45 protein-coding genes and 2 tRNA genes (1 of these 47 running past the window's edge) are annotated in these 57,671 nt (G+C 67.2%); 24 read left to right on the top strand and 23 right to left on the bottom strand.

What is annotated here, in order from left to right; translation table 11 throughout:
• Positions 1 to 663, bottom strand: the 5' portion of a protein-coding gene (locus tag Pla123a_RS19845; protein ID WP_146590254.1) for an ABC transporter ATP-binding protein. Its footprint begins 141 nt before the window's first position; only the first 663 of its 804 coding nucleotides appear in the window; the start codon lies at positions 661 to 663; its stop codon lies beyond the left edge, outside the window.
• A 67-nt stretch (positions 664 to 730) separates the two neighbouring features.
• Between Pla123a_RS19845 and Pla123a_RS19840 the strand changes: the two genes are divergently transcribed.
• From Pla123a_RS19840 to Pla123a_RS19815, 5 genes are all read left to right on the top strand, one after another.
• Positions 731 to 2,191 carry a hypothetical protein gene (locus tag Pla123a_RS19840; RefSeq protein WP_197528134.1) on the top strand — a complete coding sequence of 487 codons (1,461 nt, stop codon included), beginning with the start codon at positions 731 to 733 and terminating at the stop codon, positions 2,189 to 2,191.
• 70 nt (positions 2,192 to 2,261) lie between these two features.
• Positions 2,262 to 3,251, top strand: a complete 990-nt coding sequence (locus Pla123a_RS19835; protein WP_146590249.1) for a hypothetical protein — start codon at positions 2,262 to 2,264, stop codon at positions 3,249 to 3,251.
• Between the two features lie 490 nt (positions 3,252 to 3,741).
• Positions 3,742 to 5,757 carry a carboxy terminal-processing peptidase gene (locus tag Pla123a_RS19825; protein ID WP_146590247.1) on the top strand — a complete coding sequence of 672 codons (2,016 nt, stop codon included), beginning with the start codon at positions 3,742 to 3,744 and terminating at the stop codon, positions 5,755 to 5,757.
• A gap of 255 nt (positions 5,758 to 6,012) precedes the next feature.
• Complete coding sequence (locus Pla123a_RS19820; protein WP_146590245.1) at positions 6,013 to 6,600, top strand: phospholipid scramblase-related protein; 588 nt, start codon at positions 6,013 to 6,015, stop codon at positions 6,598 to 6,600.
• 174 nt (positions 6,601 to 6,774) lie between these two features.
• Complete coding sequence (locus tag Pla123a_RS19815; protein ID WP_146590243.1) at positions 6,775 to 7,383, top strand: leucine-rich repeat domain-containing protein; 609 nt, start codon at positions 6,775 to 6,777, stop codon at positions 7,381 to 7,383.
• A gap of 719 nt (positions 7,384 to 8,102) precedes the next feature.
• Here Pla123a_RS19815 and Pla123a_RS19805 read toward each other — a convergent pair.
• The 8 genes from Pla123a_RS19805 to lexA all read right to left on the bottom strand — a co-directional run bounded on the left by Pla123a_RS19805 (position 8,103) and on the right by lexA (position 18,961).
• On the bottom strand, positions 8,103 to 9,038 hold the full coding sequence (locus tag Pla123a_RS19805; protein WP_146590239.1) for a hypothetical protein: 936 nt from the start codon (positions 9,036 to 9,038) through the stop codon (positions 8,103 to 8,105).
• A gap of 97 nt (positions 9,039 to 9,135) precedes the next feature.
• Positions 9,136 to 9,849, bottom strand: coding sequence for a PEP-CTERM sorting domain-containing protein (locus Pla123a_RS19800; protein ID WP_146590237.1), 714 nt, complete (start codon positions 9,847 to 9,849; stop codon positions 9,136 to 9,138).
• A gap of 627 nt (positions 9,850 to 10,476) precedes the next feature.
• Entirely contained in the window at positions 10,477 to 11,796 is a 1,320-nt protein-coding gene (locus Pla123a_RS19795) for an ABC transporter permease (protein ID WP_146590235.1), read from the bottom strand.
• Positions 11,793 to 12,488 carry an ABC transporter ATP-binding protein gene (locus tag Pla123a_RS19790; protein WP_146590233.1) on the bottom strand — a complete coding sequence of 232 codons (696 nt, stop codon included), beginning with the start codon at positions 12,486 to 12,488 and terminating at the stop codon, positions 11,793 to 11,795. The genes Pla123a_RS19795 and Pla123a_RS19790 overlap by 4 nt, the downstream gene beginning before the upstream one ends.
• Positions 12,489 to 12,527: 39 nt before the next feature.
• Positions 12,528 to 14,069 (bottom strand): efflux RND transporter periplasmic adaptor subunit, encoded by a 1,542-nt coding sequence (locus Pla123a_RS19785; RefSeq protein WP_146590231.1) that lies wholly within the window; start codon positions 14,067 to 14,069, stop codon positions 12,528 to 12,530.
• A 183-nt stretch (positions 14,070 to 14,252) separates the two neighbouring features.
• Complete coding sequence (locus Pla123a_RS19780) at positions 14,253 to 17,018, bottom strand: TolC family protein (RefSeq protein WP_146590228.1); 2,766 nt, start codon at positions 17,016 to 17,018, stop codon at positions 14,253 to 14,255.
• Positions 17,019 to 17,145: 127 nt separating this feature from the next.
• Entirely contained in the window at positions 17,146 to 18,216 is a 1,071-nt protein-coding gene (locus Pla123a_RS19775) for a calcium/sodium antiporter (protein WP_231956566.1), read from the bottom strand.
• Between the two features lie 142 nt (positions 18,217 to 18,358).
• A complete protein-coding gene (lexA, locus tag Pla123a_RS19770) occupies positions 18,359 to 18,961 on the bottom strand; it encodes a transcriptional repressor LexA (RefSeq protein ID WP_146590224.1) in 603 nt (200 codons plus the stop codon).
• A gap of 216 nt (positions 18,962 to 19,177) precedes the next feature.
• On the opposite strand from lexA, the gene Pla123a_RS19765 reads away from it, so the two are divergent.
• A complete protein-coding gene (locus Pla123a_RS19765; protein ID WP_146590222.1) occupies positions 19,178 to 20,434 on the top strand; it encodes a trypsin-like peptidase domain-containing protein in 1,257 nt (418 codons plus the stop codon).
• Positions 20,435 to 20,447: 13 nt separating this feature from the next.
• A complete protein-coding gene (locus tag Pla123a_RS19760) occupies positions 20,448 to 21,557 on the top strand; it encodes a S1C family serine protease (protein WP_146590220.1) in 1,110 nt (369 codons plus the stop codon).
• Here the strand turns inward: Pla123a_RS19760 and Pla123a_RS19755 are convergent.
• From Pla123a_RS19755 to Pla123a_RS19745, 3 genes are read right to left on the bottom strand one after another with little or no spacing between them, the layout of a single operon-like run.
• Entirely contained in the window at positions 21,516 to 23,099 is a 1,584-nt protein-coding gene (locus Pla123a_RS19755; RefSeq protein WP_146590218.1) for a M14 family zinc carboxypeptidase, read from the bottom strand. The genes Pla123a_RS19760 and Pla123a_RS19755 overlap by 42 nt on opposite strands.
• Before the next feature lie 17 nt (positions 23,100 to 23,116).
• Positions 23,117 to 23,491 (bottom strand): hypothetical protein, encoded by a 375-nt coding sequence (locus tag Pla123a_RS19750; protein ID WP_146590216.1) that lies wholly within the window; start codon positions 23,489 to 23,491, stop codon positions 23,117 to 23,119.
• Positions 23,492 to 23,522: 31 nt separating this feature from the next.
• On the bottom strand, positions 23,523 to 24,608 hold the full coding sequence (locus Pla123a_RS19745; protein ID WP_197528133.1) for a DUF1559 domain-containing protein: 1,086 nt from the start codon (positions 24,606 to 24,608) through the stop codon (positions 23,523 to 23,525).
• Between the two features lie 272 nt (positions 24,609 to 24,880).
• Between Pla123a_RS19745 and Pla123a_RS25065 the strand changes: the two genes are divergently transcribed.
• Positions 24,881 to 27,214: an exo-beta-N-acetylmuramidase NamZ domain-containing protein gene (locus Pla123a_RS25065; protein WP_146590212.1), complete on the top strand. Its 2,334-nt coding sequence runs from the start codon at positions 24,881 to 24,883 to the stop codon at positions 27,212 to 27,214.
• Between the two features lie 37 nt (positions 27,215 to 27,251).
• Here Pla123a_RS25065 and Pla123a_RS19735 read toward each other — a convergent pair whose 3' ends face one another.
• The 6 genes from Pla123a_RS19735 to Pla123a_RS19710 form a co-directional block, all read right to left on the bottom strand.
• Positions 27,252 to 28,070, bottom strand: coding sequence for an MBL fold metallo-hydrolase (locus tag Pla123a_RS19735; protein ID WP_146590210.1), 819 nt, complete (start codon positions 28,068 to 28,070; stop codon positions 27,252 to 27,254).
• A 94-nt stretch (positions 28,071 to 28,164) separates the two neighbouring features.
• Entirely contained in the window at positions 28,165 to 29,118 is a 954-nt protein-coding gene (locus tag Pla123a_RS19730) for a CNNM domain-containing protein (RefSeq protein ID WP_146590207.1), read from the bottom strand.
• 24 nt (positions 29,119 to 29,142) lie between these two features.
• Entirely contained in the window at positions 29,143 to 30,414 is a 1,272-nt protein-coding gene (locus tag Pla123a_RS19725; RefSeq protein WP_146590205.1) for a CNNM domain-containing protein, read from the bottom strand.
• A 41-nt stretch (positions 30,415 to 30,455) separates the two neighbouring features.
• Positions 30,456 to 32,243 (bottom strand): ABC transporter permease subunit, encoded by a 1,788-nt coding sequence (locus Pla123a_RS19720; RefSeq protein WP_146590203.1) that lies wholly within the window; start codon positions 32,241 to 32,243, stop codon positions 30,456 to 30,458.
• A gap of 224 nt (positions 32,244 to 32,467) precedes the next feature.
• Positions 32,468 to 32,731: a hypothetical protein gene (locus Pla123a_RS19715; RefSeq protein ID WP_197528132.1), complete on the bottom strand. Its 264-nt coding sequence runs from the start codon at positions 32,729 to 32,731 to the stop codon at positions 32,468 to 32,470.
• Positions 32,732 to 32,870: 139 nt separating this feature from the next.
• Positions 32,871 to 33,758: a tetratricopeptide repeat protein gene (locus Pla123a_RS19710; protein WP_197528131.1), complete on the bottom strand. Its 888-nt coding sequence runs from the start codon at positions 33,756 to 33,758 to the stop codon at positions 32,871 to 32,873.
• Between the two features lie 185 nt (positions 33,759 to 33,943).
• Here Pla123a_RS19710 and Pla123a_RS19705 point away from each other — a divergent pair, with 185 nt between their 5' ends.
• Together Pla123a_RS19705 and Pla123a_RS19700 are read left to right on the top strand one after the other, a co-directional pair.
• Positions 33,944 to 34,369 carry a hypothetical protein gene (locus tag Pla123a_RS19705; protein WP_146590199.1) on the top strand — a complete coding sequence of 142 codons (426 nt, stop codon included), beginning with the start codon at positions 33,944 to 33,946 and terminating at the stop codon, positions 34,367 to 34,369.
• A 431-nt stretch (positions 34,370 to 34,800) separates the two neighbouring features.
• Entirely contained in the window at positions 34,801 to 35,571 is a 771-nt protein-coding gene (locus tag Pla123a_RS19700; RefSeq protein ID WP_146590197.1) for a VIT1/CCC1 transporter family protein, read from the top strand.
• A gap of 1,009 nt (positions 35,572 to 36,580) precedes the next feature.
• Here Pla123a_RS19700 and Pla123a_RS19695 read toward each other — a convergent pair.
• Positions 36,581 to 36,802, bottom strand: a complete 222-nt coding sequence (locus Pla123a_RS19695) for a hypothetical protein (RefSeq protein WP_146590195.1) — start codon at positions 36,800 to 36,802, stop codon at positions 36,581 to 36,583.
• Between the two features lie 195 nt (positions 36,803 to 36,997).
• Entirely contained in the window at positions 36,998 to 39,529 is a 2,532-nt protein-coding gene (locus Pla123a_RS19690; RefSeq protein ID WP_146590193.1) for a prolyl oligopeptidase family serine peptidase, read from the bottom strand.
• Between the two features lie 255 nt (positions 39,530 to 39,784).
• On the opposite strand from Pla123a_RS19690, the gene Pla123a_RS19685 reads away from it, so the two are divergent.
• The 3 genes from Pla123a_RS19685 to Pla123a_RS19675 are packed head-to-tail and all read left to right on the top strand — an operon-like array spanning position 39,785 to position 43,512.
• A complete protein-coding gene (locus tag Pla123a_RS19685) occupies positions 39,785 to 41,002 on the top strand; it encodes an HlyD family secretion protein (RefSeq protein ID WP_146590191.1) in 1,218 nt (405 codons plus the stop codon).
• A gap of 1 nt (position 41,003) precedes the next feature.
• Positions 41,004 to 42,278, top strand: a complete 1,275-nt coding sequence (locus Pla123a_RS19680; RefSeq protein WP_146590189.1) for a TackOD1 domain-containing metal-binding protein — start codon at positions 41,004 to 41,006, stop codon at positions 42,276 to 42,278.
• Positions 42,232 to 43,512: a glycosyltransferase family 2 protein gene (locus Pla123a_RS19675; RefSeq protein ID WP_146590187.1), complete on the top strand. Its 1,281-nt coding sequence runs from the start codon at positions 42,232 to 42,234 to the stop codon at positions 43,510 to 43,512. The genes Pla123a_RS19680 and Pla123a_RS19675 overlap by 47 nt, the downstream gene beginning before the upstream one ends.
• 12 nt (positions 43,513 to 43,524) lie before the next feature.
• Here Pla123a_RS19675 and Pla123a_RS19670 read toward each other — a convergent pair whose 3' ends face one another.
• A complete protein-coding gene (locus Pla123a_RS19670) occupies positions 43,525 to 44,616 on the bottom strand; it encodes a 3-isopropylmalate dehydrogenase (protein ID WP_146590185.1) in 1,092 nt (363 codons plus the stop codon).
• Between the two features lie 265 nt (positions 44,617 to 44,881).
• Between Pla123a_RS19670 and Pla123a_RS24760 the strand changes: the two genes are divergently transcribed.
• The 7 genes from Pla123a_RS24760 to Pla123a_RS19640 all read left to right on the top strand — a co-directional run bounded on the left by Pla123a_RS24760 (position 44,882) and on the right by Pla123a_RS19640 (position 49,578).
• Positions 44,882 to 45,037 (top strand): hypothetical protein, encoded by a 156-nt coding sequence (locus tag Pla123a_RS24760; RefSeq protein WP_197528130.1) that lies wholly within the window; start codon positions 44,882 to 44,884, stop codon positions 45,035 to 45,037.
• Between the two features lie 26 nt (positions 45,038 to 45,063).
• Positions 45,064 to 46,026, top strand: coding sequence for a GGDEF domain-containing protein (locus Pla123a_RS19665; protein WP_231956565.1), 963 nt, complete (start codon positions 45,064 to 45,066; stop codon positions 46,024 to 46,026).
• 71 nt (positions 46,027 to 46,097) lie between these two features.
• Positions 46,098 to 46,171 (top strand) — tRNA-Thr (locus Pla123a_RS19660).
• A gap of 181 nt (positions 46,172 to 46,352) precedes the next feature.
• A complete protein-coding gene (locus tag Pla123a_RS19655) occupies positions 46,353 to 47,678 on the top strand; it encodes a DNA-directed RNA polymerase subunit alpha C-terminal domain-containing protein (RefSeq protein WP_146590181.1) in 1,326 nt (441 codons plus the stop codon).
• Between the two features lie 20 nt (positions 47,679 to 47,698).
• Positions 47,699 to 48,835 (top strand): tRNA guanosine(34) transglycosylase Tgt, encoded by a 1,137-nt coding sequence (tgt, locus tag Pla123a_RS19650; protein WP_146590179.1) that lies wholly within the window; start codon positions 47,699 to 47,701, stop codon positions 48,833 to 48,835.
• A 57-nt stretch (positions 48,836 to 48,892) separates the two neighbouring features.
• Positions 48,893 to 48,964 (top strand) — tRNA-Gln (locus Pla123a_RS19645).
• 176 nt (positions 48,965 to 49,140) lie between these two features.
• Positions 49,141 to 49,578 carry a hypothetical protein gene (locus tag Pla123a_RS19640; RefSeq protein ID WP_146590177.1) on the top strand — a complete coding sequence of 146 codons (438 nt, stop codon included), beginning with the start codon at positions 49,141 to 49,143 and terminating at the stop codon, positions 49,576 to 49,578.
• Positions 49,579 to 49,718: 140 nt separating this feature from the next.
• On the opposite strand, the gene Pla123a_RS19635 is transcribed toward Pla123a_RS19640, so the two are convergent.
• The gene (locus tag Pla123a_RS19635; protein ID WP_146590175.1) at positions 49,719 to 51,161 is read right to left on the bottom strand and encodes an oxidoreductase; all 1,443 of its coding nucleotides are present in this window, start codon (positions 51,159 to 51,161) and stop codon (positions 49,719 to 49,721) included.
• Between the two features lie 186 nt (positions 51,162 to 51,347).
• On the opposite strand from Pla123a_RS19635, the gene Pla123a_RS19630 reads away from it, so the two are divergent.
• From Pla123a_RS19630 to Pla123a_RS19620, 3 genes are all read left to right on the top strand, one after another.
• The gene (locus Pla123a_RS19630) at positions 51,348 to 52,037 is read left to right on the top strand and encodes a transglutaminase family protein (protein WP_146590173.1); all 690 of its coding nucleotides are present in this window, start codon (positions 51,348 to 51,350) and stop codon (positions 52,035 to 52,037) included.
• Between the two features lie 87 nt (positions 52,038 to 52,124).
• Positions 52,125 to 54,071: a glycoside hydrolase family 32 protein gene (locus Pla123a_RS19625; protein ID WP_146590171.1), complete on the top strand. Its 1,947-nt coding sequence runs from the start codon at positions 52,125 to 52,127 to the stop codon at positions 54,069 to 54,071.
• Positions 54,072 to 54,278: 207 nt separating this feature from the next.
• Entirely contained in the window at positions 54,279 to 55,436 is a 1,158-nt protein-coding gene (locus tag Pla123a_RS19620; protein WP_197528129.1) for a type IV pilus twitching motility protein PilT, read from the top strand.
• Here Pla123a_RS19620 and Pla123a_RS19615 read toward each other — a convergent pair.
• On the bottom strand, positions 55,433 to 56,254 hold the full coding sequence (locus Pla123a_RS19615; RefSeq protein WP_146590166.1) for a hypothetical protein: 822 nt from the start codon (positions 56,252 to 56,254) through the stop codon (positions 55,433 to 55,435). The two genes, Pla123a_RS19620 and Pla123a_RS19615, sit on opposite strands and share 4 nt — an antisense overlap.
• A gap of 383 nt (positions 56,255 to 56,637) precedes the next feature.
• Between Pla123a_RS19615 and Pla123a_RS19610 the strand changes: the two genes are divergently transcribed.
• Positions 56,638 to 57,384, top strand: coding sequence for an LssY C-terminal domain-containing protein (locus Pla123a_RS19610; protein ID WP_231956564.1), 747 nt, complete (start codon positions 56,638 to 56,640; stop codon positions 57,382 to 57,384).
• The last annotated feature ends 287 nt before the right edge of the window (positions 57,385 to 57,671 follow it).

The raw sequence follows: 57,671 nt of genomic DNA, 5'->3' as shown, positions 1-57,671 counted from the left end.
GTCGACAACGCGGCCCGGGCGTTCGCTCAGCACCAGCACCCGGGTCGACAGGTAGACCGACTCGTACACGCTGTGGGTAACAAACAGCGCGGTCATCTCGCGCTCACTCCACAGCCTCAAGAGGTCGTCGTTCAGGCGGAACCGAGTGATCTCGTCGAGCGCGGCGAACGGCTCGTCGAGCATCAACAGCCGCGGACGGGTCACCAGCGCCCGGGCGAGCGCGGCCCGCATCTTCATGCCGCCGCTGAGCTCGCGTGGGTAGGCCTTGGCGAATTCCGTGAGCCCAACCAGCGCGAGCGCCTCGTCGACCCGCTGGCGGGCCGACTTGCGGCGTTGCGACTGCAGCCGCAGCGGCAGGTAGACGTTGTTCCAGACCGTGCTCCAGGGGAGCAGCGTTGGCTCCTGGAACACGCACCCGACGGGGGCGTCTTGCGACGGCCCACCGTCCCATGCCCGCCGGACACGGCCGCTGGTCGCCTTAGTTAAGCCCCCGACTAACCGCAGCACGGTGCTCTTGCCGCAGCCCGACGGCCCCAGCAGGCTGACGAACTCGCCCGGCTGGATGTCCAGTGATAACCCGACCAGGGCGTGGGTGCCTGTCGGGTACCGGACCCCCACGTCCTGCAGCTGGACAAGCGGCTCCGGCGGGTCTGAATCGGTCATCAACAGGCTGGCAATGGGGCAGGGGAGGGCGCCGGGCGGGTTTCCGCGCCGCCGGCGGGGTTGTCTAATGGTAGAAGACCCAATTCTAAATGATTTCGACCTCAAGCGGGCAGGCATGAAGACCTCGGACCTCTGGAAAAAACTCCCTACTGCGGCAGAGCTGCTAGAAAACCCGCGGGTGAAGTCGGTCGTCGATCGGCTGCACCCGAACGTGGTCACTGCGCAGGTGCGGACCTTCTTGGACGACGTCCGCGCAGACCTCGCGCACCGCGCCGAGGAGGCCAACGTCCCCTCATTTTCGGAGCTCGCCGAGCGGGTCAGCCGCTACCTGTCGGGCGCCGACTCGTTCAAGGTCGGCGGGGCAATCAACGCCACTGGTCGGTTCCGTGGCTCGCCGTGGGTCTCATCGCCGCTGCCAGAGGCCGCGGTCGAGCGGATGCTGCTCACCGCGCAGGACTTCACCCTTAGTGTCGGCGACGGCGGGCTCAGCAATGGCCACGCCGATCAGGACGCCTGCCGTCTGCTGTGCGAGCTGACCGGCGCCGAGGCCGCGGCGGTCTTCTCTTCGCACCCCGCCGCCATCGAGCTCGCCCTCCGCACCCAAACGTCCAACAACAGCGTGGTGATTGCCCGTGGCGAGGTCGGCACGATCGACGCCCCCTGCCGGCTGACCGACCTGGCGACCGCGGCCAATGTCAGCCTGCTAGAGGTTGGCGCCGCCGACAGCGTGAACGCGAACGACTACGAACGCGCCCTCGACGGCCGCCCGGCCACCGTGCTGCGGATGGGCAGCACGGTGAACCCGCTGTCGGCCTGCCGCCCCGCCCTGGAAGAGCTCGTTCAGACCGCCAAGCGGAGCGGCGGCAGCGTGGTCGTCGAGCTCGGCGGAGCCGCCCTCAGGCCGCTCGCCGGGCTGGAGCCCCTGCTCCCCTCGTTGCAGGAGGCGATCCACACGGGCGCCGACCTCGTGCTCGCCCGCGGCGACGGCCTGATCGGCGGCCCGGAGTGCGGCATCGCGGTTGGAGCCACGGCCGCCGTCGAGCGGCTGCTCGGATCGCCGCTGCTCGCGACCTGCCGGGCGACCGGGCGGCAGGCCGGCGCGCTGGCCGCCACGCTTCAGCTGCACGCCACCCCCGAGCGGGCCGAGCTGAGCGTCCCGGTGCTCTCGCTGGTCACTGCGCCGATCGACAACCTGAAGAGCCGCGCCGAGCGGCTGGCGCCGCAGCTGGACGCCGCGCCGCAGTACTCGGCCGAGGCGGTCGAGCTCGCCGGGTCGCCGATCGGCGGGCTGCCGATCTGCCTGCCGTCCTGGGGCATCCGCGTCCGGCCAACCGAGAGCACTGCCGAGGCGTTGTCGCGCCGTCTGCTCGAGAGGTCCCCCGCGGTGGCGGCGGAAGTCGAAGGAGATTCGCTTCTGCTGAACCTCCGCACGGTGTTCGCCCGCCAAGACCTCGACCTGGTCGCGGCGTTCGAGGGGAACGATTCTGCCGGTTCTGACGAGCAAAGCGACCAGCCGCCGGTCGTTTAGCCCAGCTCCCGGTTCTATACTTGTCGAAGCCCGCCGACCCCCGGCGGGGCCCTTTCCGTAAGTAAACCCGATGCTCCGCCTCCCCCCGCCCTACGTCCGGCCAGCCCTGCGTGCCCGCGTTCTGCGCGTCCTCGGAACGACGCTTGGCGCCCTGTGCGCGGTCGCCGTGGCGCTGGTGGGCCCGGCGGCCTCCCAGCCCCCCATCGCCCCCCCAGTCGACGAGTCGATCACCGACTCCGCCCAGCCGTTCACCGCCGAGAAGGCAGTCGCGACCGTTTCGGCCCCCGAGCTCCCCCCCGCGCCCGACTCGCTGCAGCTGCCCGTCGAGAGCCACCCGTGGGGCCGCTTCGACGTCGGCGCCTGGCGGACGCTCCGCACCGTCACCGAGACCTTCGACGAGAGCGGCCGCTTCCTTACCCGCAGCGAGACCCTGCACACCGATAAGCTGTCGGAGATCACCGATGAGAGCTACACGCTCGAGACCACCTCGGTCGTGGAGGTCGGCGGCAAGCGTCTCCGCGGGGCCACGCAGGTGACCCGCCGCAGCCTGCTGACCGACCACACCAGCCAGTCGCCGATCGCGGTCGAGCACCCGGCGGTCGACATCAGCCTCGGCGGCAAGACCATCCCCTGCCAGCAGTGGGAACTCACCTACGGCGAGGGCCCGCAGCGGCGCATCGAGACCCTCTTCTACGCCCCCGAATTCCCCCCCTACCTGATGCGTCGCGAGGTGGCCGCGCCGGACGGCAGCTCGGCCTCGGACCTGACGGGCGAGGTCACCAGCGTGCTGGCCGTGGACGTCCCGATCCTGCTCGAGGGGGGGATGGTCGCCGGCTACCGCCAGCAGGTCCGGGCGACCGCAGGAGCCAATCAGATCGAGCGCACCGAGCTGCTCTGCGGCCTCGCCCCCGGCGGGCTGGTGCAGGCCTCGTCCACCGAACGCGACGCCAGCGGGCGGCGTGTCCGCTGGGTCGTGACCGAGCTGGAGGACTTTGGCGATGCAGGCGACGCGCCCGAAACCGAGCGGCGGTGGCGGCTGTTCCGTCGCCAGGGGCGTTGAATCGCGCCTCTGAACCCCCGCTCGTCCCGCTGCGTAACAATGGGTAAGCCCCCGGTCCGGCAATCACCACAGGCGAGCCCAGTCGCCCCTCGCACTCAATATTGCCTCATTTCTACCAGACCGGTACGATGGGTAAGTTGTTTCAACAAGGACAGTTAGGAAGAGATTCGGGGTTCGCCCGGGGCCGCTGTGAGAGTCAGCGGCCCTAACGACAGGCAATCAGCGACAACCAACTAGCGGCCGGCCTCTGGCAATCAGCGACCGGCCTGTGGCAATCTGCGACTGGCCTCTGGCCTGATCGCTGCCCGCGGCCTCCCCGCGGCGGGCGCTATTGCCGCCGGCATGGTGTTCCCCTTATCGTTCCGCGACAGAACATTCCGAAGACGGAGATTTCCCTATGCCGCTTGTCTGCACGCGCTCCCCTCACGCTCGCCCGCGGCTGTGTTCCCGGGCCGCAGGCCCGCGGGCCTGGGCGCTGCTCTCGGCCTTGATGCTTCCGGTCCTGCTGCTGGCGGCCCCGGCCTCGGCCCGGCCCAAGGCGCCGGACCTGCAGGACCGCCAGATCACCAAGGTCGTGCGGGTCCGGATGGAGGCCTGGCACCTCACCGGCCAGCGCGTCGACGACACGGTCAGCGAGCGGTGCCTCGACTCGTTCCTCAAGTCGCTCGACCCGTGGAAGCTGTACTTCCTGCAGTCGGACATCGACGAGTTCCAGCAGAACCGGCACCGTGTTGACGACATGCTCAACAACAACGACGTGTCGTTCGCCTACACAATCTTCTCCCGCTTCCTCGCCCGCGTCGAGGAACGCACCCAGACCGCGCTCGAGCAGATCGACGCCCCGCACGACTTCACGGTCGACGAGTCGATGATCCGCGAGCGTGACGACACCACCTACCCCAAGTCGGTCGACGAGGCGGTCGAGCGGTGGCGCAAGCGGGTCAAGTTCGACATGGTCGTGCAGCTCGCCGACGGCAAAGAGACAGACGAGGCCAAGGAGAAGCTCCGCAAGCGTTACAACAGCGTCCGCAAGCGTTGGGACGAGACCGACGACGACGAGCTGCTCGAGCTGTTCCTGACCTCGATGACCTCGGCCTTCGACCCGCACTCCAGCTACATGTCGAAGTCGACCCTTGAGGACTTCGACATCGCGATGCGGCTGGAGCTCGACGGCATCGGCGCCGCGCTCCGCAGCGAGGACGGCTACACCACCGTCCAGGAGATCATCGCCGGCGGAGCCGCCGACGAGGACGGCCGCCTCAAGGAGGGCGACATCATCGTCAGCGTCGGCCAGGGCGCAACCGGCCCCATGGACGACATTGTCGACATGAAGCTGCGCAACGTGGTCAAGCTGATCCGCGGCAAGCAGGGCACCGTGGTCCGGCTCGAGGTGAAGCCGGCCGACAACCCCAAGGAGCTGAAGGTCTACGAGATCATCCGCGACCGCGTCGAGCTCAAGAACCAAGAGGCCCGCGGCGCCGTCATCAACTGGGGCCGCAAGCCCAGCGGCCAGCCCTACAAGATCGGCGTTGTCGCGCTGCCCAGCTTCTACATGGACATGGAGGGCGCCCGCCGCGGCCTGCCCAACTACCGCAGCACCACCCGCGACGTCGCGCGGCTCTTGAGCGGCTTCAACGATCAGGGCGTCGACGCCGTGGTCGTCGACCTGCGGTTCAACGGCGGCGGCTCGCTGCAGGAGTCGGTCGCGATGACCGGCCTGTTCATCGACCGCGGCCCCGTGGTCCAGGTGAAGGGTCCGGACGGACGCAGCATCCCGCACGCCGACGACGACCCCGGCATGCTGTGGAGCGGCCCGCTGATGGTGATGACCAACAAGTTCAGCGCGTCGGCCAGCGAGATCTTCGCCGGCGCCATCCAGGACTACGGCCGCGGCATCGTCGTCGGCGACGAGTCGACCCACGGCAAGGGCACCGTGCAGCAGCTGTTCAACCTGGCCGAGCTGCTGTTCGGCCGGCAGACCAGCAAGAACTGGGGCGCCCTCAAGCTGACCATCCAGCAGTTCTACCGCCCCGGCGGCGACAGCACCCAGAACCGCGGCGTCGTGTCCGACGTGGTGATCCCGGCGCTGACGCAGCACATCGAGGGGATCTCCGAGCGTGACCTCGACTACGCCCTCTCCTTCGACCAGGTCAAAGAGATGCGGCACGACCGCTTCGGCATGGTCAACGGCGGCATCAAGGCCGAGCTGCAACGGCTGTCCGCCGACCGCATCTCGCAGTCGGCCGACTTCCAGAAGGACCTCAAGCAGATTAACCGCTACGAGGAGCAGAAGGACAAGAAGACTGTCACGCTGAACCTCGAGCAGTACCTGGCCGAGAAGGAAGAGCTGGACGCCGACAAGGAGCAGGAAGAGACCTTCGAGAAGGCGACCGACACCGACCGCCCGGTGTTCGACATGGAGGAGCACTACAACAAGGAGGCGATGTCGATCGTCGCCGACTACCTGCGCCTGCTCGGCGAGAAGAAGCTGGCCGTCGCCCGCTAGGCAGACCGCTCAGCGACAAGCGAAACCCACGAGCCGGGGACCTTGGTCCCCGGCTTTTTTTGTGGCAGCAGCCGCGGCGCATGCCCACGCTCTCGTGGGCATGCCTCAACGGCCCGCGGGCCGGTTGATCAGCCGGACCGCTTCTGCCCGCCGGTCCGCGTGCTGTTTGTTCCCCTCAGAAAGTGGCGGAACGATGCGGTCATCTGTTATGCTCGCGTCGTCTCCTAACGCTCGACCAAACACAGGGAACACGGCATGACCGACCCGCTCAGCCTCAACCTGCTGCTCGTCAAAGAGCACGTGGGCATGTTCAAGGCGGCCAACAACTACGATATCTACGACCCGGCCACCGGCGGGTTGGTGATGGAGTGCCGTGAGCCCGACCTAGGGCTATTCACCAAGCTGCTCCGGTTCACCGACTACAAGCGGATGACCCCCTTCGACATCCGCGTACAGACGCCCGACGGCCGCCAGGTTGTCCGGATAACTCGGGGGATTTCTATCTTGCTCTCAACGGTCGACGTGCTCGACGAGAACAACCAGCGTATCGGCGGCTTCAAGCAGAAATTCTTCTCGATTGGCGGCGCGTTCACGGTGCGCGACGCGAGCGATACCCCCGTGTGTGAGCTCAAGGGGAAATGGACCGGGTGGAACTTCCGCTTCATGGCCGGCGAGACGCAGCTGGCGCAGGTAGCGAAGAAGTGGTCCGGGATCGGCAAGGAGATGTTCACCAGCGCCGACAACTACATCCTCGAGATCTCCGACGCGCTCCCCGACCACGGCGCCGTGCGGAAGCTGATCCTCGCCGCCGTGATGTGCATCGACATGGTGCTGAAGGAGTAGCGGGCGCAATGGTGAAGGCGCAAAGGTGTCAGGAACCGCATTCGTTCGCCGGCAGCAGCATGACCCCCTTGCAGCGGGTCGGACTCCTGCCGTGTCTGCCGGGCGCCATTCCCGCGGCCGTGCAATCCCTGCTCGCCTAGACTCGTATCCCTTGCCGGGCCCTGGAGGCCGACGATGAGGATCCGCTTCAAACTAAAGACTGCCATCGGGGCGATCACCTCAACCTGCCTGCTCCTCGGCTTGTGGGCGGTGAAGACGCGTGAGTTCCGGGCGATTGACCGCATTGGGATGCTTGGTGGCGAAGTGCTCTTCGAGAGCGACGGCTACCGCACGATGCCCGATGAGCCGGCTGTGCGCCTCAGCGGCAGCGCGCCGCGTCACGGCATGCTGACCTCTTTTTGTGCGGACTACCTGGGCATCGTGGTTGGCGAATCGGCTCAATTTGCCTTCGTGCGCGGGTATCACCAGCCAATCACCGACTTGACTTTCGAGAGCCTCAACCTGAAAGCCCTGCCATCTCTGCAGGGCATCTCATTTTCCGACACGCTTGCGGGCGACATGACCGTCACTGAGGTTAGCTCGCTCACGGGGCTTCAGGAACTTGCTCTTCGAAACACTCGCATCACCAACAAGTCGCTCCCGGGTCTTGCCCGCATGAGCCATCTCAGAAGGCTCGACGTCCGAGGTACGTCCCTGGAGAGAGAAGACATTGCATTCTTAGAGGAGGCGATTCCAGACGCAGAGATCCTGTCTGACTGGCCAAGCCTTCGATCGGACCACTAAATCGCGAAGTAGATAGAGGCGGGGCCGTTTCCGAACCGGGGGCTAACGCCCTGCGGCTGATGGGGCTGTTGGCGGTGTGGAGATTTTGTTGTAGAGGCGCCCCACCGGCCGTGGTCTAATGAGTGGTGGACAAATCTACTCTCTCGCCGCAGGGCGGGCCCCGTCGGGCCTGGCGCCTATTGGTGGCTGCTGCGCAGTTGAAAAGCTCGAGCTCTGGGCAGCGCGGGCCCGCGGTGAGGAGCGGGCCTGAGGACAAAACAACGCTCAGACAAAACCCACGTTGGCCCGAGCCGATGGCGGCGGCGTTATCGCTTGGTTTACAGGGGGAAACACGATCGGAGAGACTCGCAACGCCAGGGGTTTTGTCCCCTCCGCTCGATTTTTCGGACAAAACCAGGGAGGACAAAACGAGCCGTGTCGGCCGAGAGCCCCCGGCGTTAGCCGGGGGGAGCCAAACCGGTCTGATCGCCGCCGCTTGGTGGGCTACTCCGGGGGCTGACGCCCCGCGGCTCGTGTTGGCGACGGCTACTCGTGCCGCAGGGCGACAACCGGGTCGAGGGCGGCGGCTTTGGTCGCGGGGTAGACGCCGGACAGCACGCCGACCAAGGCCGAGATCGCGCACGCCGGCGAGATCGGGGGGACTTGGACCTGTCCGTTTCCTTCTGTGTTTAAGCGCGCTCGCCCACGACACCATGATCCTCTTACCAACGGCGGGGCTTCTACGGAGCCACCCCGACACCTCTTTTTGTCGGCGCCGCCTGACGACAAGCCGCGGCCACGGTCAACATCCCAATCACGACTGCCGCCGAGCAGGGTTCGGGGACGTTCTCCGCCCGGAGGGTGGCGTCTGCGGCGGCGGTCAGGAAGGCGCCATCCGCCTCGGTCAGGTTCAGCGAGTCAAGAACCCGCCGCTGGGTCAGGTCGAGCGCGCTGGTGTTTGTGTCGCCGTAGATCGTGCCGTAAATCACCAACGCGGCGAGCAGCGAGCCACGGTTCTGGGCGTGCCACAGGTCGGTGGCGTGCAGGTTGTCGTAGTTGGCTTCCCGCCAGGCGTCGCCGACGGGCGCCAGCAGCGTCTGCTGCTGTCCCGCGTCGGTGTCGAGCGCCTCTTGCAGCGCGTCGTAGCCGGCGCGGATCTCTGCCTGCATCTCTGCGGGGCCCGAGAAGAGCGGGTTGGCGCCCGTGTAGAACGCGTGCCCGGGGCCGCGGGCCCAGGTCTCGTAAAGGACGGGCGTCACGCCTGGGCTGTGCTGCTTGGCGACGTTGAACAGCTCTACCGCGGTCGTTTTCGATTCCTCAACGCTGGCCGGGAAGGGGGGCGAGTCCGGGTACGCCCGCGTGAGCTTCGTCGAATGCTCCTGCAGCACGATGTGGTCCCAGTTGTTGCCCGGCAGAATCGAGGAGGTGATCCTTTGCGTGTTGTTGTTGACGTGCCACTCGAGGTCTTGTCCAGAGCTTGCGGCGCTGATTGTGTAGGGGCGTTCGTGCCCGGCGATGGTGGCGATGTCGCGGAAGATCGAATCGACCGGCCGGCTGCTGCCTGCACCGAACGTGAAGCTGTTGCCGTAGAAGATGATGTTGAGGGGGGCGGCGTCCGCCCAGCCCACCGAGAGTAGCAGCACCGCCAAGGCGGGCCTCCATTGACCGATATTCATGCCTGCAGCCCTCCGACTAATGTTTGTAGAACAACGACGTGCAGACCTCACCGCCGGGCGGCCCGATCTCTTCGGGCCGCCCGGGGTGGGGCGGTGCTTACCGGCGACGACGCAAGGCGGTCAGCCCGCCGGACAGGGCGATCAGCAGGCCCGAGGCGGGCTCGGGAACGGCGGTGCTGACCTGCATCAGGTTCACGTAGTAGAACCCGTTGCCGTTGTCGTTGTTGGGGCCAGCCGAGACGCTAATCGCGATCTCGCTGTTGGCGTCGGGCATGATGCCGCTGATCGTCAGCACCTCCGAGTCGTTGTTGGAGGTCGCTGTCAGCCCGCTGCCGACGTTGCTGCCGGTGACGCTGAACGCCGTCTCACGGTTGTCGTTGACTCCGGTGCGGGAGGAGAAAAACAAGAAGTCGTACGCGAGGTTCTGATCGAGGCCGGTCAGCTTGAATCCGCCGGTTGGGTTGTCATCGCCGCCGCCGAAGGCGCCGCTGTGCCCAAAGTAGTAGTCGTCCGTTGCATCGACAGGCAACCCGGCCGCGTCGCCCGCGGGCGACTCACTGCCCCCCTGAGATGGTTGACCAACGATATAGAATTCGTCGGTCTCTTCAAGAGTGACGCCGGGCACCGCTACGCCTGTGTCGTCGAACACGACAAACAGCGTCGGGGAGGGCGAACCGTTGTCGTGGACGACGTTGTTCCAGCCGGGCACGTTCGTCTGCCGGCCGTTGTTGCCGAAGTCAAAATTCATGGTAGTCGCAGCGGCCGGTGTGGCGATTGCGAGGCAGGCGAGCAGCGATAGGCGCCAAATCATCAGACACTCCTCAAAGAAACAAAGGACAGGCGAAACGCCATTGGAAAAGCAACCCAGCTAGAAAAGCGCGACCCGGTTCGTGGGCCGATCATCGGAGGAGGGCGAAACCAAACTCCGCCCCTGCTCCTCTGACCGATGAGTATAGGCGATCTGACATGCAGAAACTTTATCTGTCGCTGAGACGACCAAAAATCGGCGAGTAGTCGGTTCTTCGTCCTGCCAGACGCTCGTCTGAGTACAGAACCGTGCCGTCTATCTGCAGTTGCCTGCAACCAGCGCCAAATCTAGCCCGGAGCGGCACGTTCAGGCGCCCCCGGGATTTCTGTAGAAATGAGCCACCCAGCGCGGTCGAATGGTGGTGTTCGCTGGAGCAAAGTCTCGCCAGCGGTTGGGGCTGAGTCGGACCCAAACTGCCCTGCCGCGAGGCGGGAGTTGGACTTTTGTCCCCTGTTGCGCGCGGTAAGGGACAAAAGTTGGCAGCTGACGGCGAAGGCATTCCCCACAACCCACACCGCCACAATGACTTGCGACGAACTTCGCAAGAAATCATGCCCGACTTTTGTCCTGATAATTCGATGGGCGAATTAGGGACAAAAGTCGCCCGGGGGACCGGGGGCGAGCAATGCGTCACTCATGCCGCAGGGCGACAATCGGGTCCAGTGCGGCCGCTTTGGTCGCCGGGTAGACGCCGAACAGCACGCCGACCACGGCCGAGATCAGGAACGCCAGCGGGATCGACCAGCCAACCAAGATCGGCTCGACCGAGCGGATCAGGTCGGGGAGGGCCTCCATCTGGTCGGGGAACTGCCAGAACATGAACGCGCGGAGCGCGATCAAGAGCGGGCGGCAGGCCAGGCCGATCAGGATGCCGAGCAGCCCGCCCACCACCGACAGCACGACGCTCTCGGTGAGGAACTGCTGCACGATGTCGGCCTTCTTCGCGCCAACCGCGCGGCGGATGCCGATCTCGCGGGTCCGCTCGGTGACGGTCGCCAGCATGATGTTCATGATGCCGATGCCGCCGACTACCAGCGAGATCGCCGCGATCAGGCCGAGGAACAGGATGAACATGAGCTGCGTCGTACGGGCCTGCTGCAGCAGCTCGAGCGGCACGGTGACGCCGAAGTCGCGATCGGGGTGGTAGGCCTCGACCGTCTGGCGGAGCACGCCGGCCGTCTTGAGGACGTCCGTCTTGTTGGCGACCTTGGCGGTGATCTGGTCGATCTCCTTGATCTCCTGCTGGAACTGGCCGGGCTTGGTGATGATCTCCATGTCGCCGTTGCGGCGCCAGAGGGTGGTGATCGGCACGTAGACGTCGCCGGAAAAGTCTTCTGCGGCGAGCGAGCCGCCGATGCCGGCGGTCGGGTCGCGGGCGGCGACGACGCCCACCACCTCGTAGAACTCGTCGTCGATCATGACCGACTTGCCGAACTCGCCCCCCATCGGGAACAGCTTGCGGGCGACCTCGTAGGCGAGCACGCAGTAGTTGCGTTCCTCGTCGATGTCGAGGTCGGTGAGGAAGCGGTTGCCGCGGCGGTCGGCCAGCCTAAGCCGGACGACCTCCATGTACTCGGGGGTGCAGCCGACCAAGCGACCCTCCATGCGGCGCGAGCCGTGGCGGAACTCGCGGCGGAGCTCGCGGATCGGCAGCACGGACTCGAGCGTGGGGATCGTCTCGCTGATCCGGCGGTAGTCGTCGCGGGTCAGGCCGTACAGGCCGCCCTCGAAGTCGTCGCTCGAGGGTTTGATCGTGCGGACGATAATGTTCTGGGCGCCGAGGCCGGCGATCTGCTCCTGCGACTTGGCGCTGATGCCCTCGCCGATCGCCAGCAGCCAGATCACGCTCGACACGCCGATCAGGATGCCGAGCACGGTCAGGCCGCTGCGCATCGGGTGCATCAGCAGGCTCTTGATGCTCATGCCGAGCGTGCGGCCCCAGTGGTTCATGAACGCCTCTCGTCGGTCTGCAGCTGGCCGTCGCGGAGGACGATGGTGCGTTTGGTGCGTTCGGCGACCTCGTCCTCGTGGGTCACGATGATGAGCGTGCGGCCCTCCTGGTTCAGCTCGTCGAGCAGTCGCAGGATGTCGTTGGTGGTCTGCGAGTCGAGGTTGCCGGTCGGCTCGTCGGCGAGGATGAACCGCGGGTCGTTGGCCAGGCTGCGGGCGATCGCCACCCGCTGCTGCTGACCGCCGGAGAGCTGGGTCGGGCGGTGGTCAAGGCGGTCGCCCAGGCCGACCCGCTTGGCGAGCTCCTCGCAGTGCTCGCGTGCGTCGCGGCCGAGCCGGCCGCTGTAGTAGAGCGGCAGCTCGATGTTCTCCACCACCGTCAGCGACGGAAGGAGGTTAAACGACTGAAACACGATGCCGAGGCTGGTGGCGCGGGTCTCGGCGAGCAGGTCGTCGGGCATGTGCGCGACGTCCACCCCGCCGAGCAGGAACGACCCCGACGTCGGCCGGTCGAGGCACCCCAGCAGGTTGAGCAGCGTGCTCTTGCCGGAGCCGGACGGGCCCATGATCGACAGGTAGTCGCCCACGGGGACCTCAAACGACACGCCCCGCAGGGCTTTGACGGTCTCGCCGCCGACGACGTAGTGCTTCTGCAGCTCGCGGATGCTGACGGCGGACGGGGTGGGCTTCATTGGGGCGCGGCAGGGCGGTGGCGAAGAGTCGGGCGGGGATCAGCCGTCGGTCGCGGCCGGCTGTGGCCGGGCCGCGGCCACCTCGCCCTTGGCGGCGTCCGGGGCGGGCTCGGGTGCGCGTTGCTCGGGGCCGCGGCGGCCGGGCTTCTTGGGGAGCTCGGGCAGGTCGACAAGCGATAGCAGGTCGCGCGGGTTCATCGCGACCCGCTCGCCCTCTTGCAGTCCGTCCTCGATCACGAAGAAACGGTCGTTGGTCGGGCCGCACGTCAGCTTGCGGGCCTCGAGCTGCTCGCCCCGTGGAACAAAACAGTAGAAGTCGGCGCCGTGGGAGTAGACCGCCTGCACGGGCGCCTGGAGCACATTGGGGGAGTCGATGGAATTGATAGTCACGCTGGCAGTCATGCCGGGCCGCAGGCCGTCGGCTGCGGAAACAAGCTCGACGTACGCCTTGTATTCCTTGACGTTCGCCTTGCGCCAGCCCGAGGGCTCGGCGTACTGGTTGATCGTTGATACCCGTCCCGGCAGGACGGTGTCGTCCACGCCGATGGGACGGATCTGCGCCGGCATGCCAACCTTGACGTGCTGCACCAGCGACTCGTTGATCGTCAGCTCTACCCGCATCTGGGACGTGTCCGGCAGGCGGATGATGGTCTGCCGCTCGCGGACCTCGGCGCCCTCCTCGACGATGAAGTCGTTGTCGCCGCGGCGGTCGGAGACGTGCGCGTACTTCACAACGCCGTCCCGCGGCGCGGTGATGACGCACTTGGTGATCTGGTCGTTGATGTCGGTGAGCTTGTCGCTCTCGAGCTGCAGCGAGTTTTTCTCGGCTTCCCACTTGGCCTTGGTGATGAGGATGTCGCTCTGCAACTGCTTGAGCATCTTCGCCTTGGTGAAGTCGTCGAGCACACGGAGCTTGGTCTTGGCGGCCTCGAGCTCTTTGCGGGCCTTCTCGACTGCGAACGCGTCGGCCTCGAGTTGCAGGTCGTTGACGTACCCCTTGGCGGCTAGCTTCTTGCTGTACTGCAGGTACTCCTGTGCGCGGGTCAGGTTCTCCTCGGCAACGAACACCTCGCTCTCAATGGTCTGCCGCTCTTGGACGTACACCCCTTCGAGGTACTCCTGCTCGGCAATGACGGCGGTCTCGTACAGGTTGCGGGCCTCGACGACGAGGGCCTCGGCCGTGTTGACCGAGATCTGTTGGGTGGTGCGTTCCTCACGGAGCGCCGACGAGTCGAGTTCAACCAGGAAGTCGCCTTCTTGCACCAGGCCGCCCTCTGGGGCGAGCCGCAGGATCGCCAGGCCGCCGGCGTTCTGGGTCTTCACCTCCGAACGAATCTCCGCGTCGCCAACCGACTCGATCTCGCCGCGTTCGGTAATCGCGAGCGAGAAGTCTTGGCGCTCGATCTCATAGAACATGATCTCATCATGCAGAGACCGGCTCTGAAATGCCGGGAGGTATTGGTAGGTGGCGTAGGCTCCGCCCGAGACGATCGCCAACAACACCAACAGAACCAAGACCGAGACCCCACGTCGGGCCGAGCGGGGCGGCGTAGGGAGTGCTGTGGGGAGGATGGAATTCATGTCGATTGCCAATGGCGTCGGTGCGTTATGCCGCCGTAGTCGCTGCCGACTGGCAGGCGGCGCCCGGCGGGCTGAGTTGGGCAGTGAAAGGGGAGATCGACCGGGCCCAGTAGGATTGAACCATTATAGGCGGCCTAGGCGCCGCCTGCCCACCGAGATTTCCCCGATGTGCGGGCTGCGGTGCTATGGGATAGCAACCTGTGGCAGCCGGCGGGGACGCTCGGCGTACTCCTCCCAGCTTGCCTGCTGGACCCCCGTGTGGCGGCCGGAACTCGAGAACTCAGCCGGGAACTCGAACACCGCGGGCTCTGCCGCCGGCTCTGCCACCTCGGGGATTGCCCAGGGGCGCAGCTCGTCGGGGCAGGGCAGGGCGGCCAGGAAGTCGCGAAACGGCGCCTGGAGCGGGATGCGGATGCCGCGCTCATCCACCTGCATCAGGCCGAGATCCCACTCGAGATTGAGCCGCTGCACCTCGTTGTTGACCCACACGCTAAGGAAGTCGTTTTGGACGTTGAGCAAATCAGACAACGCCTGCACCAGGTCGCGGGCCGTGGTGTTGCTGAGGGCGGCCTCTTCCCCTGGCTTGGGGGGCTCGAACAGCCGTAGCTGCGTGATGTCGACCTGGGCGATCGCGACCAGCACCGCCTCGCGGCGGAGCTCGAGGTTGATCTCGTTCAGGCGGACCTGCCGCAGCGTGGCCCGCAGGCCCTGGTACAGCCGGTCGACGTAGCGGTAGTAGGCCCGTCGCCCCTGCTGGTACTCGATCAGCGACTGCACGTAGACGTTGCGTTCGCTCAGGCGTGTCAGCGGCGCGTCGAACTGCAGGCCAACCCGCAGCCTGCCGTTGGAGCCGCGGAGCGCCAGCGGGTTGTCGCCGACGTTGCCGATGTCGCCGCTGAAGACCACGTCGAGGTCGCTGCGGAGGTCGTTGGCGTTGAAGGTCACCAGCCGCCAGGTGTCGACCAAGGCGGCCCGGTTGTTCATCCAGTCGCGGCGGTAGAAGCTAGCGATCGCCAGCGCGTCCTCCGGGGTCAACTCGGTGGGCGGCGTGTCGATGGCGTCTAGCCTGGCCCGGGCCTGCAGCAGCGACAGCTCGAGCAGCGCCGACGAGAGCTGGCTCGTGGCTTCGCGGAGGGCCTGGACTTCATCGCCGCCACTCTGCTCGGCCGCGTCGGCAACCGACGCCACTCGCCCGGCCAGGCGGTCGATCCGCTCGGCCACGACGTCGAGGTCGCGCCGGAGCTGGTCGAACCGCTTGTCGAGGCGAGCGGGCGAAAAGATGTCGGGGTCGATGCCGGCCATCGCGACCTCGTCCCAAGTGGCGAGCTGCTGGAGGTGCTCGCGGCGGCTGGGAAGGATCGCCTCGAGCTGCTCGACATCGGCGCGGACGACCGCTAGTTGGGCGAGGGACTCTGCTGCAAGTCGGTTGAACTCGCTCTCTGCCAATATTACCTCGGCCGGCTTGGGCACTGCTTCGAGTTCGGTGTCGACGGGCGACGGCAGGGAGTTGGGCTCGGGCACACCGGGGTCGCTGGCTTCGGTAGCCGCCTCGCTGGCTTCGCGGATCCGTTCCCGCAGCTCGCCAGCGGCGACGGTCGCGTCGGTCTGCAGCGCGACGAGCGACTCGTCACGCAGGTTGAAGCGGCTCAGCAAGTCGTCGTCGACCACCAGCGGCAGGTCGGGGGGCAGGCCGAGCGTGATCTTGAAGCTGTCGAGCGAGCCCTGCAGGCCCGCCTCGCTCTGGAGGAGCTGGCTCTGGGCGTTGTAGAGCGCCTGCCGAGCAAGGTCCACCTGGAAACGGTCGATGCGGCCGGCGTCGTACGAGGCGACGAGCTGCTCGACGCTCTCGCGCAGCGCGGCGACGTTCGCCTGCTGGTTGAGCAGCACCTGCTGGCTCTGCAGCAAGCCGACGTACCCGCTCGCCGCAGCGGCGCCCGCGCCGCCGGTGATGCCACCGCCGCCGCCAAAGTTGCCGCCGCCGTTGAACCCGCCGATGCGGCCAAAACCGCCGCCGCCCACGCCCGTGAAGCCTTCCAGGCCGGCGCCGCCGAAGAAACCGCCGCGGCGGCTGGCGCCGTCGCCCGCGTCGCGGCCGATGGCAATCTCGAGGTAGTAGCCGCTGCGGTAGCGTTCCATGCTCCGCACGTTGGCCAGCAGGGTCCGCTCGGCGATGGTGAGCCGCTCGAGCACCACCGCCCGACCGGCGCCCCGCAGCAGGGGTTGCACCAGCGTGAAGTCCAGCAGGGTCGTGCTGGCGTAGTTGTCGGGGCCAGAGAACTGCCACACCAGCGAATTTGCCAGTCCAACCACCAGCTCACTGCCGGTGGCACCCAGTTTTTGCAGCTGGGTGCTAGAAGTGAATGGAGTCACATTGAGCGTGCTAGCAGACTGTCCGATCCCCGACCGCACGTGACCGTCGGCCGTGTAGAAAACCGACGAGCCGCCGAAGAACTGGGTGTCGAAGCGGAACCGTTCGAACGTGACGTCGAGCGCCGAGAGGTACAGGTCTTCGACCTCTTCCTGGTAATCGGGGGCGTGCAGCAATGCTGTTTGCACCGCCGCAGGCAGGTCGAGCACTAGCCGCCCCTCTTCGTCGAGCGGCAGAGAATCGGTCCAGTTCGGGTTCTCGATGAACGGGGTCTGCTCGGCGTTCTGCCACTGCTTTGCGCCGCGTTTGCCGTCGACGCACTGCAGGATCGTGTTCGAGGCCGGGTCGTCCGGCGGCATCGGCGGCTGGTCGGGGTCGTTCGGGTCGAACATCCGCGACGCCGGGTGGATGCCGATGCGGTACCGACCGGCCTCGCTGCCTGCGAGCGGCGCCTTCTGGTCTACGACGCAGTTCGCCTGGCTGTCGGCCTGCAGACGGTAGTGGGTGCGCGAGCACCCCACAACGCCGACCAATGCCAGCAGCAGCGACAAAAGCTTCGAGCTGTAACGTCCGGTTGCCATGCGTCCCGCAGCAGGGGTGGGATACGGAGCACGCGCACGACGCGCTCCCTCTGCAGGATTCGGAAGTTACCGGCCTCCGACTTTACCGGTTAGTCAAAGCCTGCTGAAAAGACCACCGGCAGCAGTGCTAGCTCGGCTTGCGGCGGGAGCCGAGCAGGCCGACGGCGCAGGCGCCGACCAGGATAGGGACCGAGAAGCAGGCCGCTTCAAACCAACCGGGCGAGACACCGTTCACGGACGCCCACACTAGGTAACCGGTGTAGCCGACAAACAGCAAGAACATCACGGCGCCTTCGGTCCGCGTGATCGAGTGGCCCGACAAGAAAACCGGCAGGCAGGCGAAGGAGATCGCGATCATCACCGGGATATCAAACGCCAGCGCGCGGCTCTGCACCTCGACGCCCGCCGGCGCCACGATCGACGACAGCCCGAGCACCGCGAAGATATTCAGAATGTTGCTCCCCACCACATTGCCGACCGCCAGGTCCCGGTGCCCGCGGCGGGCGGCGACGACCGAGGTCACGAGCTCTGGCATCGAGGTGCCAATCGCGACCACCGTGAGGCCAACCACCAGCTCACTCACGCCGAACATCGTGGCCAACCGAACGCAGCCGTCCACCAGCAGGTTGGAACCGCCTACCAACAACAGAAGTCCTATCAGCACCTGCACAACACTGACCACGATCGAGCTAAGGGTGGTGGGGTCGCCCTCTGGGACGACGTCGGCGAACTCCTCGGCCAGCTGCCGGCCCTCTTTGCGGCCCATGCCGACCGTCCAGAAGAAGTAGGCAAGCATACCGACCGTCAGGATTGCTCCGTCAACTCGGCCGAGCGCGCCGTCCCTCCCCAAGACCCACAACGCGATGGCGGCGGCGAGCATCACCGGGAAGTCGAGTCGGAACAGGCGGGCCTGGACCGCGAGCGGAAAGAAGATGGCAGAGAAGCCGAGGATCAGCAGGATGTTCGCTACGTTGCTGCCAACCGCGTTGCCGATTGCCAGGTCGGTGCTGCCGGTGAAGCAGGCCTGTACCGAGACCGCCAATTCCGGGGCGCTTGTGCCGAACGCGACCACCGTCAGCCCAATCACCAGTGGGGATACACTCGCCGCCGCCGCCAACGACGACGCGCCACGAACCAGCAGCTCACCGCCCGCCACCAGGCCAACAAGTCCTAGGATGATCAGCACAGCGATGGTCAACAGGGCGCCTCAGGGGGGATGTCGGGACTGGGGAATGGGCTCAATCCTAGCCACATCCCGGTCTACCGACCACGGGCTCACCCGGCCTGCGCCAAACAGCGTGTGTGCAGTGCTCCCAACGGCCTCAGCCGCTCCGATGACCTCAACCAACCTGACGCACGACGCCGGTCACCACCCCCAGCACCTGGGCGGTCTTGCTGTAGATCGGCTTCATGCTGGCGTTGGCAGGCTGCAGGCGGATGCGGTTGGACTCGGGGAACCAGTACTTGAGGGTCGCCTCGCCTTCGTCGGTGATAGCAACGACGATGTCGCCCTTGTAAGCGGTCTTGGTGCGGCGGACGATCACGACATCGCCGTCGGCAATCTGGGCTTCGATCATCGAGTCGCCACGCACACGCAGGGCGAACTGGTTCTTCTTGGCGGGGAACCAATCTTCGAAGCTAAACCGCTCGGCCTGCTCGATTGCCTCGGTAAGGCTGCCCGCGGCGACATGGCCGACCAACGGGATGCCTTCTTCCTCGCGGCTGGCTTCCGTGAGTTGGATGGCGCGGGACATGTTTGGCTCGCGCGTGATCAACCCCTTCTTCTCCAGGGCCTTGAGGTGGCACATCACGCCGTTGGGCGAATTGATGGAGAAGTTCTCGCCAATTTCACGAACTGTCGGGCCGTAGCCGCGATTGCAGATCAGGTCGCGGATAAAATCGAACACCTCGCGCTGGCGCGGGGTTAGTTGGTCCAGCGACATGAAAAAGCCTCCCTAGTGCCTAAAACTTGCCGATTCAGGGTGGGTTCCCCATCCCAGTGAGCCTGCCTGACACGGCGTCGTCGTCTGAATTCAACGACAGAATCCGACCGGCTCAAATGGGCAAAAGTTACGTAGAAGAGCTACAATCAGGTAGCAGCCTGACCGGGCTCCTTCCCAGACAGCTTATGCTAGACACGCGTACACGGTCAATAGCGTATGTACAGTAATCGGCTCGCGGCCCCGCTCCTCACCAGCCTTACACTGGTGACCGTCGCGTTCTTTGCCGCGGCGCATGCCGTTGGTCAGCCGGCCGCAGCGCCTGCGGTCGAGGCCCAACCGCCCGCCGCGCCCCCACGGGAACAGCCTGACGCGCCGCCACCTGCGGCGCAGCCCAGCGAGTCGCCACAGGCAGGCGAGCAGGCCACTCCCAAGCCGGCTGGCGAAGAACCGTCACCGTCTGCAGAAGCGGATAGCCCGCCCCAGGAGGTGACCCGCCCGCCCGTTCCCTGGGGCGCGGAGATTGAGGCCGTCAGTCAGAAGAAGTCGCCCGAGAACCTCGCCGACCTGCGGCTGATCCAGAAGCAAGTCCGTTCGGTCGTCGAGTTTGCGCGGCCGGCTACGGTCGGCGTCGAGGTAGGCGGAGCGATCGGCAGCGCAGTGATTATTAGCGAGGACGGGTTGGCGCTGACCGCGGGGCACGTGGCAATGGAGCCCAACCAACGCGTCACCTTCCTGTTCGCCGACGGGCGGCGCGCGCGGGGCGTGACGCTCGGCGTGAACAGCTCGGTCGACAGCGGCATGCTCAAGATTACCGACAAGGGCCCGTGGCCGTTTGTGCCGATGGCGCCCGCCGGCTCGACCGAACCGGGCGACTGGGTGGTCGGCCTGGGGCAGCCAAACGGCTACTTCCGCGATCGGGCGCCGCCCGTGCGGTTGGGCCGCGTGCTGTTTGAGGAAGACTCGACCCTGTGCACCGACGTCACGCTTGTTGGCGGCGACAGCGGCGGCCCACTGCTGAACCTGCGTGGCCAGGTGGTCGGTATCCACAGCCGCATCGGGCGGCGGATCGTCAGCAACTACCACGTGCCGATCGACGAGTACCACGCCACCTGGGACCGCCTGGCCGGCGGTCAGATGTGGGGCGGGAGCCTCGGGACCGCCGAGCCGGCGCGCCACCGCGCCTTCTTGGGCGTCGCCGGCAACTCGATCCGCGGCGGGTGCCTCATCACCCAGGTCTACGACGGCTTCGCGGCATCGCGGGCCGGGATTCACGAGGGCGACGTCATCACCGCTCTCGACGGGGAACAGGTTGACGACTTCGAGGAACTCGGCCGTTTGATCAACGCTCAGAAGCCTGCCGCTACGGTCGTGATCGCCGTGCAGCGCGATGGCAAGCCGTTAGATTTCAAAGTGCGTCTGGGGATCATCTCGGTCGACTACCCAGGCACGCCGGAACTGGAGTCCGATTCCTAATCGGAAGATCCGCATGAAGCCCAAACACCTGCTGCCGTCGTGGATGCTGTTGCTGGCCCTGGCAATGCTGCCGAGCCCGCTGCTGGGCCAGGAAGAAGATCAGACCCCGACGCCCGCGCCTTCGCTCGAGCAGGCCCGCAATGTGTTCCAGGACGCCCTCGAGCGGCTCTGGATACCCAACCACCGCCTGACCGACGGCCCGCAGGTGCACGCGGCTTTCCGCGACGCGGTCGCCGACGCCCGCCGCTGCGTGGTGCAGGTCCGCTGCGATGGCAAGCCGGTAGCGCTCGGCGGCGTAGTAGGCCCCGACGGCTGGGTACTCACCAAAGCCACTCAGCTAGATGGCGACCCGGTTGTGCGTTTTGACGGCGGTAAAGAGTACCCAGCGCAGGTGACCGGGGTCGACCGCCGGTACGACCTGGCGATGCTGAAGATTGACGCTACCGGGCTCGAAGCCCTGGCGCTCGACACGGCCCCCGACTCGCGCGACGGCGACTGGCTGGCGACCGTGGGGACCGGCAAGAACCCGGTCGCGGTCGGCGTGCTGAGCGTATCGCCGCGCGAGATCCCCCACCGCGCGGGCATCCTCGGCGTGCAGCTGGAAGAGGCCCGCGACGGCGCAACGGTCGCCAAGGTCTTCCCCGACACGGGCGCCGAGGACGCCGGGATCCTGGTCAACGACGTGTTGCTCCGCGTGAACGACAAGCCGATGAAGAATCGGTCGCAACTGATACGCGAGGTCCAGAGCCACAGCCCCGGCGACGAGATCGTGCTGCTCGTGCGCCGCGGCCAAGAGGAGCTGTCGATCAAGGCGATGCTGTCGGGCCGCATCGCGGCGATGGGCCCCAACCGCAGCGACTATCAAAACAATCTCGGCAGTCAGTTGAGCCAGCGACGATTCGGCTTCCCCTCGGCTTTGCAGCACGACACCGCGTTGCCGGCAGACAAGTGCGGCGGGCCCCTGGTCAACCTGGAAGGGCAGGTCGTCGGTTTCAACATCGCACGTGCCGGCCGGACCGAGACCTACGCGGCGCCGACCAGCGTGCTCCGGGCGCTGGTCTTCGACCTGATGAGCGGGCGGCTAGCTCCGCCCGGCGGCGAACCCGAAGCGGATGCGAAGTAGCGGCGCCGCCGCGCCCACCGCTGCGAGAACCGTCAGACAGGTAGCGGCGTTCGGCGTGGGGACTGCCACCGTGGGCGTCGTGGCGGTCACGCCAAAATTCGCCCGCCACGACTCCAGGTCGGCGGCGTCAACGACCTGGTCGCTGTTTGCGTCGGCGGGCAGGGCCGCCCCCACAGCGCCGTACGAATCACGCCACACCGTGTAGTCGGCGGCGTCCACGAGTCCGTCCGCGTTGAAGTCGCCCGGCACGCCCGGCGCCCACGCGTTGTAGAACGATACCCCAAAGTTGGCTCCCAGGCCGAGGTAGTAATCGGTGTTCCTCTCCCACGTGAACTGGGTCTCGAATGTGATCTCGACCTCGGCCCCCAGCCGCCGCCGGGCGAAGCCGGCGGTCGTGTAGCTTCCGCCGCCCGAAACCTCTTGGAGGACGTTCGGCTGCAGCAGACGAAACGCCTCCCACCAGTCGGCGCCAAGGTCGTCGGAATTGATGTAGGCGAAGTCGTCCGGGACGCCGTTGACTTCGTCGATCTGGTAGTCGGGAACGGTCGAGTGGAAGTCGATGAACGCGTCGACGCCGCCCTGGGTGGCCGTGACGTCCGCCATCATGGCTTCACCGGTCGCGCGGATTTCTTGGCAGTCGTCGCCGCCGCAGCCGTAGCTGCTGCTAGACCAGCGGTTCGGGTCCCAGAGGCCGTTCGGGTCACGCCCAATATTGTTGACCGTGGTGCGGTTGGTCCCCATGATCCGCCCCGACGGATTGAGCACGGGGTAGCCGTAGACCTCGACGTTGTCGCGGACCCACGCGGCGCGCGGGTCGTCCGACAGCAGCCAATCTACCATCCCCTGGTAGACGTAGGTCCCTAGAGGTTCCCCCGCGTGCAGGCCGCTGGAGATCACGATCTTCTGCTTGGTGAGTCGACCAGAATCGGTCGCGGGGTTGGTGATGCGGTACCCAAACACGTCGAGGGCCGGCGTGGCGCGACCCAGCTCATCCACGCCCGGCGTCGACGAGCCGATGACGCCCGCCGCGTTTCCGGACGCCGTGGGCGCCGCCCACGGCGACTGCAGCACCGACTGCGTGTGGGTGACCGACCGCCCGTAGGAGTAGGGCAGGGCGTAGGCGACGTAGACCTCGTCCTGCGTAAATGGCGTCGCGTTGGAGAACGAAAACTCGGCGGCGCCGAGCTGGTTGTTGTCGAAGAACTGCCAGTGCTCGTTGTCGTACGAGTAGACCATCTCGTGCTCGGCCAGCTCGTGCAGCCCGGGCGTGGAGTCGCCGGCGAAGTTGCTCGAAATGCTGAACGTCGGCGAGGCGCCCTGGATTCCAGACGCCTTGAAGTAGAGCCACCGCCAACGCCCTGATCCGTAATAGTTGTCGCGGCCGACGAGCTGGAGGCTCGCTGAGTCACCCGACCAGGATGCGAGCGCCCCGTGGTCAAAGTCGCCGGTCAGTGCCACCTGCGCTGCGGCAGACGTGCAAATCGCCGCGGCGGCGATCAGGCTGGCGGGCAACAACCAGCAGCAGAGCTTTCTACTTAACATCGCCTTGGCAGGGACAGTCAGCCCTGATCCTTCCAGGCGAACTGCAGACCGATCCCCAGAACCAGCACGCCGACACCAGACCACTTCAGGACGGTGGCGGTCGTCCGAGGCCCATCGTAGGCGTTCTCGAACTCAGAGCGCAACTGGTTGGCCATCGCCTTGACCTTGTCGTACTCGGCCTGGGCCTCTTCCCGGCTGGCGTGCCTGCGCGGGGGCTCGGGACTGTTGACGATGAAACTCAGGTTGTGCAGCCGGTCCTTCACCTCGGCCCACTGGTCGGCCTTCTCGGGTGTCCAGCGGGACTCGCCTGTAAAGATCTGCGTCCAGACCAGGCTGAGCACAAACAGCACAACGCCGATTCCAACCAGGATGCCCACGATCGCGGATTTCATTCTCGAGACGCCCTCTCGCTTGCGTAGTCGGTTACTGCCCGCGGCCCCGCCCGGCCGAACCGAGCTGCCCCTCAACCAACGGGTCGCCATCGCGGATGCAGATCATGCGGGCCATCAGGTACGCGTCGATATCGTCGGTGAGCCAAGTGACGCTGCCGTCGCACAGCGAGGCGTTCACGCCGCCCGGGTGCATGCTGCGCGGCGAGGCGCCGGTCCACGTGCTGTTGTCGACGCTGCACGGCATCAGCTCGAGGTCGGCCAGCTGCTCGTCGGGGCACTCCCGCAGGCGGTCGCTATTGCCGCTGGGGCGGCCGTTGGGCGTAAATGGGCCAATGTCAGGATTGTTGATCGGGATGTAGCCCGAGTTCCGCTCTTCGTTGTTGGCTGAAGCGAATCTCACGTCGTGCATGTCGAAACTGATAATGCTGCCGCCGCAGTAGGCCGAGGCCCACACGCCGCGAGGGTCCGCGGCGTTGTCCCGTGTGCGGACCTCGCTGAGCATCAGCGAGTTTGACGTGCCGTCCGTAAACCGGCTGAGCGGGTTCAGTTCGTTGATCATGCAGCCGGGGTAGACCCGCATGCCGTTGACGTGCTCGGGGCTCACAAACGCGACGTAATTGCCCTTGCTGTAGGCGGTGTTGCTGGTGGTACGGTTGGGACCGTACAGCCGATTATCGGCCCCATCCGATGGGCAGCCGAAGATCGCAGGGCGTTGCTCCTGCGGGCGTGTGTTGCGATCCTGGGCGGTGGAGAGCTGACTCAGGTCGAACTGGTCGAACAACGCCTGCTCTTCGAAGAAGGGCAGCACCCGGACAGCCCAACTCAGGTGCCTCTCGATGGTGTCGATGTTCGAGAACCTTGCGCCCCGATCAGGCTCGGCTTCGGTGCAGGGGGGAAAACCCCCGTAGGTGTTATCGTAGTTGAGAACCGCTAGCGCTAGGTTCTTCAGACTGCTCCGACACTGGATCCGACGCGCCGACTCTCGCGCGGACTGAACCGCTGGCAGCAAGAGCGCGATGAGGACTCCAATAATCGCAATCACCACCAGCAGCTCGACCAGCGTGAAGCCGGCGGAGCGTGACCCGGAGCGATTGCTTGACGCGAAACGCACCATCATATGGTGTATCCCCTCTCTCTTCCGCCCGAAGGAAAGCGAGACAATCAGCCGACGGCGGGTGAGGCCGCTGATCGGCATATTTCGGAGTCTAGCCAAAACGAGGTCGAGCCGCGACGCTTGCTCGGCGGAATACGCGCAGCAGAGTCTTCGCATTGCGCAGCAACGACTCGACGCCGATGCGGCTTTGCTAAGCTGGCCGTCGACGCCCTGCTTGGCGCCGTTTCTCCGCCGGCAGGACCCCCCAGGCCCCCCACAGAAGATTCGCCTCCGCGATGCCACCAATCACACCGCCGACCCGCCCCGTTCTGTCGCTCGTCTTGAGCGTCGTTTCGCTCGCCTCGATCGCGACCGGTGCTCTGGGCGCCACCCCATCGCGTTTCCATCAACCGTCCTTTGACGCCATCCGGCCGCTGGTGCAGCAGGGCATCGACCGCGGCGAGTTGCCGGGCTGTGTCGTAGCGATTGGCGACCACGCGGGCATTGCCTTCCTGCGGGCCTATGGCAACCGATCGTTGGAGCCCAGCAAGAAGGCAATGACTACCGACACGGTGTTCGACCTGGCTTCCCTCACGAAGCCGATCGCTACCGCCACCAGTGTGATGCGGCTGCTTGAGACCGGCCAATTGCGGCTCAAGGACAAGGCCGCGGACCTGCTGCCGGGGTTCGGCGCCAACGGCAAGAAGGACATCTCAATTGAGCAACTGCTGACCCACACCAGCGGGCTGATCCCTGACAACCCGCTGTCGGACTACCGCCACGGCTCAGAAGAAGCATGGAAACGGATCTACGACCTAGCGCCGATCGTACCGCCCGGCACGGAGTTCAAGTACTCGGACGTCAACTTCCTGGTGCTTGGACGGATTGTGCAGGAGCTAAGCGGCAAGCCACTGAACGAGTTCGCCGCTGACGAGATCTTCCGACCGCTCGGCATGCCGGAAACCGGCTACTTGCCGGGCAAGGAACTGCAGGATCGAGCGGCCCCCCACACCCGACGCGACGACGGGAGCTGGATTGTCGGCGAGGTGCACGACCCACGCGCCGCGTTGCTCGGCGGGGTCGCCGGGCACGCCGGCTTGTTCAGCACCGCCGAGGACCTCGCCCGGTACGCGCGGATGATGCTCCAACAGGGCGCGCTCGACGGCTCGTCCGTTCTTAGCCCGGCCACGGTCGAGGTGATGACCCGTGGCCGCGAGGTTGTAGGCAACATCCGCGGCCTCGGCTGGGACTCCAACAGCGTCTACTCCCGCAACCGCGGCGAGCTGATGTCCGACCGCGCTTTCGGGCACGGCGGCTTCACCGGCACCGGCATCTGGATCGACCCGGGGCGGGACCTGTTCGTGATCTTCCTGTCGAATCGCCTGCACCCAGACGACAACGGCTCGGTCAACGACCTGATCGGACGCATCGGCACGATCGCCTGCGCGGCGATCGAGCAGCCGCACGCCAGCCTGACGCCCGCGACGAATCAAGACCGGGTGTCGCTCGGCATCGACAAGCTGCGGGAGGAAGGCTTCGCGCCGCTGGTCGGAAAACGGGTCGGCCTGATCACCAACCACACGGGTGTCGACAGCCAGGGCTCCCGCACGATCGATCTGCTCGCCAAGGCAGAGGGCGTCGAGTTGGTGCGGCTGTTCAGCCCCGAACACGGCGTCAAAGGCGTGCTCGACGAGCCCGGCATCAAGGACGCCCAGGACGAAGCGACCGGCTTGAAGGTCGCCAGCCTTTACGGCGACCGTCGCAAGCCGGCGCCCGAGCAACTTGCGGATCTCGATGTCCTGGTGTTCGACATCCAGGACATCGGCTGCCGGTTCTACACCTACACGGCCACCATGCGGCTCGCCATGGAGGCCGCTCATGAAGCGGGCATCGAGTACATGGTGCTCGACCGCCCGAACCCGATTGACGGCGTCTCGATTGAGGGCCCGATGCTTGACCCCGGGCAGGAGTCTTTTGTGGGCACGTTTCCGATGCCGGTCCGCTACGGCATGACTATCGGCGAACTCGCTCAGATGTTCCTGGCTGCGCACGAGGCCGAAGGGAAGCTGACCGTGGTGCCCGTGCGTAATTGGGACCCGCATTCTACGCAGGCCGAGAACGGCCAGCTCTGGATCAACCCCTCGCCGAACATGCGGAGCCTGCGGGCGGCTATCCTGTACCCCGGCATCGGGCTGCTTGAGACAACGAACCTCTCGGTCGGACGCGGGACCGACACGCCGTTCGAGCTGGTCGGCGCTCCCTGGATCGACCCGTGGGAGTTCGCCAACGCCATTAACGCGGTCGGCTGCCCCGGCGTGAGGGTGATCCCCCGCCGCTTCACGCCGAACGCCAGCAAGCACGAGGGCGTGGAGTGTGGCGGCATCGGCTTGATGATCACCGACCCGGCGGCGTTCGACTCGGTTGAGCTCGGGCTGGCGGTCGCCTCGGTGCTGCGGGGGCTGTACCCCGACGACTGGGAGACCAAACGCTACAACCGCCTGTTGATCAACCAGGAGGTATTCGACGCGGTCGTCAACGGGGCGGGGCCGCAGGAGCTGGCTCGTCTCTCAGAAAAGGGAGTCGACGACTTCCTGCGCGTCCGCGAGGCGGCTCTCCTGTACGAGCGGTAGGCCCGGACCCGCGGCGACCCACGCCCAGCGTCCAGAGCTAGCAGAGCTCGATCCGCAAACCATCGTAGGCGAGCTGCATGCCTTCGGGCAGCGACGCGTTCACCGCTTCGTGCTCCAAGTCGTGGGACATGTGCGTGAAGTAGGTCTGCTTGGCGCCAAGCTCCTGGGCCAGGGCGACCGCCTGGTCGAGACTAAAGTGCGTCGGGTGGGGCTTGGTCCGCAGCGCGTCGAGCACCAGCACCTCGAGGCCCCTGAGCTGGTCCTTGCTCTCATCGGGCATCTCGCAAACGTCCGTGCAGTAGGCGACGTCACCGAAGCGGAATCCGAGGGTCACGAAATTGGGGCCGTGCGACTGACGCACTGGAGTTACCGTGGCGCCCAGAACGGAAAACGGCTCGTGCCCGTCGTTGACCGGGCCAATCGGGTGGAACTCGATCTTCGGGATGGCGCCGGCGTGCAGGTTCGGCAGCGACGCGAACGCGTAGTCGAACGACTTGCGGATCCGCTGCTCGACCAGCGGCTCGCAGTACAGCGGCAGCGGCCCACCGAGGTAGAACTGCATCAGCCGCAGGTCGTCCAGCCCGAACAGGTGATCGGCGTGCTCGTGCGTGTACAGCACCGCATTGACAAGCCCGATCTTCTCCCGCAGGAGCTGCTCACGCATGTCCGGCGAGGTGTCGATCAGCAGGTTCCCCTCGGGCAGGCCGAGGATCACGCTGCAGCGGGTGCGGCTGTTCTTGGGATTGGTCGAGCGGCAGACGTCGCACCCGCAGCCGATCATCGGCACGCCGACGCTGGTGCCGGTGCCGAGCACAATCATCTGTCCGGTAATGTCCCGCGAAACAACTCCACTCATCGCGACGGCTGCATGCTCTTGGTGCTAGGGGCGCCCACGGCTCTATTGTCGGGCAGGGCGGGGGGGTGTCTAGGGCGCGGGGCGGGGCAGGGCGTCAGCGCACGGGTGACTCGACCAGGGCCAACTTGAGGTGCTCGGCGAAGACGTAGCCAACAATGCGTCCCTGCTCGCCCTTCACCGCGGCCACCTCGCGATTGGCCGCCTGCATGTTCAGCAGTGTCGTCAGGAAGTTCCGCTTGATCGGCGTCGAGAGCAGGTCGCGGATCGGCAGCTGGGGGTTGTCGGGGTCAAGCAGGCAGTCGAGCACCCGCACGTACCCCTGACCGTTGCGGAGAATCACGAAGGTCTGCTGCCGGCGGCGGGCGAACTGCAGCAGCTCGCGACGCGACACGCCGAGGTCCACCTGGGCGAGGCGGCCCGCCGGGATCATGAACTCGCGGATCGAACGACCGGCCGCCGCGAACGTGCCCTGCGCAAGCCGCCGCTGGGCAGGGGAGAGCAGCCCCACGGCGTGCCCCTCGTCGAGCACCTCGGCCAGCTCGCGGCGGGCGAGCTCCATCCGCAACGCCTGCGAGGGCACCCGGGCCACCTTCTGCAGCACGTACCCGACCACCCACAGCGCGGCGCTCACCGGCGAGAACAGGGTCCCCGCCACGGCCAGCCCGGGCGCGCAGCGGCGGAGCAGCCGGTTGGGCGCCGCGAAAAATAGGTTCTTCGGCAGCAGCTCGCCGTAGATGAATACCACCGGGGTCAGGGCGATGGTGAACGCCATCTCGGTCGCGGGTCCGCCGTCGGGTAGGAGCAGCTTTGCGAGCAGCACCGTGGCGCACGAAACCACGTAGTTCGCCACGTTGTTGCCGACCAGGGCGGTCGCGACGAACGCCGCCGGGTTGTTGGTGGCCCACAGCAGCATCTTGGAGATCCAGCTCCCTTCCATCGCTTCGATGAGCAGCCGCACCCGCGCGACGCGGTAAAACCCAGTCTCCGAACCGCTGAAGAATGCGCTGAGCATCAGCCCGACAGCGAATAGCAGAACCGCGGTTGTCATGGGATGGAGGTGGCTCGCGCGGCGTTAGGAGTCTTGGGGAGGATCGGGCGTCAGGACCCTGCGGACCGAGGCGGTCAGCAGCGAGGGGTGGTCGGCCGACAGCACCCGCCAGTGGTGCCCGGCCCACTCGACCTCGTCGCCCTCCTGCGGGAGGTGGTTGAGCTGCTCCTGCAGCATGCCGGCGACCGTGATGCCCTTCACCGCGGGCAGCTCGCAGCCCAGCTTCTTGGCGAGCCGCCGGAGCGTTGTCATGCCGGTGACCTCCCACTGCCCGTCGCCGATGGCGCGGATCCGGCCGACGCGTTCGGCGCCACGGTCGCGGGCCGCTTCGGCGTGCAGCACGCTGCCGAGGATGTCGTTGCGGGTGACGATGCCGATGGTCTCGCCGAGCTCGTTGACGACCGCCACCACGTCCCGCTTCGCCGAGTCGAGTCGGCTGAGGGTCTCGGCGACGCTGGCGCACCACGGCGCCGCCAGCACGGGCGAGGCGAGCTGGCCGATCGACTCGCCGGGGAAGAGTGCGGCGCGGTTGACGTCAATCACCGCGGCGATCTCTTCGCTGTCGGGCTCGGTCACCAGCACGTACCCGCTAGCGGTGGTTTGCGGGGAGAGCTGCGATTGCGTCACCGGCGGGGGGAGCGCTTCGTAGAGCAGCCGTGGCCGCATGATCTCCTCGATGCGGGTCTCGGCGAGGGCGACGATGCGGCTCAGGACGTTCTGTTCTTGCTCGATGAGTTGTTGGTCACCGCCCGACAGGCTGATCGCCCGCTCGAGGTCGCCGAGCTCGAGGTACGGCTCGGCCTCGAAGTGGGGGAACAGCACCCGTGACGAACCCCGGCTCACCGCGCCGAACACCCAGGCGATTGGGTCGAGCACCTTGGCAGCCGCGCTGAGCGGCACACTCAGCAGGGTCGCGAACCGCACCGGCCAGACCACGCCGAAGTTCTTGGGCAGCATCTCGCTGAAGATGATGACCGCGAACAACGCCACGACCGTCAGCACGGAGGCCTCGCTGGCGGCGCCTTGATTGTTGATCCCAATCGCCACCAGCGACGCCAGCGCAAAGTACGCCATGTTGACCAGCAGGTTCCAGAACAGGATGGCGGTAAGCAGCCGCTCGGGGTTGGCGAGCAGCCGCGCCGCGGTGCGTTCGCCGAGGGCGCCGTCCTGCATCCGGTCGCGTTCTTCCCGGCCGAGGTAGAAGAGCGCCGCCTCGCTGCAGGAAAAGAACGCGCTGGCGGCCAGCAGCAGGGCCATCGCGATCAGGTGCGGGATGTAGGGCGCTAGGCTTGCCAATGCGGCCTGTCTGGTCGAGCGTGGGGGTCGGTCAAAGGGGATTAGTCGCGGGCCGTGGTCCGGCCGGTCGCGACGTCGAACTCGCTGAGGGCCGGGACCAGCATCGCCGTCGTCGCGAAGCCGAAGGTCGCGATGGTGGCGAGGAACACCCAGTCATAATGCCCCAGCAGGAAACTGACAATCGCATAGAACACCGCGAACGGCGCCGAGAAGCACGCCAGGAACATCGCCGAGGACGGGTTCCGCCAGGCGAGCGCGGCGAACAACGCAATCCCGCCGCCGAGCATGAACCCCAGGAACGGCGCCAGCTGGTACTCGAAGGACTGCGACAACGCGAGCATCATCCGCATGCAGGTCGTGACGCCAAAAAACAGAAACAGGAGCGTCCCGATGCTGGCGCCAATCGCCTGGCGTGAATTCGGGTACATCATCCCGGCGTGCAGGCCCAGCATCGCGGCGAACGCGTTCACAACCGCCAGGCCGATCAGCAGGAACACCAGGTTCTCGCCGCCGACGCTCCCCGACCACCACAGGTAGACGCACAGCGCCATCGGCAGCAGGATCATCTCACGGGCGTTGTACAGCACGCCGCCCAGCTTGCCGAAGATCAGCTCCTTGGGGGTCAGGTCCGTGGCGAGCAGCAGGTCGAGCGCCTTGAGGTCCCGCTCGTTGGTGAGCGAGGTCACCGACAACGCGTTGACCAGCACGATGCTCAGCACGAACAGCGGCGCGAGCATGGTGGTCGATTGCGAGATGACGCCCGAGGCCGGGCCGGCCGCGTCGGGGTCCTGATTGGCGAGAGCGGCGCCGACGGCCGCCAGGCCGAAGATGACCAGGTAGCCGAGCTTAACCACCAAGATCTTCTTGCCGTAGGCCCAGGTGCGGATCTCACGCCACAGGATCGGGTTGTCCCACACCTTGCGGGGCTTGCCCGGCGCGCGGTGCGACTGCAGCCGCCGGGCGTCGCGCTGGGCCTCGTCCTCGGTGAGCCAGGCGTCGTCGTTCGTCTCGGCGCCGGCAGAGCTCGGCCGGGCCTCGCGTGACGGGTTCCAGACCCGCACCATGACGACCGCGATGACGTTGAGCAGCGCGACGACCGCGCCGCCAAACGCCAAGAACAACGCCACCGTCCGATTGACCCCCGCGTCGACGTAGGCCGGCTCGACCGCGGTCTGCATCGCCCGCCAGGGGCTCGCTACAGCCGCCCACTGCGAAGCGCCCGGAGCAACATCATTAAAGCCGCCGCCCGCTACGAACTCCCAGCCAACGAGCCACAGGACGATCACCAACGCCGTAACGGCCAAAGCCTGGAACGTCTTCTCACGCCACAGCGCGACGGTCGACCCGAGGCTGCCGGCCGCCAGCGACGCCACCACGGTAACCGCCGTGACGCGGGCCACTTGGGCGTAGGTCACGCCGCCAAGGGTCGTTAGCAACAAGAAAAACGGCACACCGGCCGCAATCACCATCAACACCGTGAGCATGCTAGCCAGCAGCTTCCCGACAACCAGTTCGGAATTCGTCAAATCTGACAGCAGGAGCAGGATCAGGGTCTTGCGGTCCTTTTCCTGCGCAACCGCCGCCGCGGCCAGCAGCGCCGAGAACAGCACGCAGACCATCAGCTGCAGCGGCGCGAGCAGCGAGAACGCCGCCGCGCCAAACCGCGCCAAGTCGCCCGGGTTGGTGACGTTCTGCGAGCCGACGAGCACCTGCCATGCCGTGAGCGTGAGCCCGAGCAGCGTCGCGACGAACAGGCATGGGACCGCGTAGAAGCGGACGCGTCGCGGAGCCGTCAGTGCTTCGCGGGAGAAGACCGGACCAATGAACAACGTGAGCCTGCCGAAGGGTTTGCTGGTGGCGCCGCGAGGTAGGGGTTACAACGAGAACCAGTATAGCAGCGGCCATTTCCGGGCAGAACCGCGCCCAAACCGAACATAACGGGGATTATCGGACGTTTAAGTGACCTAGGGAACGCCGCCCTGCGGCGGCGTTTAACCCTGGCTTCTCACCCCGGCCCCAACATCCACTTGGCGATCGAGCCGGGACGCGGCGACTACTTCGAGTAGCCGAGCGACTTCACTACCACCAGCAGCTCGTCGGCGTCGATGAACCGCCGGCGGTGCTGCAGCTTGTAGCCGTCGATGGCACGGGCGAGCTCGGCCGCTTCCGGCGAGAGCTCGTCGTGGCTGTTGGCGAACTGGCGACGCTCGCGGCCTGCCGATCCGTTGGAGTCGTAGCTGCGGCGGTCTACGAAGCCGCCGGAGGCGATGGGAGCAGGGGATCCCTGCACGGGTGACGTTAGGGGTTGGGTCGACATGCTAGGCTCCTGGAGAGTTTGGCGGGTGTAGGGTTTGTGCAGCCCCCGCCAAGGCAAAGGTACTTTATCCATCGGCGCCCAGGTCCCTGCCCGGCAGCCAGGCCGCGAAGCTCTGGTTTCGCCGGTCGCGCCGCAACGGTTAGCGCAGCTGTGCGTCTTGTGCGGACAATCGGGCCAGCAGGTGCTGGCTCGGCAGGTGGGTCTGGTCGGCCGCCAGCGCCCGCTGCGCCGCCGCCACGGCGGCGTCGGTCCGCCCGCCGGCCGCTTCGGCCTCCGCCAGCCGGCAGAGCAGCGCCGGGCTCTGCGGCCACCGCTCGGCGGCGTCTCGCAGGCCGGCCGCCGCGTCGTCGTTCCGGCCGAGCGCCGCGTAGGCGTCGGCCTCCATCACCAGCGAGTCCACCGGAGCCTCGCCGTGCGGGTAGGTCTCGAGCAGGCGGTGCACGGTCGCCAGCCGGCGGTGCGACTGCTGCCGGAGCCCGTACATGCGGGCCAGGTCCGCCAGCACGTCCCGGTTGTTCGGCGAGTACTCGAGCGCCCGGATCAAGTCGGCGAGCGCCTCGTCGGGTTGCTGAGTCTCGAGGTGGGCGCGGCCCCGCAGGGCCCACGCGTCGGCCAGTTTAGGATCGTGCTGCAGCGCGTGCTGCGCCCGCCGCAGGGCCAGCTTCCACTCGCCGACGGCGGCCTCCATCTGACCGAGTCGGCAGACCGCTGTGGCGTGTTCGGGTTCTTCCTCCACAGCCACCCGCATGTGCCGGATCGCCTCGGCCTGCTCGCCGCGGGCCCACAGCGCCTCGGCCAGGTGCCGGCGCGCGTCGGCGTCCGTCGGCGCCGCGTCCACGGCGCGTCGCAGCAGCGACTCCGCCTGCTGGCAGTCGCCTTGCTCCAGGGCCGTTACGCCCTCGCAAGAGAACTGCCGGCACACGGAAACCGCCGCGTCGCCCGGCGTCCGCTGCCGGAAAGCGCCGCAGCCCACCGGCGCCAGCACGCACAGGGCGCAGACCAAGCGCAGCAGGGGGGCGCAAATCATTACCAGTTGACCAACAATCGTCATCCGCGCCGCGAGGCCTCCTTGCCGCCACGGTCGAGAAAAGCAGGGCGGGACCCTACCAGCACCGCCCTCCCCTTTCAACACGACTTCAACGGTTACATCGACACCAACCGGGTGCTAGGATCGGCCGAAACCGACCCACTCCAATTTGAACAAGCAAGGCGATGCCGAAAAGCTACGCAGCCCAGGGGCTTTCCTTCCAGTACCCCGACAACTGGGAACTCGAGCAGCAACAGGACCAAGAGTCCGCGCTGCAGGTAACCGTGTCGAGCCCGAACACAGCGTTCTGGTCGCTCAGCGTCTACCCGGGCCTCCGCGACGTCCGCGGCGTGCTCGACGAGATGCTGCAAGCAATGCAAGCAGAGTACCCGGCCGCCGAGCACGACCCGGCCGACTCGTGGATCGGGAAGACCCCGCTCGTCGGCTACGACGTCAACTTCTACTACCTCGACCTGACCAACACCGCCCAGCTCCGCGTGTTCCACCACGGCGAGTCGACCTGCGTGCTCCTCGCCCAGTGCGAGGACCACGAGCTGACCGCCGCCGCCCAGGTGTTCGCCGCGATGACCACCAGCCTGCTCACCGATTGACTAACTGCCCACCCGATTGAAATTGCTACATGCTAGCGGCCACACCGGGCGCGTCGCCCGACCTCGGCCGCCGTCTCCGCGACAGCGGATTCCAAGGAAACCGTCGATGCTAGCCCGCTCTTCCATCCCTCCCGGCGCTCCAATCGCCCCCTCTGGCACACCAAGTGCAATAGCTGGTTGCGTAGCGACGCAACGACGTGCCCCCGCACTCGCCGTTGCCCGCTCCAACGCGAACCACGCAGTCACTGCCGGCGCCGTAGTCGGACACGCCCACCACGGGAAGACTGCCTCGCACGAAGAGCCCCGCTTGGCGTCCTCGCAGAGCCAAGCGGGGCTCTTTTCGTGCGCCCCCCGCCCTGCCCTGCCCCGCTTCTCCCCCCTGCCCTCCCCGGCCGCCGCGGTCAACGCCGCCCTTCTCGAGGGCCGCGCCGATGCCTAGGACCCCCAAGTCGAAGCGACCGGTCGACCCGCTCGAGCACGACCACACCCCCGAGGCGATCGCCGCCCGGCTCGCCGAGGCCCGCAAGCCCGACGACCTCGGCGACTTTGTCCTCGGCGCCGTCGACGGCGCCATCACCACCTTCGCTATCGTGGCCGGCGTGGCCGGCTCCGGCCTGTCGGCCGGGGTCGCCATTGTGCTGGGCCTGGCCAACGTGCTGGCCGACGGGTTCAGCATGGCGGTGGGCAACTACCTCAAGACCAAGTCTGACCACGACATGCTCAACCGCTACCGGCGGCTCGAGCAGCGGCACATCGCCCAGCACCCCGACGGTGAGCGCGAAGAGATCCGCCAGATCTACGCCGCCAAGGGGTTCGAGGGCGACGCCCTCGACCACGCGGTCGAAACCATTACCTCCGACCAGCAGCAGTGGGTCGACACCATGCTCCGCGAAGAGTTCGGGCTGCCGACCTCGCCCCCCGCGCCGCGTCGCGCGGCGACCATCACGTTCATCGCGTTTGTCACGGCCGGCATGGCGCCGATCGTGCCGCTCGTGTTCTCCCGCTCGCTCGGCCCCGACGTGACGTTCGGCCTGAGCGTCGGCGTGACGCTGCTGACCTTCGCCGGCATTGGCGCCGTGCGGGGCCGCGTCACCCAGATGTCGCAGCTCCGCGGCGCGGTCGAGACCATGCTCATCGGCGGCTCGGCCGCCGCGCTGGCCTACGCCGTCGGCCGCCTGCTCCGCAGCCTGGCCGGCGGCTGAGTTCGCTTTTCTAACAGCCGGCGAGCTACGCCCCGCCGGGCAGCCCCGCGGCGCGGGCGTTGTCCCAGCTGACTTTTGTCCCCGCCGAGTTTTGTCCCCAATTCCGATATCGATTGATAGGGACAAAAGTCGCGCCCCGTTTCGGGCGCCGATCGCCCTAAGCAGTTGTTATGATTGAGGTTGCGGATCCGCCCTTGGGCAGGCCCCGCCGACTTTTGTCCGATCCTGCCCGCCACAGCGGACAAAAGTCCCACCCGCGTGCAGCGCCCCCCCCGGCAACCGCCGTCGCAAGCCGTCGGGATTCAAGACCGCTAGCCGCGCAACCACCGCTCGCTGTGGAACCCAAGCAGCCCCTCCATTGGACCGCGCTACGCGGCCGATTTCTACAAAGAAATGCCAATCAGCCCCCGATTGTGGCACGGTGGTCCCCCACCGTGGTGGCCGAGTTGAAGAGGAGTGGTGAAGGGGAGTGAACCACCAAGACGCCAAGTCGCCAAGAAGATGCCCAACGATAAACGGGTGGCACGCCCTTTAGGGCGTGGTGAACCAGCACCGGCGCTACCACGCCCTTTCAGGGCGTGCCACCCGAGACCCCATCAGCCGCGGGGCGTTAGCCCCCGGTTCCGAATCCCCCATCCCCGCCCGAACCGGACGCTAACGCGTGCCGGCTGATGGGTTGCCCCAGCGGCCAGCCCAAGGGTGGCACGCCCAGAATGGGCGTGGTGAATCACTACCGGCACCACCACGCCCTTTCAGGGCGTGCCACCCAAAAAGGCGTCCATCCACGCCGACTCACTTGCCCTGAAGGGGCAACCTACCACAGCCCAGGGCGCAGCCCTGGGGTACCGGCCCCGACCCGCCTTGTAGGCCTGAAGGGGCGCGCTAACACCGGTAGCGCGCCCAGTTGGGGCTCTTCCTGGACGACGACCCACGGAACCCAGGGCTGAGCCCTGGGCTGTATTAGCGCGCCCCTTCGGGGCTAAGGGGGCGAGCGTTGCCCGCCCCGCCGCTACGCCTTGCCAACCCGCAGCACGCGTTCGATCTCCTCCGCCGACATCCCCCGGTCGAGCATCTCTCGCTTGGCTTCGAGGTCCAGCCGGTGGGTGGCGTACTTGCGTAGCTCCTTGACCACCGCCCCGACCATACCTCCCAGCACGCCGATGAACACGACCACGATGATCATGTTGAACGGTTCCTGGATTTCCAGAACCTGCTTGACTACTTCGTACATCGTCAGTTCCTACGGCTGCAACGAGTGGGGCGAGAGCTCGTCCTGTAGGTCCCTTCGCTGCCCGGCGCCGGGTCTTGGGTCGGGCCGCGAAAAAGACGCGCGGATTTTCTCTCCATTGCACTAGCGGCGCTTGCTCTCCGCAAGACCGTCGGCTTCCGCCGGCAGCTGCGGGCGGAAGACGGTGGCGGCGTGGCCCTACTCTGCCCGCCGGGGCTCGAGGCCCCACAGATTCCGGACAAAGAAGTCACGCATCCGGCGCTTGCCGTACGCGCTGCCGCCCGAGCCGTGGCCGCCGCCGGGGAACACGATCAGCTCGAAATCCTTGTCGGCCTTGATCAGCGCGTCGACCACCTGCATCGTCGACGCGGGGTCGACGTTGCGGTCGAGCTCGCCGACCGTCAGCAGCAGCTTGCCCTGCATCCGGTGGGCCTGCGTGACGTTGGACGACTGCTCGTAGTGCGTGCCGACCGGCCAGCCCATCCACTGCTCGTTCCACCAGACCTTGTCCATCCGGTTGTCATGGCAGCCGCAATCGGCCGCGGCGGCCGAGTAGAAGTCGCCGTGGTCGATCAACGCCCGCAGGGCGTTCTGCCCGCCGGCCGAGCCGCCGTAGACGCCGACCCGCGTGGCGTCCATCCACTTGTATCTTTCGGCGGCGGCCTTGATCCACCGCACGCGGTCGGGGAAGCCGGCGTCGGCCAGGTCCTGCCAGCAGACGTCGTGGAACGCTTTAGAGCGGTGCGAGGTGCCCATGCCGTCGATCTGCACGACAATGAAGCCGAGTTCGGCCATCTCCTGCCCGCCGTGGAAGGGGGCGAACCGCTTGGGGACGTGGGCCGAGTGCGGCCCGGCGTAGATCTGCTCGATCACCGGGTACTGCTTGTCGGGGTTGAAGTTGGTCGGGCGGTAGATCACGCCGTGGATGTCGGTCTGGTCGTCGCGGCCCTTGGCGACAAAGCGGATCGGCGGCTGCCAGCCGTCGGCGAGCAGCTCGGACCAGTCGCCCCGCTGCAGCTCGCACAGCAGCTTGCCGTCGGAGCTGCGGCGGAGCTCGGTGACCGGCGGCAGGTCGACCCGCGAGTAGCGGTCGAGGTAGGTTTGGCCGTCGGGCGAGTCGGTCAGGTCGTGCGTGCCATCGCCCTCGGTCAGCTCGACCAGGTTGGCGCCGTCGAAGTCGATGCGGTAGTAGTGCACGTGGTACGGGTCCTGGTCGGGCCGCTTGCCGCCGGCGTGGAACCAAATCTGCCGCTTCTCGTCATCCACGCGGTCGACGCCGCGGACCGCCCAGGCGCCGGACGTGATCGGCTTGACCGAGCCGCCGGCGTCGCACAGGTAGAGGTGGTTCCAGCCGTCGCGTTCGGACATCCAGATCCACTCGGCGTCAGCCGCCTCATTGTTGGCGACGCGGTGCAGGTAAAGCTTGCTGGAGTAGCAGAGGAACGTGTCGGCCTGCTCATCGATCAGCGCGGAGGTCTCGCCCGACGCGGCGTCGACGCCGACCAGCCGCAGCACCTGGTGGCCCCGCTGGTTGTAGAGGAACGTGAACCGGCTCGAATCGGGTTCCCACTCGAAACGTTCGAGGCTCCACGGGTTGTCGAACAGGGAGTCGTCAACAGGGACCTGCTGCTTGTGCTTTATATGGAACAGGCAGGGCAGCTGCCTGGCGAGCCGGTCGCCCGGCTTGACGTACTCGAAGGTGTGCAGCTTCGGCTGCAGCTGGTCGGCGGGGCTCGACTCGACGAACGAGATCTCGCGGCCCTGCCCCGGCTGCTCGCGGAGCACGATTAGCTTCTCGGAGTCGGGCGACCAGAAGAACCGCGGCAGGTAGGCGTCGTCGGCCGTGCCATCGGTCGTGAGTTGGCTCGGATCACCCGACTCGCGGTCGACCAGCTGAACGTTGTGGTCGACGATCTCGACCCGCCACCGCTCGTCAGGCGAGATGGCCCCCTGGTTGTCGCCGCGACTCCCCCGCCGCCGACGCCGCTCGCGCGGCTGCCACGAGCCATCGATCACTGCCATGCCGGGCGGTGAAACCGCCTGGTACACGCCGACGGTTTTACCGCTGGCGTTCTCCGCTAGCCAGACGTGCCCGTCGTAGGTGTGCTGCACGTGCGAGTCGCCCGGCTCGAGCTCGACGTAGCTGCGGCGATTCTGCCCCGAAACCCAGTAGATGCTGACCGGCCCCTCGGTGCGGTTGATGAACGTGATCTGCGTGTCCTCCCCCGTGCCGCCGGCCGGACGCACGCCGCCGAGCACGCGGACGGTCGACTCCGCGCCTTCGAGATCGACTTCGGCCTTGGTCAGCTGGTACGTCGCCAGGTCGCACCGCCAGCCCTGCCCCTCGGCCGCGAACTCGAGCACGCCGTCCGACGGGAATCGAATGCTGAAGAACGGCAGCTTGTCGGACACCTGAGGCTGGTTCGTGCGGGCGAAGAGCGCGGCCGCGAGCCGCTCGTGGTCGAACGCCGGCCGCTGCTCGCCCTGCTCAGCGTCGACCAGCAGGAACCGCCCTTGCCCTTCGCCAAGGTCGACGCGGTACCAGAACCGCTTGCCGTCTTCCAGCCAGTTGGGCCGGACGTCGAGCCGCGCGACCTTGCCGCGGACCCGGCCGGCGAGCGCGTCGGCCCGCTGGTAGTCGGCCTGGGCGCCCTGGCCGTGGCATGCCGCGGCCGGCAACAACAGCGCGGACAAGGACAGCAGCAAGCAGGCTCGTAGGGAACAAGGCATAGGGAACCAGGGGGCGGCGGTAGGGCTGGCGGCGGCAAGACGCGACAGGAACTCATCCTAAACACTCTGGAGGCCGGCCGGTATCGCCGCGGGACCGGTTATCCGCGGCCGGGCTGTAACGGCTGTACGGGCACGGCCCGGCGATTTTCCCCCTCCCGCTGGCGGGGGCGAGCTACGCTTCCTTGCTCTGCCCGGTCAAGAGTTTCGCTGGGCCTGGCGACCAAATCCCCCACGGGCGCCCCCCTGCCCTGCCCCATGAAGACCCGACTCCACACTTCCGACACGGCGCCCAACGCCCCGACCGCCGACGACGTCCGGTCGGCCGAGGAGATGCTGCGTGCCGCCGACAAGGCGCTCCGCGAAGCTGCCACGGATACGCAGGCGGTTGACGGCCCTCAAGCCGGGCCGCCGCCAACTTCCGACCGGCCTATCAGCCGGACGCTGATTGCCGGCGTGCTGGCGTTCGGCCTTTGCGTGACGCTTTGCACAATGTGGTCGACGTTCTTCCGCTACAGCGCCCACGGCGTGGTCGCCGCCCGGACCGCCGAGCTGGCGGCTCCTTGGAGCGGGACGATCGAGGCCGTGCACGTGCGGCCTGGCCAGGCCGTCCAGCAAGGCGATCTGCTGGCGACCGTCGTTGACCGACAACTTGACGCCTCAATCGAGCGGCTCCGTGACGAGCTCCGTACCGCCGAGGCCGAGCTGGGCGCCGAGACCGCGCGGCTCGGCGCAGAGTTGCTCACGCAGCAGGACCGCCAGCTGCAGCTCACCTCGCAGTACCTCGACCTGCTCGGCCGCCTCGGCGTCGAGTCGGCCACGGCCGAAGAACTGACCGCCAGCCAGGCCCGCATCGAGCCGCTGGTCGCCTCGGCGGTCGTGCCCGAACAAGAAATCGAGTCGCTCCGCTTCCGCCAGGCCGGCAGCCGGTCGCGGCTGGAGTCGCTGCGGCAGGCGGTCGCCGCGCTCGAGACACGGCTCGCCCAGCAGCCCTCGCCCGAGCGGCACGCCGCGCTGCTGCGGCCGTGGGTCGCGAAGGTCGAACAACTTAACGCCGAGATCGCGAGGCTTGAAGAGCAGCGTGACTGGGGCCAGCTGCGGGCGCCGTTCGCCGGCTCGGTAGTGCGTGTCGCCGCCCACGTCGGCGAGGCGTGCGGCGTCGACCGGCCGGTGCTCGAGCTGCTCGACCAAAACTCAATGGAATTGACTATCTACGTGCCGCTCGACCAGGTCGACGACTTCCCGGTCGGCCGCCGCGTGCAGGCCCGGTCCGCCAAGTCGAACGCTACGCTGGCGTGTGAGGTGCTGGCGGTTGGTCCGGCATTGACCACCGCCCCGGTGGAACGCGCGGGCGACGACCCCGGTCCTCCGAACAAAGCGGCGGTCTACCTGGGCCTGCCGCAGGAACTGCCCCGCGGGCTGACGCTGCGGGCCGGCGAGTCGGTCTCCGTGCTTACTTCGTGGTGGGGAGGCTGACATGAGCCAAGAAGCGATCACACCAACCGCGCCGCCGCTCAGCGTCGCCGCGCCAACCGCCGCGGCAGGCGGCCTGTCCCCCTGGCGGGTGCTGCACGTCGAGCCGAACCTGCTCGACGCGATGAAGCTGAAACTGGCGCTGCACGATCGGCTACCGGTCGACTCGCAGTTGATGCACGTCTCAACCTACGAGGCGGCCGAGGCGCACTTGGCTGTCGAACTGGTCGACGCGGTGCTGGTCGGCTACTCATTCGGCGAGGCCGAGTCGGACGAATCGCTGCGGCGGATTGTGCAAGGCTGTTCCGGCGCGCCGGTGGTAGTGCTGTCGGTCGACAGCCACACCGAAGCGGTGATGCGGGCCGGTCGGCTCGGGGCGCAGGAGTTCCTGCCCAAAGAACAAATGACTGGCGAGCGGCTCGCCTCGCTGCTGTGGCCGCTGATTGTGTCCGACGCCGACCAGAACGCCGCGGGCCCAGCCGAACGCCGCAAGGCGGGTCGGCACGAGTGCTCTGCCGCCGCGGTGGTGCTGTCGGTCACGCCCGACGGGCGGCCGGGGGTCGAGACGCCCGCCCGGCTGGTGAACCTCAGTCGGATCGGCCTGGGGCTCCTGGTCGATCAGGACCCGCAGGCGATCCCCGACCGCTGCGTCGTGGGGGTAGAGGGCCCGGACGGGCAGTACCGTTACGCGACCGTCGAATGGCGGCAGCGGCGGCTCGCGCTGCCGTCGGTCCACCTGGGGGGACGCTTTGTTACCGGCGACGAGGATCTGCTCGACCCGCGGCAGCTGACCCCGCGGCTTGACCCGCAACGGCTCACCTACGCCCCGCCGATGGACCCCGCCCTGCTGCAGGCGTGGGCCTCGCGCGGCGTGCTGCGTTCGCGGGTGGTCGACCGCGTGAAGAGCTGCCCGGAGTGCTACTCGCTGCTGAGCTACCGCGACGGCTGCCAGGCGTGCGGGTCGTTCGACACGGAGCCGACGCGGCTGATCCACCACTTCGCCTGCGCCCACGTTGGGCCGGAGGCCGAGTTCGGCTTGGGCGCGCCCGCGTGTCCCAAGTGCCGCAACGCCAAGCTGGTGGTCGGCGCCGACTTCGAATACATCGAGGGCCCGCACAAGTGCCGCGAGTGCTCGTGGTCCGACGCAGAACTCTCCCTGATCGCCGAGTGCATGAGCTGCGGCAAACGCGCCGACGCCCGCGAGGCGATCGAAAAGGACGTCGTCGCGTACTATGTTAACCGCCTGGATCCAATGGCTCTCGTCGAGGACGCTCGGTGAGCTGCTGCTCATCGCATGGCCGCTGCTGTGCGTCGATGGGCTGAGGTACGGGCTGGCGACCGTCGTCATGTGCCTGGCGGACGCGGTGCGCGACGTGGTCGACTGGCTGCGGGACGGGCCGGCGAGCCAAGAAGAATTCCGCCCGCCGATCTGCGTGGTGCTGGCCGGGCTGAACGAGGCCGACACGATCGGCGCTACCCTCGAGTCGGTGTGGGGCAGCTACGCCCCTATGGAGATCATCGTCGTCGACGACGGCTCGACCGACGGCATGGCGGACGTCGCGAAGAAGTTCGCCCAGGACCACCCCGGCGTGATGGTGATCCGCAAGCCGCAGCGGGGCGGCAAGTCTTCGGCGCTCAACTGCGCGCTGCCGTTCGCCAAGGCGCCGATCCTGGTCTGCGTCGACACCGACTCGCACGTCGAGCCGGGCGCGATCGAGCGGATCGTCCAGCCGTTCCGCGACCCCAGGGTCGCCGCGGCGTCGGGCGCGGTGGTCGCGCGGAACGCCAACACCAGCCTGCTGACGCGGCTGCAGGCGGCGGAGTACCTGCGGTCAGTGTTCGTGGGGCGGCTGCTGAGCTCCCGGCTCGGCGTGCTGAGCATCGTGTCGGGCGCGTTCGGCGCGTACCGCCGCTCGGCGCTCGAGCGGACCGGCGGCTGGGACGTCGGCCCCGGCGAGGACGGCGACCTCGTGCTGCGGCTCCGCAAGGGGGGCTGGCAGGTGCGTCACGTGCCGCTCGCGCAGTGCCTGACCAACCTGCCGACCAAGTGGCGTCAGCTGTTCAAGCAGCGCCGCCGCTGGGAGTGGGCGGCGGTGACCTTCGAGTGCCGCAAGCACCTCGACCTGGCGAACGTCCGCAGCCCCGGGTTCCGGCTCAGCAACCTGGCAATCCTGGCCGAGACCTGGTTCTTCCGGATCCTGCTGACCTACCTGGCGGCGGCGTCGATGGTGGTGATGGCCGTCTGCTGGCCCGGCTGGTTCGTGTACGCGTTGCTCACCAACTACGCGTTGTGCGTGCTGCTAGAACTGGCGCAGTGGATGGTAGTGATGTTCTACACCCCCAAGCCGGCGCGCGACGCGTGGGCCCTGCTGTGCGTGCCGCTGATGCCGGCGTACTTCCTGTTCATCAAGGCGGCGTCGCTCGTGGCGTACACCGAGGAGTTCTTCTGGCGGCGCTCGTACCGCGACACCTTCGTGCCGGCGCACGTCAGCCGCCGCACGTGGCAGTGGTAGCCGTGGCGAACGCTACAGCGCGTCGGCGACCATGCTGCCGATCTCGTCGGTGCCGTAGCCAGAGCGGTCGAGGTTCTTGCCGGCAAACTTCGGCGTGACCTTCTTGACCGCCGCGCCGATCTGCTCGCCGCACTTCACCGCGGCGGCGTTCTGCTTGATGCGGCCGGTCTCACGCAGCAAGAGGCCGAGCGAGTCGATCGTGGCGATCGGGTTCGCCAGGTTCTGCCCGGCGATGTCGGGCGCCGAGCCGTGCACCGGCTCGAACATCGACGGCGCCACGCCGTCCGGGTTGAGGTTGCCGCTGGCGGCCATGCCCATGCCGCCGGCAATGGCGGCGCCAAGGTCGGTGATGATGTCGCCGAACATATTGGGAACGACGATGACGTCGTACACCTCGGGGCGCTGCACCATGTACATGCAGCAGGCGTCGACGTGGTGGTAGTTGGTCTCGACCTCGGGGTACTCCTCGGCGACCTCCTTGAAGGCCCGGTGCCAGGTGTCGCCGGCGAAGGTCAGCACGTTGGTCTTGTGGACCAGCGTCAGGTTCTTGCGCTGGCGGGTCTTGGCGAGCTCGAACGCGTAGCGGATGCAGCGTTCCACGCCGAACCGCGTCGAGACCATCGTCTGGCTGCTGACCTCCTGGGGCGTCCCCTTGCGGACGTAGCCGCCGACGCCGCAGTACAGGTCCTCGGTGTTCTCGCGGACGCAGACGAAGTCGATGTGCTCGGCGGTCTTGTCCTTGAGCGGGGTCTCGATGCCGGGGTACAGGCTCACCGGCCGCAGGTTGATGTACTGGTCGAGCTCGAAGCGGAGCTTCAGCAGGATGCCCTTCTCGATCACTCCGCCGGCCAGGCGGGGGTCGTTCGGCAGGCCGCCGACGGCGCCGAGCAGGATCGAGTCGAAACCGCGCAGCTTCTCGATGTCGCTGTCGTCCAGTACGTGGCCGGTCTCGAGGAAGTGGGCGGCCGAGAACGGGAACTCGGTCACGCTGTACTCGAGGCCGCAGCCGTGGGCGGCCGCCCGCAGCACCTCCAGCGAGGCTCCGACAACTTCGGGGCCGATTCCATCTCCAGCGATCTGGGCAATCTTAAGGGGCTGCGACATTTTCTCAGACAACGGGTTTCGAGGCCCCGCGGCGAATGTGCCGACAGGCCGGTGCGGCGGGTTAGGAAGAAACCAGCAGTTTACCAGCCGACGCTGGGCTGTGGCAGTCTCTCCGGCGGACCGGTTGTGCCGGTTGTGGCGGTCGCCCGCGACCCTGCGGCCTGGACCCCCGCGGCCGCGTCCACGGCGGGCCGCCCGGCGCCCCGGCCGGTCCTATGCTTCCGATAGTGTGTGCCCGCCCTCTCCCGGCCCTGAGCGTCCCGCCATGCAGTACATCATCGAACGGCTCAACGACGTCCCCAGCGACACTTGGCGGTGGTTTTCGACCCTGTCCCGCGATGAGTGGATGATCGTCCTGGCGGCGGTCACGTTCCTCGGTTTCCTGTGCATGCGCGGCTTCGGCTCGCGGAGCAGCTACTAGTCCTCACCCCCCGGCGTGTGCCAGTGATGTTCGCAAACTTCTTGAGCTACGGGATCCCGGAGACCGTCGCGTTGGCGGTGGTCGCGGTGCTCGGCTACCTGTTTGGCCGCCGCCAGCCCACCCAGGAAAACACCTCGGCCTCCGACGATATTCAACGCGCCACGGCCATTGCGCTCGAGCTCGAGAGCATCGCCGGCGAACTACGCACCGACCTCGCCTTCCACCGGACCCAGGTCGAGAATTTCAAGAAGCAGCTCCGCGTCGCGGCGACCTCCAGCGAGCAGGACGCCTGGGCCCAGCTCCGCAGCGAGGCCGAGGCGATCCTCGGCCCCACCCTCGAGCTGGCCGGCCAGCTCTCGTCTGCTTACGACAAGATCCGCCAGCAGTCGCAGTCGCTGTCGCACTACACCACTAGCCGCATCGACCCGCTGACCGGACTGAGCAACGGCCGGGCGCTGGAAGAGCAGCTCGAGATCATGCTCTCCCGCCGGTCGCCCCGCGACCGCGAGAGCGTCTGCTCGGTGGCGATGCTGACGGTCGCCGAGGTGCACACCGAACGGGCGCCCGACTCGCCGGCGCCGCTGGCGAGCCTGGCCCAAGCGGTTAGCCGTCAGCTGCGGGGCAGCGACTTCGCCGCCCGCTACGGCTCGGACGAGCTGGTGGTGGTGATGCCCAAGACGCCGCTCTCTGGGGCGTGCGTGTTCGGCCGCCGATTCCGCGCGACGAGCGAGGTCCAGCTCGGCATGCAGGTCTGCTGCGGCGTGGCCGAGGCCCAGCCGGGCGAGACCGCCCGGTCGCTGCTGGCCCGGGCCGACGCGGCCCTGTACAGCGCGCGGGCGTCGAAACCCGGGGCGCAGTACCTGCACAACGGGTCCGCTATCCGCAGCGACACGGCGGCCCCGCTGCCGTGCCGCCCCCCCGCGCCGGACGGGGAAGACCCGGCCAATTCTAAGGAAGAAGCTGCCGCCTGCGAGGCGAGCACACGCTGAAGGGGTTCCCGATTGCAGGAATCGCCCGCAGGGCATAGAATTCGGGGCTTGCGGCGCCTTGTCCGCAATGGGCCAGCGTAGCTTCAATCGGCAGAGCACCGCATTCGTAATGCGGGGGTTGTGGGTTCGAATCCCACCGCTGGCTCCTTTCCCACCCTTATTCGGGCCGACAGGCCCCGCAGGACCTGGGCCTTTACCGGCCGGGGCCGCCAAGCTGCTGGCTCGGGCAACGCCCGAGCGTGGCGCTAGGCGGGCCACTTCTGCGGGGATGCGAGGCCCGATCCATGGCGTGGAGTTCATCCGAGATCACGGAGCCTCCCAATCAAATGTCGACTGTCCAAGAAGCAGACGTCAAGCAGATCGTGCTATCCACCGCGGCCTTCGGACCGCGCGAGATTGAAGAGATCACCCAGACGATCTCGACCAACTACAGCAAGTACCGCGAGCTGCGCGAGGCGGTGGCCGAGCTGGAAGAGCAGCCCAGCCGCACGCCCGCCACGGCGGCCCGGCTCGGCGTCTGCCAGTACCTGCTGGGCCAGTACACCGCCTCGATCGAGACCCTCTCGCACGCCGACGGCGGGGCCCTGACCCACTTCTACCTGGGCAAGGCCAACCTGGCGCTCGACAACTACCCGGCCGCGATCACCGCGTACGACTCCGCCCAGCGGGCGGGCTACGAGCCGGGAGCCGTCGCGCTCGCCAAGGCCGAAGCCCTCCGCTACGACAAGCAGCCCGAGGAAGCCCTCAAGCTGCTCGACTCGCTCTCGGGCGCCGTCGAGCAGACCGCCGACTACCTGTACCAGCGGTCGGCCACGGTGCAGGCCCTGGGCGGCTCGCGCGATGAAGTCGTCGCCTACCTGGAGCGGGCCGTCAACGTCAACGACAGCCACTCCGGGGCCCTCTTCGGCCTGGCCCTCGAGAACGACCGCCACGGCAACGACCAGGACGCCCGCGAGCTGTACGAGCGGGCCTCGGTGCAGTTCCCCTCGCACGTCGGCACGCTGCTGAACCTCGGCATCCTGTACGAGGACCTCGAGCAGCACGAGCGGGCCAAGGCCTGCTACCGCCGCATCCTCGATTCGTTCCCGTCGCACCCGCGGGCCCGGCTGTTCTTCCGCGACGCCGACGCCAGCCGCGACATGTACTACGACGAGGAGGCCCGCCGCCGCCAGGACCGCATGAGCCAGGTGCTCGGCATCCCGGTCACCGACTTCGAGCTGTCGGTCCGCAGCCGCAACTGCCTGCAGAAGATGGGCATCATGACCCTCGGCGACCTGACCGAGACCTCCGAGCAGGTGCTGCTGTCGAGCAAGAACTTCGGCGAGACCTCCCTGGTCGAGATCCGCGAGATGCTCAGCTCCAAGGGCCTGGAGCTCGGCATGTTCGCCAACCAGAAGCGCGAAGAGGAAACCACCTACGACCCCGACTCGCTGTCGGCGGACGAGCGGGCCCTCTTGGACCGCCCGATCTCGGACCTCAACCTGTCGGTCCGGGCCCGCAAGTGCATGGTCCGCCTTGGGCTGACGACCATCGGCGAGCTGGTCCGCCGCACCGGCGACGACCTGCTGGAGTGCAAGAACTTCGGCGTCACGAGCCTCAACGAGGTCCGCGAGAAGCTGACCCAGGCCAACCTCAAGCTCCGCGGCGACTGATCGCCTCGGCGGGGTAAGACTTGGCCGCGCACGCCGTCACCTTTGAGCTGCACCACACCGACCCCGGGTGCGCGGCCCGCCGCGCCACGCTGCACACGCCGCACGGCGCGGTCGACCTGCCAACCTTTATGCCGGTTGGCACGGTCGGCACGGTCAAGGGCGTGGACGTCGACCGCCTCCGCGGCACGGGCGCCCAGATGGTGCTCGGCAACACCTACCACCTGGCCCTGCGTCCCGGCGAGGAGACCGTCGCGCAGCTCGGCGGCCTGCACGGCATGTCGGGCTGGACCGGCCCGATGCTGACCGACAGCGGCGGCTTCCAGGTCTTCAGCCTGGCGAAGCAGGTGAAGATCACCGAGGAGGGCGCCCGCTTCCACTCGCACATCGACGGCGCCGCCCTGCACCTGACGCCGGAGCGTTCGGTCGAGATCCAGCAGCACCTGGGCGCCGACGTGGCGATGGTGCTGGACCACGTGGTCGCGCTCCCCAACGAGCACGACGCGATCGTCGACGCGATGCAGCGGAGCCTCCGCTGGGCCGAGCGGTGCCAGCGGCACGCGTCGAAGCCGGACCAGTCGCTGTTCGCGATCGTCCAGGGCGGCCTCGACGCCGGGCTGCGGGTGGAGTGCGCCGAGCGGCTCGCCGCGATGGACTTCGCCGGCTACGCGATCGGCGGCTTGAGCGTCGGCGAGACCGCCGAGGAGATGGACCGCACGCTCGACGCGGTCTGCCCCGCCCTGCCCCGCGAGCGGCCCCGCTACCTGATGGGCGTCGGCACGCCCCGCGACCTGGTCGAGGCGATCAGCCGCGGGGTCGACATGTTCGACTGCGTGATGCCGACCCGCAACGGCCGCAACGCGCTGGCCTTTACCGACCACGGCCCGCTGCGGCTCCGCAACGCCCGCCACAAGCACGACACCGGGCCGCTGGAGGAGGACTGCCCGTGCCCCGCTTGCGGCCACAGCCGCGGCTACCTGCGGCACCTGTTCAACGCCGGCGAGATGCTCGGCCCGATCCTGCTGTCGATCCACAACCTGACCTACTACCAGCGGCTGATGGCCGCCGCCCGGGCGGCGATTGAGGAAGACCGCTTCGTCGCTTTCAAGGCCGAAAAGCTGGCCGGCTGGTCGGCAGGGAGAATGACCAACCCGCCTTGATTTTTTCTAGGCCGCGACCTAACCTATTTCGTTCGCCCAGTCATGGCGACCAATCATTGGGGATTGGTGTAATCGGTAGCACGACGGATTCTGATTCCGTTAGTCGGGGTTCAAGTCCCTGATCCCCAGCTTTCGAAAGCGGCCCGCCAGTTGGCGGGCCGCTTTTTTTGTGGGCAGCGATCAAGGATGCCGATAGACGCGCCGGACGATGAAGCCAATGCAAGTTGGTCGAGCACGCTGACTTGCACAGGTGGGTCCGTCCTTTGTACTTGCGAGAGCCACGCTCAGAGTCGGATAATGCAGGCGTGAAGAAACCGCGAATATCGCTGAAGCAGCTACTCGGGATCTTTGTGGTCGCCAGCATCGTCGCCTGGTGGGGAAGTAGATACGAGTCGTGGTACGGCGTCAGGTGGACACAAGCAGACTCTAAACTGCTCACCACTGAGTTGGCGGAAATCAACGGCGAGATCACTGAGAGAATGGCGATTAGGGTAGCCATCGATGCAGCCGTAAGTCGCGGAAAGTCGCTGAGGATTCTCCCCAACGGCGTTGAGCGGGGCGTGTGGACTCACTACTCGGAAGACGGCGAGCCAATCGAACCAGTCGAGGTTGAGTGCTACATCGTCCATCTCGAAGACATTCCGAGCGGTCCGAGCGGAGCTTTCACACGAATCCTAGGTGGCCACTGCACGGTGTTCGTGGGGCTCGATGGCTCAGTGCTTTACTTCGGTCGCGGAGCGTGAGACTCGACAGGCCTTGTCCTCTGCCAACCCGCACAGGTGGCGTCGCTCTGAGCATCGAAGAGTCTTTCAAACCTGCGCCGCAGTGAAACTCCTCCTCAGCGAACGCATTCCGACTTGTCAGGCAAGACCGCAGACGGTTCTTACGTCGGCACCGTCTCTTTCTTGATCTTGTTCAGCTCCTCCCGCTCGGGCATCTCCTTGTAGAACGGGTCGAGCGGGTAGCAGCCCGAGACGATGCCGTTGCGGGGGGCGGTGGTGCAGTCGCTGAAAGTGCGGCAGATCTTTTTGCGTTGCATCGTCTGCCCGGCGAGGACGTCGGCCGGCAGGTCGGGGTACGAGAGCACCATCCGGCCGAGGCCGACGCTGTCGATCATCCCACTTCGCACCGCCGCCTGGCCGACGTTCGGCAGCCAGTCCTGCAGGTAAGAGTAGCCCGAGCCGACGATCACCGTGTTCGGGTGGGCCGCCTTGAGCTCGGCGGTGGCGGCGATCTGCCGCGCGACGCCGACCAACGGGTCCTCCGGCGGCAGGTACCCGTCGGACGGCGGGAAGTAGGCGGGCCGCTGGATGTGGGGGTTGTAGTAGGGGCTGCCCGCGGTGCTGCACAGCAGGTCGATGCCGAGGTTCTTGAGCAGCTCGAGGAAGCGTTTCGGCTCGGTGAGGTCGATCCCGAGCGCCGTGCCGTCGCCGCCGAACGCGTAGCCGTAGGGCGCGTCGGCCGACGGGCGGCCGACGTTCTCGTCGCCCGGCTCGAACGGCGTGAAGTCGAACACGCTCAGCCGCACGCCGATCGCCAGGCCGGGCGCCTCGGCGCGGATGCCGTCGGTGATCCTGCGGACGAAGCGGGTGCGGCCCTCGAAGTCGCCGCCATACTTGCCCAGGCGATCGAAGCCCGAGAGCAGCTCGTGCCCCAGGTAGCCGTGGCAGTGCTTCACGTCGACAAACGTGTAGCCGACCTTGTGGGCCAGCTTGGCCGCGGCGATAAAGTCGTCGACCAGCCGGTCGAGCTCGTCGTCGGAGAGGATGGCCGCGTCGTCGGTAACGTTGAACTTCTTGTCGAGCACCGGGTGGCGGTAGCCGACGCGGGGCTCGATCCGCTTCTTGTCGTTGGGCCGCGCGAAGCGGCCGGAGTGCGTCAGCTGCAGGCCGAGCAGCAGGTCGTCGGTCGTGCCGAACCGCTCGCGGTGCGCGTCCAGCGCGATGGTCCGCAGCTCCTCGATGCCGGCCAGCGTGTGGTCGTTGATCATCAGCTGATTCGGGTTGGCCCGCCCCTCGGGCTGCACGGCAACCGCCTCGCCGCCCCACAGCAGCTTCGCGCCGGAGACGCCAAAGTTCCGCCAGCGGCGCTTGGTGAGCTCGGTCGGGCGGCCGTCGGTCTCGCCGTCCCAGCCCTCCATCGGCAGGATGCAGAACCGGTTGCCGATCACGCCGCCGCTCCACGGGAGCGACTGGCCGAGCGGGCTGGCGTCGCCCGCTTCGACCTGCTCGTCGAACGGCAACACGACGCCCAGCTCTTTCAGGCGTGTCAAGAAATCGGCGGCGGTTTTTAGGCTAGCGACGCGTGGGTACTTGGGTGCGGGCATGGGGCTGTGAAGAGTGGCCAGAAACACGCGCAGGACAGGAACCTGCGCTTCTCCTCTAATGTTACCGGCCGCACAACACAGGCGATACCGCCACCCAACGCGACCACCAACCCATTGCTTGCAGATTTCGGTTGCGAACGCGAAACTGGCCCGTAGGCACACCGCCCCCACAACGAGCAAACGAACTTGACCGGATCCCCCGCTTACTGCCGCCCCGCCGCTTACCGCGCGTTCGTCCGCGAGCTCGACGCGGCTCAGAGCCCACTGGGCCTGTTCCGCGCGGCCTCGGCCATCGCGCTGCACGCCCGCCCCGACGCGTCGATCGACGCCGACTGCGCGGTCGTCCAGAAGCTGGCCGACGCGGTCTGCTCGCGGGTCCGATCGCGCAGCGACCAGGCCCTGCTCGCCCACCTGCACGACGTGCTGTTCGAGGTCGCTGGGTTCCGCGGCAACACCACCGACTTCTACAACCCGGCCAACAGCTACCTGACCGACGTGCTCCGCTCGCGGCGGGGGATCCCGATCTCGCTGACGCTGGTCTACCGCACGATCGCCTCGCTGGTCGGGCTGCGGGTGGAGGGCGTGAACGCGCCGGGCCACTTCCTGGCCGCGGTGACCGTGCACGAGGGCGTCGGCGAGCACTCGCTGTTTGTCGACGCGTTCCACGGCGGCGCGCTGCTCAACGAGCACGAGACCATCGAGCTCATCTCCGGCGCCACCGGCCGGCAGGAACGGGCCACGCCCGCCACGCTCGCCATCGCCAGCCCGACCGACTGGCTGCTCCGCTCGCTCCGCAACCTGCAGGGCGTGTTCGCCCACCGCGGCCAGTTGCGCGACCAGCTGGCGATGCAGGAGCTGCAGGCGGCGCTCGAGTAGGCCCTGTGGTCGAACGCGGCGCCAGCGCGTCGGTTGTGGTAATCTAGTTGATTCGGACTGCCACCCACGACGCGCGAGGCGACCCTCTTGATCTACCCACGCTTGCTGCTTGCCGCCTGCTTTCTGGTCTGCTGCGGAGCCGCCCCCGCGGTGGCGCTCGGCGCCCCGCGGCCCGACACCGTGATCGCAGACTTCGAGGACGGCTACGGCGACTGGCAGGCCACCGGCGACGCCTTCGGCGACCGGCCCCCGGCGGGCGCGCTGCCGGGTCAGATGCCGGTCGACGGCTTTTCGGGCCGCGGGCTGGTGAACTCGTTCCGCGGCGGCGACCAATCGACCGGCACGCTCGCCTCGCCGGAGTTCACACTCGAGCGCCCGTACCTCACGATGCTGATCGGCGGCGGCGGCCACCGCGGCGAGACCTGCGTCGACCTCTGCATCGATGGGCAGGCCGTCCGCACGGCCACCGGGCCCAACCTGTCGCCCGGCGGCAGCGAGCGGCTCGCCCGCGTCTACTGGGACGTGCGTGACCTGGCCGGCGCGCGGGTCACGTTCCGCGTGGTCGACCGGTCGACCGCCGGCTGGGGCCACGTCAACGTCGACGACCTCCGCGCCACCGACCAGCCGGACGGCGCGCCCGCCCGCGAGTCCGGCGTGGAGCAGGACCTCCGCACGTTCGACTCTTACAGCGAGGTCGGCTACAACCAGCCGCTGCGGCCGCGGTTCCACTTCACGTCCCGCAAGCACTGGCTGAACGACCCCAACGGCATGGTGTACCTGGACGGCGAGTACCACCTGTTCTTCCAGCACAACCCGGCCGGCGTGCAGTGGGGCCACATGACCTGGGGCCACGCGGTGAGCCCCGACATGGTGCATTGGCGGCAGCTGCCGCACGCGATCCTGCCGTACGGCGGCGGGACCATCTACTCCGGCACCGCCGTGATTGACGCCAACAACACGCTCGGCGTCCCCGAGGGCGACTCCCCCACCATGGTCGCCGCGTTCACCCACGCCCGCTCGCCGTTCACGCAGGCGTTGGCCTACAGCACCGACCGCGGCCGCACGTTCCAGCTGCACAACCACGGCCGCCCGATTTTGCCGAACCAGGGCTACGACGACGGCGAGCGCGACCCGAAGGTCTTCTGGCATGAGGACTCTCAGCAGTGGGTCATGGTGCTGTGGGTGCAGCAGGGGACGCCCGGCCGCGTGCTGGTGCTGAACTCGCCGGACCTGCAAAACTGGGAGGTCGCCAGCCACTTCGACCGCGACTGGGTGTTCGAGTGCATGGACCTCGTGCAGCTGAGCGTCGATGGCGACCCCGACGACCAGCGTTGGCTGCTGTACGACGCGAGCTTCGAGTACGAGCTGGGAACTTTCGACGGCCGCACCCTCGAGACCGACCGCGTCGCGCACCGCGGCGAGTACGGCCCCAACTACTACGCCGCCCAGACGTTTAACAATGCTCCTGACGGGCGGACCGTGATCATCGGCTGGATGCGCGGCGGCGACGAGCCGTTCGTCGCCGCCGGGATGCCGTTCAACCAGCAGATGAGCTTCCCCTGCACGATGGAGCTCCGCACCACCGCCGACGGGGTCCGGCTGTTCCGCTGGCCAATCCAAGAGATCGAATCGCTGTGGGAGGAGTCGGTTGAGCTCGACTACCCCACGATCGCCGCGGCGAACACCGCCCTCGAGCAGCTCGACGCCGCGCAGCTCGACCTCAGCATCACCTTCGCGGCCGACCAGGCTACGACGCTGGCGATCAATCTGCGGGGCGAGCGGATTGAGTACCACGAGAGCGCCTTTTGGTACGCCGGAGTCCGCCTCCCTGCACCGCCGGTCGACGGACGCGTGTCGCTCCGGGCGCTGGTTGACCGCGCGTCGATCGAGCTGTTCGCCAACCACGGCCAGGCGGTGTCGTCGCACTACGCGAAGCTCGACCCAAGCAGTCACAAAGTAGAGTTGACGCCCGACCCTACGTCCGAGCTGATCCGTGTCGAGGCGCACCGTGTCGGCTCCATCTGGGAAGAGTAGACCGGCCTGGCCGGCTACCGCAGGGACAGGGAATCTCGCTAGATCACGCTCGCTTTGGGTCGCGGCGACGCGTAGACTGGAAAGAGGCGCTCCGCGGGGCGCCGACCAGCGGGGCCTAGTGCACCGCAGCGACGCCGCCCACTCGGCGCGGGGCGGGCCGTGGCCTCTTCCCTCGCGCCGCACGTGAGCAGCCGTATGGATGCTTCGGTGGAAGCGCAGCCTACTGCGCCCGCGTCTGGCGATTCGACCATCATCACCGAATCGCCCACCCAGGTCATGAACAACCTGTTGGCGTTCGTCTCTAGGACCAAGTCGTCCGACCTGCATATCAAGACCGGCTACTCGCCGACCGTGCGGATCGGCGGGCACCTCCGCAAGGTTCAGATGCCGCCCATCCCCGACTCCGCGTTCGTCAACGCCATGGTGCTGCCGCTTGCGCCCGAGGGCCGGCTCAGCGAGTTCGACAAGAACGGCTCGCTCGACTTCTCTACCCAGATCGCCAGCGGCGACCGGTTCCGCATCAACATTTTCAAGTCGCAGGGCGACACGCACGTCGCGATGCGCCGCGTGCAGTCCGAGATCAGCGACTTCAACAAGCTGAACCTGCCGGACGTCTACCGCGAAGTCATCAGCCACGTGAACGAGGGCCTGATCCTGGTCTGCGGCGTTACGGGCTCGGGCAAGAGCTCCACCATGGCCGCCATGGTCGACTACATCAACCACACCCGCGGCCTGCACATCGTCACGATCGAGGACCCGATCGAGTTCCACTTCGAGGGCGACAAGAGCATCATCTCGCAGCGCGAGGTCGGCTCCGACGTCCGCAACTTTAGCGACGCCCTGCGGGTGGTGGTCCGCCAGGACCCCGACATGATCCTCATCGGCGAGATGCGCGACCGCGAGACCGTGCTCGCCGCCATCCAGGCCGCCGAGACCGGCCACCTCGTGCTCGGCTCACTCCACTGCGCCGACGTGCCGCTCAGCTTCGCGCGGATCCTCGAGTTCTTCGACCGCTCCGAACACGCGTTCGTCCGCTCTTCGCTGGCCAACAGCCTGCGGGCCATCATGTGCCAGCGGCTGCTGCCGGGCATCGAAGACGGCTCGCGGTTCCCGGCCACCGAGGTGCTGCTGAACAACTCGGTGGTGCAGCGGAAGATCATGGAGGAGGAAGACGAGGACCTGCACGCCGTGCTGCACGGCTACCGCGACTCCGGCATGCGTGACTTCTCCTACTCGCTGTTCGAACTGGTCGAGCAGGACAAGATCAACCGCAAGGTAGCGCTCGAATCGGCCCCCAACCGCGACGCGTTCATGTCGCTGCTCAAGGGGATCGACGCGGCGGCGTCGGGCATCATCGCGCACTAGCACTCCCCCGGCTCACGCCGGGGGCTCATAGCGTGTTTCAGACAGCAGCCCTCGGCGGCAGCCGCGGGTTTTGCGGAGGGGACAACGCTCGCGAGCCCACGAACCTGCCGCATGGCATCCTCATCGTTTTGTCCAAAAACACGAAGCGAGGGGACAAAACCCTCCGCGTTGGAAACCCCGCCGCCTGCGTTTGAATCTTCCACGGCAGGCTCAACCGCGGGTTCCGGCGCCGGCCCGAGCTCCGGTTTTGTCCCGCGCTGCCGCTCCCGCCGCGCCGACGCGGCGATTTGCTCCGCGAGCTCTTTCAGCGCCGCGGCGACTGGTGAGCGACGGTCCTTCGCTGGGCGAGCGGCGGTGGTGGTTGGCTCCCCCGGCTGACGCCGGGGGCGCTTGGGGTCGGCCGGCGGTTCTTGATGGGGCGGTCGCGCGGAAGCAATCTGCTGGATCTGTCGCTCGAGGTCCCACGGCTGCGGCGGCTGTTTGGGCTTGGCTTTGGCCCGCTGTTGCTTGAGCTTCGCCTGCTCGCAACGCGCCCGCCGCTCGCGTTCTTCCTGGCGGTCCTGCCGGTCGACCAGCCACGCCGCGGCCCGCCAGTGCGTGGCCGCCGCCTGCCGCACCGCCTGCAGCGGCCCCAGCCGAGCGGCCATCCGCGCGCGACGCACCCGCTCGTCGAAATCGTCGTCGCGGGCCTGCTCACGGCGGATCGTCTTCACGCAGCAGCCGACATAGTCGGCCGCCTCGCCCACGGTCATCCCCGCGGTCAGCAGCGCACAAACCTCCCGCTGCTTCCCCTCATCCAGCACCCTTGGCCGACCCATTGCTTGCTCCCCGTGATTTTCGTGCCAACTGCGGATGTATACACATGTACACACACTCATTTTCGCCGACTGAGAGGCCGATTTCCACCGGAAACCACGGAGAAAGTCGCACGGCTCTCCGAGCCGTGAACAATCGGCGCCGTCACCAGAAACACGCCGCCCTTGCGCGTCAGCAACCAACCGGTTGGCACGTCCCAACAGCGCGTGGCAAATTACCAGCGGCGCCGCCCTAAGCGCGGTCACCAGCCGCGGGGCGTTAGCACCCGAATGCGCTCGACGCGACCCTTTCGGCAGGGCAGCACCGTCAGGTTTCTCTCCTCCCAAGCTTGCTGTCGGCGTAAAACAGCGATAGCTTACCGATGGGAAAGAAAGGAGACCGTTCCTTGGCGAACGAACACACAACCGCGGCGCCACGACGGCGGGTCCGGCCCGCCGTCCTGCTGAAGGGCGCCGTCAGCCTGTTAGCGGCATGGCTCATGCTTGCGTACCTGATCATGCCGATGGTGTGGAGCGAGTATGCGCAGCGACATCCCACGTTTGACGAGAACCCGCGCGTTACTCAGACCGCCGACCATCACCCTGGCGATCCGCTAAACGTGGCGCTGGTTGGTGCGCAGACGCAGATCCAGAGTCTTATGGCGGCCGCCGATTGGTATGCGGCCGTCGGCCTGGGGCTTGATAGCGACCTGAAGATTGCGGCGGACACGGTTCTGTCTCGTCCCGACGACGACGCGCCGGTAAGCAGCCTCTACCTATTCGGTCGGAAGGAAGACCTAGCATTTGAGCAGCCAGTGGGCGACAACCCCCGCCACCGCCATCACGTGCGACTCTGGAAGACCGGCGAAACAACCGCTGACGGCCGACCAAAGTGGATCGGTTCTGCGGTCTACGACCAACGCGTTGGGTTCAGCCACACGACAGGCGCAATCACACATGTGACGGCCCCGGATGTTGACGCCGAGCGCGACTACCTCTTCAAGTGCTTAGAAGCAACCGAGAAACTCGCAGATCAATACGTCATCCCCAACTTTCACAAGCAGCTCGAAGGGCTCAACGGTGGCGGCGATCCGTGGCAGACAGGCGGGAGCCTCTACGTCGGAATCGTCGCGGACGAGGCCGACGCCAACTAGGCCGCCGGGTGGCACAGTCTATGGAACGCCGAAATCGGGCGCCACTGGCTCCGGCTGGTGGCACTGCTTTGGCGCCACTGCCCAGCTTGCTGGCAGTGTGAACCAGTGAGCAGCCTGCTCTTCAACTCAGCTCGACACGATTCTCGGGTCAACAAGAAACTCCGGCGGCAACGCCGACAGACAGAGAAACAGGGAGACAGAGAAACAGGGACAGGTCCAATACTGTTCGGCACGCGATTTGCGCACGCCAATTCGTCACTGCGAGGCGATCTAGTCGAGGTTGCGCC

Origin of the sequence: Posidoniimonas polymericola (genome assembly GCF_007859935.1) — a bacterium.
GTDB lineage: Bacteria > Planctomycetota > Planctomycetia > Pirellulales > Lacipirellulaceae > Posidoniimonas > Posidoniimonas polymericola.
This window is presented reverse-complemented; position numbering and strand designations above follow the sequence as displayed.

What these genes read in the sequence shown, in the direction of transcription:
- Pla123a_RS19840 (WP_197528134.1), top strand. Translation starts at nt 731, where the DNA reads ATGGTAGAAGACCCAATTCTAAATGATTTCGACCTCAAGCGGGCAGGC.
- Pla123a_RS19835 (WP_146590249.1), top strand. Translation starts at nt 2,262, where the DNA reads ATGCTCCGCCTCCCCCCGCCCTACGTCCGGCCAGCCCTGCGTGCCCGC.
- Pla123a_RS19825 (WP_146590247.1), top strand. Translation starts at nt 3,742, where the DNA reads ATGCTTCCGGTCCTGCTGCTGGCGGCCCCGGCCTCGGCCCGGCCCAAG.
- Pla123a_RS19820 (WP_146590245.1), top strand. Translation starts at nt 6,013, where the DNA reads ATGACCGACCCGCTCAGCCTCAACCTGCTGCTCGTCAAAGAGCACGTG.
- Pla123a_RS19815 (WP_146590243.1), top strand. Translation starts at nt 6,775, where the DNA reads ATGAGGATCCGCTTCAAACTAAAGACTGCCATCGGGGCGATCACCTCA.
- Pla123a_RS19805 (WP_146590239.1), bottom strand. Translation starts at nt 9,038, where the DNA reads ATGAATATCGGTCAATGGAGGCCCGCCTTGGCGGTGCTGCTACTCTCG.
- Pla123a_RS19800 (WP_146590237.1), bottom strand. Translation starts at nt 9,849, where the DNA reads ATGATTTGGCGCCTATCGCTGCTCGCCTGCCTCGCAATCGCCACACCG.
- Pla123a_RS19795 (WP_146590235.1), bottom strand. Translation starts at nt 11,796, where the DNA reads ATGAACCACTGGGGCCGCACGCTCGGCATGAGCATCAAGAGCCTGCTG.
- Pla123a_RS19790 (WP_146590233.1), bottom strand. Translation starts at nt 12,488, where the DNA reads ATGAAGCCCACCCCGTCCGCCGTCAGCATCCGCGAGCTGCAGAAGCAC.
- Pla123a_RS19785 (WP_146590231.1), bottom strand. Translation starts at nt 14,069, where the DNA reads ATGAATTCCATCCTCCCCACAGCACTCCCTACGCCGCCCCGCTCGGCC.
- Pla123a_RS19780 (WP_146590228.1), bottom strand. Translation starts at nt 17,018, where the DNA reads ATGGCAACCGGACGTTACAGCTCGAAGCTTTTGTCGCTGCTGCTGGCA.
- lexA (WP_146590224.1), bottom strand. Translation starts at nt 18,961, where the DNA reads ATGTCGCTGGACCAACTAACCCCGCGCCAGCGCGAGGTGTTCGATTTT.
- Pla123a_RS19765 (WP_146590222.1), top strand. Translation starts at nt 19,178, where the DNA reads ATGTACAGTAATCGGCTCGCGGCCCCGCTCCTCACCAGCCTTACACTG.
- Pla123a_RS19760 (WP_146590220.1), top strand. Translation starts at nt 20,448, where the DNA reads ATGAAGCCCAAACACCTGCTGCCGTCGTGGATGCTGTTGCTGGCCCTG.
- Pla123a_RS19755 (WP_146590218.1), bottom strand. Translation starts at nt 23,099, where the DNA reads ATGTTAAGTAGAAAGCTCTGCTGCTGGTTGTTGCCCGCCAGCCTGATC.
- Pla123a_RS19750 (WP_146590216.1), bottom strand. Translation starts at nt 23,491, where the DNA reads ATGAAATCCGCGATCGTGGGCATCCTGGTTGGAATCGGCGTTGTGCTG.
- Pla123a_RS19745 (WP_197528133.1), bottom strand. Translation starts at nt 24,608, where the DNA reads ATGATGGTGCGTTTCGCGTCAAGCAATCGCTCCGGGTCACGCTCCGCC.
- Pla123a_RS25065 (WP_146590212.1), top strand. Translation starts at nt 24,881, where the DNA reads ATGCCACCAATCACACCGCCGACCCGCCCCGTTCTGTCGCTCGTCTTG.
- Pla123a_RS19735 (WP_146590210.1), bottom strand. Translation starts at nt 28,070, where the DNA reads ATGAGTGGAGTTGTTTCGCGGGACATTACCGGACAGATGATTGTGCTC.
- Pla123a_RS19730 (WP_146590207.1), bottom strand. Translation starts at nt 29,118, where the DNA reads ATGACAACCGCGGTTCTGCTATTCGCTGTCGGGCTGATGCTCAGCGCA.
- Pla123a_RS19715 (WP_197528132.1), bottom strand. Translation starts at nt 32,731, where the DNA reads ATGTCGACCCAACCCCTAACGTCACCCGTGCAGGGATCCCCTGCTCCC.
- Pla123a_RS19710 (WP_197528131.1), bottom strand. Translation starts at nt 33,758, where the DNA reads ATGATTTGCGCCCCCCTGCTGCGCTTGGTCTGCGCCCTGTGCGTGCTG.
- Pla123a_RS19705 (WP_146590199.1), top strand. Translation starts at nt 33,944, where the DNA reads ATGCCGAAAAGCTACGCAGCCCAGGGGCTTTCCTTCCAGTACCCCGAC.
- Pla123a_RS19700 (WP_146590197.1), top strand. Translation starts at nt 34,801, where the DNA reads ATGCCTAGGACCCCCAAGTCGAAGCGACCGGTCGACCCGCTCGAGCAC.
- Pla123a_RS19695 (WP_146590195.1), bottom strand. Translation starts at nt 36,802, where the DNA reads ATGTACGAAGTAGTCAAGCAGGTTCTGGAAATCCAGGAACCGTTCAAC.
- Pla123a_RS19690 (WP_146590193.1), bottom strand. Translation starts at nt 39,529, where the DNA reads ATGCCTTGTTCCCTACGAGCCTGCTTGCTGCTGTCCTTGTCCGCGCTG.
- Pla123a_RS19685 (WP_146590191.1), top strand. Translation starts at nt 39,785, where the DNA reads ATGAAGACCCGACTCCACACTTCCGACACGGCGCCCAACGCCCCGACC.
- Pla123a_RS19680 (WP_146590189.1), top strand. Translation starts at nt 41,004, where the DNA reads ATGAGCCAAGAAGCGATCACACCAACCGCGCCGCCGCTCAGCGTCGCC.
- Pla123a_RS19675 (WP_146590187.1), top strand. Translation starts at nt 42,232, where the DNA reads ATGTTAACCGCCTGGATCCAATGGCTCTCGTCGAGGACGCTCGGTGAG.
- Pla123a_RS19670 (WP_146590185.1), bottom strand. Translation starts at nt 44,616, where the DNA reads ATGTCGCAGCCCCTTAAGATTGCCCAGATCGCTGGAGATGGAATCGGC.
- Pla123a_RS24760 (WP_197528130.1), top strand. Translation starts at nt 44,882, where the DNA reads ATGCAGTACATCATCGAACGGCTCAACGACGTCCCCAGCGACACTTGG.
- Pla123a_RS19665 (WP_231956565.1), top strand. Translation starts at nt 45,064, where the DNA reads ATGTTCGCAAACTTCTTGAGCTACGGGATCCCGGAGACCGTCGCGTTG.
- Pla123a_RS19655 (WP_146590181.1), top strand. Translation starts at nt 46,353, where the DNA reads ATGTCGACTGTCCAAGAAGCAGACGTCAAGCAGATCGTGCTATCCACC.
- Pla123a_RS19635 (WP_146590175.1), bottom strand. Translation starts at nt 51,161, where the DNA reads ATGCCCGCACCCAAGTACCCACGCGTCGCTAGCCTAAAAACCGCCGCC.
- Pla123a_RS19615 (WP_146590166.1), bottom strand. Translation starts at nt 56,254, where the DNA reads ATGGGTCGGCCAAGGGTGCTGGATGAGGGGAAGCAGCGGGAGGTTTGT.